Genomic DNA, 57,671 nt, shown 5'->3' on the forward strand with positions numbered 1-57,671 from the left:
GATGGCGTCCACCTTGTTGTCACACAATGCCTGGGACTGTTCCGCAGGCTTCAATTCTGATGCCAGGGAAAAGTCCTTCGCGGTCCAGCCCATGGCACCCATAACAACTTCCATGGTCGCCCGCTGGCCAGAACCGGGATTGCCGATATTCATACGCTTGCCTTTAAGGTCCCCCAACGTCTTGATGCCAGAATCGCGGCGCGCCACCAGGGTAAAGGCCTCAGGGTGGACGGAAAACACCGATCGCAATTCTTTGAAAGCGCCCGATTTTGCAAATTTCGAACTGCCCCGTGATGCGTGATATTGCCAATCTGACTGGGCGATGCCCATATCCAGGTCACCGGAACGAATGGCATTGATATTATAAACCGATCCCCCGGTGCTTTCGACCGTGCACCGCACACCGTGTTCCTTGCGCCCCTTGTTGACCAACCGACAGATTGCACCGCCTGTGGGATAATAAACACCAGTCACACCACCGGTGCCAATGGTCACAAATTTCTGGCCGCCCTGATTGGACCCGCCGTTCATATTCAGCCCGCCGCCAAACAGAGCCCAAGCCCCAACAGCAACGATTGCGACAATAATGATGACAACAACATTCTTATTCATAACAAATATCTCCCATTGGCCTTTATGCCGGGTTGCGGGTAACTTGGGAACAGTCTAACAGAAAATGAGGCCATGCAAACCCGGCCAAACACAATGCCCTTCAGCGGCCTTCAGGGGGCCCTCAAACTAAGGATTTTTGGTTTTATGGACTTAAAGCAACACATCCGTTCAATCCCGGACTTTCCCAAACCCGGAATACTTTTCTACGATATTGCCACCTTGCTTGCCCATAGCGAAGCCTGGAAAAGCACGATTGATCAATTGGCAGAGATCATACGCCCCATGAAACCCACAGCCCTTGCAGGCATTGAATCTCGGGGCTTTCTAGTGGCAGCCCCCCTTGCCCTGCATTTGGGACTGGGATTCTTCATGATCCGCAAAAGCGGCAAACTACCCGGCCCCACCATTGCCCATGAATATGCGCTTGAATACGGGACCGACACCATCGAAATTCAGGAAGATGCCGTCAAGGCAGATGATCGCATTGTGGTCCTTGATGACCTTCTTGCTACCGGCGGGACGCTTGCGGCTTCCATCGACCTGATCCACCAACAAGGTGCTGATAACGGGGCAAAGGTTGTCGGGGCTGCGTGTGTTGTCGAGTTAACGTTTCTCGATGGCCGTCAACGTCTCGACGTGCCGTTTGAATCTCTGGTGACTTACGATTCCTGAAATATTTAAGACTTTTCCGGGCCTAAGGCTTCGGTGACAAACCGTGCAAGGGCTTTCAGGGGAACCGGCTTTTCGATCACGGCAAAGATGCTGGCGTCTTCCTGATGCGCCTTATAGATATATTCGGGATACCCAGACATCAAGATCACCTTGGGCTGGTAATCCAGCTTGCTGACCAGCCGAGAAACGTGAATACCGTCAAGCCCGGGCATTTTCATATCCATCACAACCACTGCAGGACGGGTATTCTTGATTTCATGGAAAGCCGCAAAGCCATTATCAGCAACAATCACATCAATACCGCGCCGGGTAAGAAACTCCGTGATCTCACCTTGCTGTAAGGGATCATCATCAACCACCAAAACCTTGGTGCTGACGGCTCTGCTTTCCCCGCTGGTTTCCATATTTATCATTTTTCTTGCCGCCTAAAGTTTAAATTGGGGTATCAAACACAGCTTTCGCTTAAATCCCCGGATCATGGTTTACATCATGATCTGCTTCCACTTTTGGAAGGACTAGCGTGAAGATGGCACCCCCACCAAAATTTTCAACCTTAATCTGCCCCCCCATTGCATTAATGATGCCAAAGCTGATGGACAAACCAAGCCCGGTTCCTTTGGTCACTTCCTTGGTCGTGAAAAAAGGATCAAAAATACGCTCTATCACATCGTCGGGAATTCCCCCGCCATTATCCTTAACCTGAATGACCACGCCATCACGGCGGCTATCCAAAATGACATCAATCCGCCCAGAAGTTCCCGGGTTTCTATCCATATTTTCAGGCTGATTCTCGACAATGGCATCCCGGGCATTGGTCATAAAGTTGATAAGCACCTGGGCCAGTTCATTGCGACTTCCAAGAATCCGAAGGGGGGTATCATCCAAATCTAGGGTCACAATAATGCCGTCATCGACAAACTGAAGCGCCAAAAGGGAACAGGCATCCCTGATCGATTCCCGGGGGTCAATAATGTCCAAAGGCCCTTCGCTACGGCCAACCACACACATGCGCTGAATCATTTCGCCCATTTTGGCCGACTGTTCAGAGATCATTCGTAATTTAGAGAGTTCAAATTCTTGATTAGAAAAGCCATCTTCGATGGCATGTTGTGCATTTTCTGATGCCAGACGAATGGTATTAAGGGGCTGGTTCAATTCATGGGCCATGCCCACGGCCATTTCACCAAGGGTGGCAAGCCTGGATACTTCGGAAACCTGTTTCAAGTTCACCGACACTTCCTCCAATGTCTTGGCAAGCTCTCCTAATTCACCGGCCCCGTTTGGCGGCGGCGTTTCATCATATCGACCAACCCCGATGCGCCGGGCATACCGTGCTAGTTTGTGAATAAATCCTGATAGGTTGCGAACCATCATCAGACTGATGCCAAGACCAAGGAGCCCAATCACGGCAGCAATCACGGCAGCAATCACACTATAAATTGTCAGAAATTTCTGGCCGCTTTCTTTTGTGATATCCCCGATATGGCCCGTGACGGTCTTGATGCTGCCCTTGATGCGTTCAAGGGAAAGCCCTAATTTCACGCACCCGATCAGCTTTGTTCCCAGTTGCACCGGGGCCACCAAATGCAACACTGAACCATCATTGCCCGAAACCACATGTCCCGCAGCCAACCCCCGGGCCACAGCCTGTTTTCCCATTGGGGCATTTTTATATGCAATGCTGGATGAGCCACGTTCGGCAAGAACCCTGTTCTGGGGATCCAGCACCGCCACATAAAGAACACCGGGTTGGCCAGACAGAGCCTTGACATGCTCTTCTATGATGCTGATCTCTAGTCGGTAAACATGCTCAATCAGAGACGTCGCAAGCAAGCGAGAAAGGCTCTCACCCTTGATTTTCGTTTGACGATAGAGCGAGGAGGATACTGCCTCTGTGGTCGCCTGCGAAACGCTGGAAACCATGGTGCGGAATTCAAACAGATGCGCCACAGACATCAGCCCGACGATTGTCACCACCAAGGCAATGACAAAAATGGAATAACGGGCCTGAAGACCAAGTTTCATAAAACTACTTTAAAAGGTCTTTGATTGATCGGTAAAGCTTCCTTGCATCCATAAGCGCCATGGCTGATTTTCCTGTTAATTTGGAATAACGGCTGACTCTATAATGTTTTTCTCGCAATTCTTCCGCTTTCGGGTCCGTCGCAAATTGCAAATGGGCTTTTTCGATCGCCCGGACCATATCAGGGGCCATATCACCCCGGACAAGAACCAGAGACCGAATGACCGGTTGCGACGTGAATAAAATCCGCAAATCCTTCTTAAAGCGAAGCGGCGTTTGATTTTGCCGATCCCAATCCAGATTTGACACAGCCCCCCCATCAACACGGCCACGGGCAACCCAGGCTGAAACATTTTTTTCATCCCCAGCAAACACATATCCAATCCGCCCTGCGGGCACCGGATCTCTGGCGTTGGCAAGAGCAACCATTTGCAATCCTTGTTCGCGCAATTTGGCCATGGGGAGTAAAAAGCTGGTTGTCGAGCCAGGGTCCTCAAACACAAGCCGCTTACCTTTCAAATCGGCAAGCGTTCCTATGGTGCTCATACGGGAAACAACGAATATGGAATTATAACTGGCCTTTCCCCCACGCCATTCGTGCAAAAGAATTTTGGCACCCGTTTGGGCCTCTAACGAAAGCGCCAAAAAAACGCTCTCGGTGATGAGGTCAACACGCCCGGTGCGCAATAGATTTTTCATTTCCGCACCATTGCGCGTCACAATAACCCTGCTCGCCCGAATGCCCTGATGCTTTAACAATGGCACAATCCACCTGGCCGCTGCCTCAAGACGAGGGATAACCCGTCGTGCCCGACCAGAAACCCGGCCAATAATAAATGTCTGGCTTCGGGGAATGGCTTCGACACCCTGTTCAGGATGATCCAGAATTTGTTGTGCCAAAATTTGCTGTGTAGGGAATTGGGAAACAGAGAATGGAGCTTCTTTCTGCTGGCCTAGCTGCTGGCCTAGCTGCTGGCCTAGCTGCTGGCCTAGCTGCTGGCCTGGCGCGGCAAACGCCTCATGGACGAGCACGCCGCCCAACAGAGGGAAAAACAGAACAATAATGCCAAGCAACCTGCCGAACATATCTGCCGCATCCTTTCTGGCCTTGTGGTCAACAAATCCCACGACAATTCTGACCCCGGTTTTGCCTGTCTTTTCAACACTACGGCCGAGACCAAACCTCCAGACAACCATGTCCCTTGGAACTATGGCCACCCTAGGTTACAGTAACAACCTAAAAAATGTTTGAATCCTTCTGCCCAAACAAGGGCAACACCCAACTGCCACAGAGGCAACCATGAGAGGCCCAACATGAAAAAAAACACTTTCCATCGTCGCTCTTGCCGTCCTTACCATCAGTGTTGGGGCAGCCATTTATCTCTATCTGTCTTTTGGCACTCTGGTAAAATCGGGTGTTGAAAGCTATGGGCCTAAATTCACCCAGACCAAAGTCACCCTTGGTGGGGTTCAAGCATCCCTGTTCGGCGGAAAAGTCGGAATATCAGATTTGTTTATTGGCAACCCCAAGGGGTTCAAAACCAACCACGCCTTCAAGGTGGGGACAGTCCGGGTTGTTGTCGATCGCGGCACACTGGCCAGCGATGTGATTCACATCAAGGAAATTACCATCGATGCCCCAGACATCATCTATGAAAAGGGCAAGGGTGGATCCAATTTTGATGTCATTCAGAAAAATGTTGCCGAGGCTGCCAATGACAAAGGCAAGACCGAAAAAAGCGAAACAGACGCAGACAAGGGCGAGGGGCCAAAGCTGGTTATCGATAATCTATACATTCGCAATGCCAAAGTAGCCTTCAGTGCAAGTTTCCTTGGCGGCAAGGTCATTCCCATTCCCATGCCTGACATTCACCTGAAAGATATCGGCAAGGAAAAAAAGGGCGCAAGCCCTGCAGACGTTGCGAAGAAAGTCATCGACAAGCTTACGGGTTCCATTACCGGAGCGGTGGCTGGCATTAATATGGATGCAATCAAAAAACAAACCGAGGCCATTACCGAAGGCGCAAAAGGTGCGCTGGAAGACGTAACCAAAGGCATCAAGGGCCTGTTTGGGAAATAGACCAGCTGTAAAAGTCAGGGTTTCAGTCGAACAATTCGTCCACGGCCGACTGGTCAAGGGTGGATGCTGCGGCTTTGTCTTTCGTCTCAGTGGCATCTAATTGATCGAATGTCACGATGGCACCGTTTATGATTGATCCTGCAGATTCCTGTAATGCCCTGAGGGCTGGCAGGGTTGATGCAACAACTTCGCGCAGAATATCGTCATTGCCACCTGACAGCGCTTTTTCGGCTGCCTCAATCCCTTCGAACAATGCAACATCAAGCCGGGCCGTCACCGTATCAAACGGCACGCGGTAACAATCAGGGGCATGTTCATAGGCCTTTATTGCCAAATCACGGTCGGAAAAACCGGAATAACGAAAATGATTCACATATGATTTTGGACGCCATGCCTTCACATCTTCCAGGCAATCAGGCATGTCAGGCAGCATCTCATACATCATCATCACTTCGTTATAATGATTGAGATAGTCCGTCGCGAGCATGCTTTGCTCGTTGATATTCGTGCCCGCAAGCGCCGCCTGAACAGCTTTGCTTTCAACAATATGGGAACGTTTTGTATTCATTTCTTCCTTCCAGATTCTTCTAAAGAAGAAAATCTCACCACACAAACAACCATACCATCTTAACCGCCCCCGGTTTCTGGCAGGTTAACGATTGCCCGTTTAAAAGCATCTTATAAAAATTATTAAAAATCAGGGTGTTAGCAGCTATCACACCGCTTGCGCGCCGCAACAACCAATTGTCGGAGGGTCGCTAAATCTACAAATCCGGGCATCATCACGTCGCCAATAATGAATGCGGGCGTGCCCGTTATGCCCAACCGTTCAGCCAGCATTTTGCTCTCACCAATCACGTGATCAATACGCGGGTCTATCATATCTGCACGCAACCGGGGAACATCCATCCCAAGTGAACGCGCCATTCCCATGACAGTGGCATCACTAAATTCGCCCCGGTGCCCCATGAGTTTTTCATGCATTTTCTGATATTTTCCCTGAGCAACCGATGCGATCGCAGCACGCGCAGCGAAAACCGAAGGCGGTCCCAAAATGGGAAATTCCTTGAACACCACCCGAATATTGGGATCAGATTTCAACAAGGCAAGAACCGGTGCCAACGACCGTTTGCAATAGGGACAGCGGTAATCAAAAAATTCGACGATTGTAACATCGCCCTTTGGGTTGCCTAGAACGGGCAAGCCGCGGCCTTCACGGATCAATTTCTTGTGGGCCGTCATGATTTGCACACGCTGTGCATTCATCGCCGCATCACGGTGCTGTTCCAGTGCCTGGATGGCATCTGTAATCATGGTCGGGTTCGCCAAAATGGCACCGCGCACCCGTTGCCCAAAATGATTGTCCGGAATATTTCCAGAATTTGGCGCATTTGAGGGCAGCGTTAAGGGCACCATTACCAAAGCCCCAACGACCACAACCACCAAAACAGCGACCAGCGCCACAAACCGTGCCTTCATAAACAACCCCTAACCCAATAAACAAAGAATTTTTAAGCACTCAGAAAACGCAGTATAACATGGTGATACTTTTATTGATCAGCTATTCAGTGCCAGAGAGGGAGCCTCATGAAAATTGCCGAAATGCACATTGATCCGTGCAGCCTGTCCAAGGAAGACCCGACATGGCGGTTTGCTCTTGCCGCCAATCCCATGACGGAAGGCTGGGCCGTTTCTATCACGGCCGAAGACGGCACCACAGGCTATGGCTACGCATCATCCATGCCCCATTACGGCGCACCCCTGGCTTCGGTAAAAGGCAATCTTGAGGGGTTTTCCGAAATTTTGATCGGCCATGATTCCAGGCGGATTGCAGAGATTATGACCGCCTTGGACCACAAGGTGGTCGGCAACAATCAGGCCAAGGCGGCCATTGATTGTGCCCTTCACGATCTTTTGGCGCGCCGCCTTGGGGTGCCGCTTTGTGACTTGTTCGGCGGTGCATGCCGCGAAGATTTTCCATCCCTTCGTATTCTTGCCATCAAAAGCCCAAAAGATATGGCCGCAAGTGCCAGAACCCTGATGGACAAGGGCGTGCGCCACTTCAAAATCAAGGTCCATGGCGATGTCGAAGAAGATGTTGCAAGGGTTGGGGCCATTCGCGAAGAAGTGGGCAAAGATGCCTTTCTCACCATTGATGCCAATCAGTCCTACACCCCGAAAAATGCCATCCGGGCCATCAACCGCATGGCCGATTTCGGAATTGATCTGGCCGAACAGCCCGTCCCGGCCCGGGATCTGGAAGGCCTGAAAATGGTAACCCAATCGGTTTCGGTTCCAATCGAGGCGGATGAAGCAGCCGATTCTCTCGACCAAGTCATGGCTCTGGTGCGCATGCGCGCCGTTGATGCCATCAGCCTTAAAATCACCAAATTGGGTGGCTTGCGCAACACCATCGCTGCGGCGCGCATCTGTGAAGCGGGCAACGTGCGTTACCGCATCGGCGCCCATGTCGGATCACGGCTGATTGCCGCCCATGCCATGCACATGGCGGCCACCTTGCCCGGCATCTGGTATGCCTGTGAATTAACGGAATTTGATCGCCTGCTTGATGATCCATTTGAAGGCATCGAAGTCGATAACGGCACCCTGCACCTAACCGATGCACCGGGTTGTGGCGTCAGCCCACGCAGTGACAGCGCCATTGCCCTCGCCCATCAGGCGGGCTGATAAAAATGTCTAGGGGTAACAAGCGCCCCCGTGCCATGGATGCCCTGATGGCGCCCCGTTCGGTTGCCGTGGTCGGCGCATCAGACAAAGCCAATGTCGGCGGGCGCATTTATCGCAACATGTTGGGTCGGGGGTTTTCTGGCCCCCTTTATCCGGTGAACCCAAATTACAAACGCGTGGGCGGGCAGCCCTGCTGGGCCGATATTGATAGCTTGCCCGAAATCCCAGATTGCGTGGCCATCGCCGTGCCGGTTCATGGGGTGTTTGAGCCTTTGGAGGCTGCCGCCCGCAAAGGCGTGCGCGCCGCCGTGGTCATGGCAGAAGGGTTTAATGATGCAGGCACCCCTGAGGGGCGCGCCCGAACCGCGCGCCTGAAAAAGCTCGCCGTCAAATATGACATGGCCATATCGGGTCCTAATTCCATGGGCATCGTCAGCCTTAATCGAAACTTTGCCACGGCCTTTACCAATCTGCCCGATGGCTTGATCCCGGGGGCTGTTTCGGTGGTATCCCAATCGGGCGGATTGCTCAATGCCACAATCGAACTTGGCCATAACCGATCCATCGGGTTCAACCACCTGATATCGGCAGGCAATGAAGCCATCGTCAACAGTGCCGATTACATCACCTGGCTGGCCGATGATTCCAAAACCAAAGTCATCATCAACATCGTTGAAGGCGTGGTTGATGGCAGGCGTTACGCCGCCGCCCTTCGCTATGCCAACACCAAAAAACCGGTGGTGGTTTTAAAACTGGGGCGCACCGATGCGGGCCGCCGGGCCGCCATTGCTCATACCGGCAGCCTGTCTGGAGATCAGGCCGCCTGGGACGCGATGATGGAAACCACTGGGGCCATATCGGTGGAAAGCGTTGACCAGTTGATTGAAACGGCAAACCTGTTTTCAAAACTTAAGCCCCCCAAAGGGGACCGGGTATTTATCTTTTCAGTCTCGGGCGGGGCCACGGTATTGGCCGGTGATCTGGCCAGAAAAGCGGGGCTCCGATTGCCGCCGCTTTCGGAAAAAACCAGCCGGGCATTGGGCAAAATTCTTGGCGTTGACCGTAAATTTCAAAATCCCATGGATGTGGTTGGTGCGCCCCGGCTGGTGCGCGACGACAACCTCACGCGCTGTCTTGATGTTTTGGCAAAAGACACCGCTTTTGATGCCATCGCCCTGGTTATGGTGGTGCAACGCGACACCTCTGCCAGCCACAAGATTTTGCACGAACAATTTCACACCAAAACACCAACGATAAAAAAACCGGTGATTATGGTTTCCGAAATGGCATGGACCCCGGCATTAAGGCCCGCCCCCGGGGGGCCAGCAGTCGCCGCCACCCTGGATGACGGTTTGCTGGCCATTCGCCATTTGGTGGATTATGGCGCACACAAAAAGCCTAAAGCGCCCGCGCGCGCGCGCCGGACGATTGACCTGAATTTGGTACAATCTGGCCCCCTCACAGAACCCGAAAGCGCCGGGCTTTTGGCGGAAAAAGCGAACCTGCCCTTCGCCCGTTGGGAATATGTCAAAACACCCGCTGACGCCATCAAAGCAGCAAAAAAGATGGGCTTTCCGGTTGCCCTGAAAGGGGTTGCACGCGGATTGGTCCACAAAACTGAAGCCCATGGGGTTCATCTTGACCTTCAAACCGGGGCTGGCGTTAAACAAGCCGCCATTAATATCGCCCGCGCCGTCAAACGCCACGCACCCAAAGCCCAGTGGGAAGGCTTCATGGTCCAAAAAATGATTGAAGCCCCCGCTGGCAGTGTCGAGATGATTTTAGGCGCGCGATTTGATCCACAATTTGGCCCCCTGTTGGTGATCGGTGCGGGTGGAAAATTCGCAGAATTATTCGACGATAGCCAAACCATGCTGGCCCCTATCACGGCGTCTCAGGCACGCGCAGCACTTAGCCGCCTTAAAGTCGACCGGCTGCTGCGGGGGTTCCGGGGAAGCCCCGCACTGGATCGGGCGGCATTGATCAAAACAATGGTGAATTTTTCACGGTTTATTGCTGCCACCGAAGGCCAAATTCTCGAAATCGACCTCAACCCCGTGATCGTTTTGCCGAAAATGGGCAAAAAAAGCGGCGTGGTCATTGTCGATGCACTCGTCGTCCCCAAAAGTCGCTAGAATGACACCAAATCTGGGAGGAAAAAACCATGACGGATTTGCCAAAAGCACCTAAAAAATCAGACCCTATCCCTTGGGACGGGGATCACGATGCAAAACCCAGCTTTTTTAAAATGAAGGCGCAATTGCTTGATGGGGGCAACACGGAAACGCCGCTCGCCATCGGTGATCATCTTTGGCTCAAGATCAAGGTCTATGCCAAAGGCGGCGAAAACCAGCTTCATGCCCACCCCCACCAAGACCATTCATTTATCGTTCTTGATGGGCGCGCCTGTTTCCACGGGCCTCGGGATGAACAAAAGGAACTGGGGAAGGGTGAGGGGATTTTCCTGCCCAAGGGCAGTTTTTACTGGTTTGAAACCATCAGTGAAGAACCATTGGTTTTGCTTCGCGTCGGTGCTACCGAAGCCGATGTCGCGAGCCAAGACACCAAACACCCAGACACACGCATCATGCCCGATGGCAGCTGGCAGGTCCGTCGCGGACGGAGCGACACCTTTGTGTCAAAAGACATCGATTATCGTGATGGGGAATTTTACGAATAAAGAAAAAAATTGCGTGCGCGAAAGCGATTAATCGCCTGCGCGCACGCAAAATACTCAGTGTTCGGTGATGTCGAGCCAGGTGCCGTCGGGATCGCACATCTGGTATTCACCGGTTGCCCATTGGCGGAAAAAACCGGCGCGAACGTCGGCTTCTTTTGCACCGCCCAGGTTCACAGGGGCCAAATATTGGTTGGCACCGGTTGCGTCTTTCACGTCTTGTTTGAGCTGTTCAATGCTTTCAACCTTCAGGCCAATGTGATCGGGGCCGGGCCGTTTGATGACCATGCCTTCGAGCACGCCAATGGACCACGGCATCAAGGCCAAGGTCACACGACCATCGGTCAATTCGACCGAGCCGTTATCGGGTTGTTTGTTGGAAAGCTTCAATTCAAACACGTCTTGATAAAAATCAGCGACCCTTTGAACATTCGGAGTGCGGATCGCAAATTTGTTAAGATAGCGATCCTGATTCCAGCTTTCCTTTGCCGATTCGGCATACATGTTGGAACGCTTGTCGTCCTTTTTCTGGGCAAGATCGAAGATATTACAATCAGGATCATTACCGCTATAGGCCGCAAAAGGCCGGGTCGAAGGCCGCTTGACCAGATCGGAATCTGGCCATTTTTTCTGGATGCGCGCCAAAACTTCTTCGACATCATCGACGACAAACCCAAAATGATCGAGCCCGCCTGAACAGCCATCGCGTTTTGGGTTGATGTTGATGCCGGCATAACCGTCACTACAAACGACCCCGTGAAATGGACGGTGTGTCCCGGTTTTAAGGCCGAATACGGCTTCATAGAACCGGCCAACCATGGGGTAATTACTGCTGGCCATGGCCATATGATTGATAGATGCAAACATATTTTTATCTCCCTAAAATAAGGTCTCCGCCTCTTTGAAAAAAACTAGATGCCGTAGAGCGCTTTGGCATTGGCGTTGAGAATTTTCTCTGCCACCTCTGCCGACACTTTGCCGTCATCTTTCAATTTGCGCAGAGCTTCGATCTCAGCCGAGGTATCGGCATGGCCGTAATCCGTGCCGACCACCAATTGGCCATCGCCTGCGTATTTCAGCACATATTCCAGATCATCTGTCACCTGACAGGCGACAAACATGTTGTTATCGGCCATGGCGGTATCAGACAGTCTTTTGCCTTTGCGCTTGAACCGGATCGCAAGATCATTCAGCGCATAGGGAATCCACTGTGAACTAACCTCAACAAAGCCCCAGCGCAATTTCGGGAACATCCCAGGCACACCCTTCATCAACAAGGAATGGAAGGCGCTGACCACGGGCAATTTTGAACGTCCAAAGCCTGCTTCGGATGCGTAGATATCGCGCACACCGAATGAATTGTTTCCGGAATGGAAACAAATCGGCATATCCAGTTCTTGGGCCTTTTCGTACATCGGATAAAAATAAGGATCATCCAGACGGCGTTCGCATTCAAGACCACGGATAAAGATTCCGACGGCGCCATTTTCCTTGCCAAATTCCAGTTCTTCCATGGTTTTATCCATGGACATAAGCGGTGGCATCACGACCCATTTAAGGCGGTCCGGTGCCTTGCTCCAGATATCTGCCAACCACCGATTATATGATTTGCAAATGGCCGCCTCGGCCAACGCGTTCTGGGTCCAGGCCCGCAAAAAAACCGTGGGATAAAGAACCTGAACATCAATGTTGAGCTCGTCCATGTGATCGAGGCGAATTTTAACATCAACCATCTCGCGGGAATCTTTGGTCGTGTTATGGCCGACATTGCCTTCTTTTGGCTGGATGCGGCCATCAATGGCCCAAAATTCCTTTTGAATGTGTTTGCCTTCGTTATCCAGTTGGCCCGCATCTTCATTCTTGTGAAGGATCACCTGTGGCTTCAGGTGTTCATATTCTGGGTCCATATAATCAAAGGTTCTTTCACACTCGACAACATGAGCATCGGAATCGATCGCTCCCATAGGGTTCTCCTTGTACGCTTTGTTTGTACTTGATCAGATGGGGCCATTTTACTTCGCTTTCTAATGGATTGGAAGGGGTCTTGCGCACAAGACCCAAAAAATGAGCATTTTAGCCAGTATTGCCTGCCCGGTCTTTGGGCGATACATTGGAAACAATCCGCAACAATGCGGGGAATACATCACAAGAACGATTTTCACAGGAACCACCCCCCATGACTGCTGCCCTTGATGACATCACCATTTTAGAATTCGCCTCATACGTATCGGGGCCATATGCCGGTATGTTGCTGGGGGATCTTGGCGCAGAAATCATCAAGATCGAAGACAACAAATCCGGCGATTCCTTCCGCGGTTGGGGTGCCGCTGATTATTCCGCCACCTTTGGGTCCGTTAATCGCAACAAGAAAAGCATCATTTTAGACCTTAAATCCGAAGAAGGCCGGGCCGCCGCACTGGCTTTGGCCGAAACCGCCGATGTGGTGATTGAAAATTTCCGCCCCGGCGCCATGGATCGTTTGGGGCTTGGCTATGATGCCTTGGCTGCCATTAATCCACGGCTGATTTATTGTTCCATCACCGGCTTTGGCCGCACCGGGCCGTATGCTGATCGCCCGGGATACGACACCGTGGGTCAAGCCATGGGTGGGTTGCTGTCCGTGCTGACCGATCTTGAAAAACCTCAGCCCATGGGCATTTCCCTATCCGATCACCTGACCGGCATCATGGCCACCTATGGCATTTTGGGCGCGTTAATGGCGCGCACGAAAACCGGCAAGGGCCAGCGCGTTGAAACATCGCTTTTGTCTTCGACCCTTGCCTTTTTGGGTGAAAATGCCGCACGGTATTTCGAAGAAGGGAATGTTCCGGCCCGCAAGACCCGCACCGAAACAGCCCAAGTGTATGCCTTTGTCGACAGCGAGGAAAAACCCTTCGTCGTGCATCTATCATCGCCCCCTAAATTCTGGAAGGGCCTGTGCGATGTTGCCGGTCACCCGGAATGGGTTGAGGATGAACGGTTCAAGGACAAGGCTGCACGGCGTAAATCATACGATATCCTCCATGCCGGGTTTCAAGACATCTTCAAGGCCAAACCCCGCGACCATTGGCTGGATGCCTTGCGCAAAGCCGATGTGCCATCGGCCCCCATTTACACCCTGGACGAAGCCCTGGCGGATCCACAAGTGCAACACCTTGATATGGTGACCGAGCTGGATCATCCCAAAGTGGGGAAGGTCAAATTGCTGACGGGGGCTGTAAAGTTTTCGGACACACCGGTGGAAATCAAAACCCCGGCACCGATGCATGGCCAACACACTGCTGAAATTCTTGCCCGCCTGAAAAACAGGGAGACAAAATGAACACCCCCATCGCCAATCCTGCCTTGCGGGATAAATATGCCGTCGTCGGCACCGGGGTATCACAGCTCGGCAAGGTGCCAGAGCAAAGCGCCCTTGGCCTGACCGAAGACGCCTGTGCCAATGCCCTTATTGATGCCGGGCTGAGCGCCAAAGACATCGATGGTCTGTTGATCCGGGGACCCGATGACATTTACACCTTTCATCAAGTGGTCGGCGAACGGCTTGGCATTAATGCCAGCTTTTCCACCACCACGGCCAATGGCGGTGCCAGCCAGATCCTGTCCGTCATCATGGCGGTCATGGCCATTGATGCAGGCCTGGCCACCACGGTCTTGTGCGGGTATGGCCGCAATGCCTGGTCACGGTCGCATGCCAATGAAACCACCAAACTGCGGTCATCAACCCGGTCTGAAGAAATGGATTCGTCCGAATTTGGCCCCGAATACGGGCTTTACGGTGCCCCCGCCATGCATGCCTTCGGGGCCCAGCGCCACATGCATGAATTTGGCACCACCCGCGAACAGTTTGGCGCCATATCATTGGCCTTTCGCGAACACGCCATGCGCAACCCGGTGGCCCAGATGCGCGACAAACCGTTATCCATGGAAGATTATCTGGCCGCCCGCATGATCGTCGATCCGTTCTGTCTGCTTGATTGCAGCCTGCGATCCGATGCGGCAGGCGCAGTCATTGTCACGTCAGCTGAGCGGGCCAAAGATATGAAACAAACCCCTGTGTTGATCAAGGGCTTTGGCACCCACAATAATTTGCAAGGCTGGTTTGCGGGCGACAACATGATCCGCACCGCCGCCGGGCCATCGGGCAAAACGGCCTATGCCATGGCCGGCCTTTCCCCCAGCGATATATCCTGTGCCCAGATTTATGACTGCTTCACCTACATGGTTTTGGCCCAGCTAGAAGATTATGGCTTCTGTGAAAAGGGTGCCGGCGGGGCATTTGTTGAATCGGGCGCATTGGCCCTGAACGGTGCCTTGCCCACCAACACCTCTGGTGGCCAATTGTCCGAAGCCCATGCCGAAGGCATGTTGCAAATCGTTGAAGGCGTGCGCCAATTACAAGGTATTTATGGCCCCGATCGACAGGTCAAAAATGCCGAAACCTGCCTTGTATCGGGCCATGGTGGCAACACTGTGTGCCATTCAACCCTGATTTTGGGGGTCGCATCATGACCGAATACACCAAACCCCTGCCCCGCCCATCGACAGAAACGAAGCCGTTTTGGGATGGCGCAAAAGCGCATCAGTTTTTGATCCAGAAATGCAATGATTGTGGGAAATTCTGGTTCCCCCCCTCTACCCGCTGCATCCATTGCTTGTCGGAAAACCATGGCTGGGTCGAAGTATCGGGAAAGGGCCGCGTGTTTTCCTTCGTCACCTATCACCGCATGTATCACAAGGGCTGGAAAGATGACCTGCCCTACGTTGTTGCTGTGATTGAACTGGAAGAAGGGCCAAGGCTGTTGTCCAACATCACCAACTGCGCCCCCGAAGACGTCAAATGCGATATGGCCGTGAAGGTCGTGTTTGACGATGTCACCGAAGACACCACCTTGCCAAAATTCAGCCCGGTATAACGCGCCGTTTATTTGCCGTTGGAATCGGCGTTCATCTCGGCCAGATCGTCGCGATGGGACACCCAGCTTTGGGCTTCGATAAAGACCCGGGTCACCTGAGGATAGGTGGTTTTGATTTCCTTTTCCATGACACTGATGGCGCTTTCAACCCCATCGGATGTAATGCCGCCCAGAAAATCGAGGCTGATGTTCACCAAAACATCCTTGGGCCCCATATGCATGGTCAGGACTTCGTTGATGGAAAGGATGCCTTTTTGTTGGACCAGAATGGATCGAATGCCATTGACGACTTCCACGCTGGCCGCTTCGCCCACCAACAATCCCTTGCTTTCATAGGCGAGTAAAATTGCCGTCCCGGCCAAAATCACACCAATGACCACCGATGCCACCCCATCAAGGATCGGCAGATCAAAATATTGTGCCGCGCCAATCCCGACAAAGGCCGCAAACAGGCCCAACATGGCTGCGGAATCTTCGAATAAAACGGTAAAGATTGTTGGGTCTTTGGAATGGCGCACTTCTTCGAACCAACCACGCCTACCTTTGACCCGGCCAAATTCACGGACCGCGATCAACCAGGCTGCACCTTCAAACACCATGGCAAACCCAAGGACGATGTAGTTCACTTGTGCATTCACGATCGGTTGAGGATGCAAAATTTTGCCGACCCCTTCATAAATGGAAACCCCGGCGCCCAAGGCAAAGACCAGGATTGCCACCACGAAGGTCCAGAAATAAAGTTCCATGCCATAGCCAAAGGGGTGGCCTTCATCGGCCGGGCGGGCGGCGGCACGGATGCCATAGAGCAGCAGCACCTGATTGCCCGTATCCACAACAGAGTGAACTGCTTCGGACAGCATGGCCGAAGAGCCTGTATAAAAAGCGGCCACAAATTTGGTGACGGCAATGACCGAATTACCAAAAAGGGCCGCATAGATTACTTTTTTAGATGCTGGTGATGCCATAATTCGCTCAAAGCCTAGCAGGGCAGTCATTGGACATAAAGAAAATTTAAAATCTGTGAAAATTAAACCGGGTCAGGAATGCTCCGCTTCTAGGGCGGCCGTCATGGTGGATCGGCGTGAAAGGGTGCTGAACCACATAACAAGGCAGATGCCCCCCGCCACCGCAAAAGTGAGCCGAAGCCCAAGACATTCAGCAAGAAGCCCGGTGCCAAGGGCACCAAGGGCCGGGGTGCCGCGATAGATCAGGGTATAGAGCCCCATCACCCGCCCCCGTTTTGAATCGTCCACCGCATATTGCACCAATGCCTGGGTGCCCGTAGACATGGCATTGAGGGAAAACCCTGAAAATACGGCAAAAATAATGGCCACCCATAAGTAATTGGTGGCAACAAGGCCCAAGGTTGAAAGGCTGAGTCCTAAGAATCCAAAAAGCACCATTGATGTCAAACCACTGACGCGCCCGCGCAGGGCAATCCAGGTGGCGCTCATGGTAGCACCTACCCCCATGCCTGATGTCAACCATGCCAAGCCCACGGCACCACTATCAAACACGGCACCAGCGAAGCCCGGCAGCATGTCCTGAACCGGGCGGATAAAAACCGAAATCAATGTCATAAAAAACAAAATGGGGCCGATGCCTGCATGGTTTCGCACATAAGAAAAGCTTTCGCCGACATCGCGCAAAATATTGCGACCGGCCTTCTTTTCTCGCACCGGCGGCTCAAGATCCATAAAAAACATGGACCCCAGAAAAATCAAATTACCAACCACATTTGCAGCAAAGGTGCCGCCAACCCCCACCTGCAAGATAACGATCCCGGCGATTGCCGGCCCAATGAAACGCGATGCATTGAACAGGGCCGAATCTACGGCAACGGCGGTGGCAAATTCCGCTCTTGGCACGGTTGCAGGCACAATGGCATGACGCGCCGTGGATGCCAGGGTATGGGTCAACCCCAGAAACAGGGTCAGGCCAAACAGGATTCCAATGTTCATCCAGCCAGCAAACAGAAATACCGCCAGCGCCAAGGCGTGAAGGACGGATAAAACCTGGGTAATTTTTTGCAAGGTCAGCGGGATATAGCGATCTGTCATGGCACCGGCAATGGGTGCCAATAGCAGCATGGGCATCAGGTCAGCCGCCGCAATGACGCCAAGCCATGTTGGCGATTTGGTCATTTCCCATGCCAACCAGCCAACCCCCACCCGCTGCATCCAGATGGTGATCAGGTTCGGGGTCATGCCCCCCATATAGAGCGCATAATTTCGGTGGGCAAAAACCCGGGTGATCGGCGTGAACCAACTGGAAGCGGCCATACAGTCTTATGAAACCTGATTTTTAAATTGAGAGCCCTCTATTAGCACGGTTTGGGGCCTTTACAAGAATCACTCTCAATTCAAAGCTGTCCTCATGGGTGACACAGGGTCCCTGGTCGCGATAGAATGGCCGGAAAGCACCAAGTAACCGGGAGAACGCTATGGGCTGCGTAGATGCAGACGCACACGTTATTGAATCGCCATTGACCTGGGATTTCATAGCCGAAGAAGACAAAGCACACACCCCCTTGATGGTCGTCCAGACAGAAGGGCGTGAGGTCAAGAGCAACGAAGGCGGGACGTCCAAGGAATACTGGCTGATGGACAACCGTTTCCACGCCAAAGACAAGAACGTTGGCTCTGATACATCAATCGAATCCCGCGAACTCAGCGATATCGGCGCACGCATTGCGCATATGGATGAATTGGGCATTGATATTCAGGTCTTATATCCCACGCTATTTCTGCGTCCCGCTGTTCGCACGGCCGCCGCTGAATTGGCCGTGACCAAAGGCTATAACCGCTGGCTTGCCAGCATTTGGAAACATGCCCCAAAGCGTCTACCCTGGGTCGCCATGCCACCCTTGATGTCACCCGATAAAATTCGCGACGAATTGACGTGGGCCAAAGACAATGGGGCCTGCGGCGTTTTCATGCGCGGCCTTGAATGCGACCGCACCGTGGCGGATCCCTTTTTCTTTCCGCTGTATGAAGCGGCCAGTGAACTGGATTTAGCCATCTGTTTTCATTCGGGAAACAATTCCATTATCCACCATGATTTTTTCCTGGAAGACACCACCTTCACCAAATTCAAACTGGCCGTGGTGGGGGCATTTCATTCCCTTTTGGAAAAAGACATCCCCGGAAAATTCCCCGACCTGCGTTGGGGCTTTGTTGAAATCAGCGCCCAGTGGGTGCCCTATGTCTGTCATGATCTGCGCTATCGTTTCATGCGCCTTGGCCGTCGTATGCCCGAAAATCTTTTGGAAGCAAACAAAATTTTTGTCGCCTGCGAAGTGACCGATGACATTCCCTATATCCTGAAATATGCAGGCGATGATCAATTGATGGTCGGCACCGATTATGGACATCACGACCCATCGGCAGAAATCAACGCCTTCACCATTATGCGCAACCGCGAAGATGTGGCGCCCGATGTAATGACCAAAATTCTGGAAACCAATGCACGGACGCTTTACGGGCTTGACGGATAAAAACACAAATCAAAAATGAAACACCGGGGAGAAAACCATGACCGATATCAATTCGGGAAATCTTGACGCTGCCATCGAAGAAGGTGGCCAGACCATCAAACGGGATTTTCTAAAACCAAAAGACACCATGGTTGTCACCGGCTGTGCCCGTGGCTTTGGCCGCGCCATTGCGCTGCGGCTGGCGCGCGAAGGGGCCAATTTGGCGGTTTGGGATGTGATCGATGATGAAGGCGAAGAAATCGCCACGTTATGCCGGGATTTAGGCGTGGAAGCAGAATTCTTCCACTGCGATATGGGCGATATTGACGACATCCAAAAGGCCGCTGCCCAAACCCTTAAACGGTTTGGAACGGTTTATGGGGTGGTCAACAATGCCGGGATCAACCCCCGCGAATCGGTCATGGACCTGAAGCCTGAAACCTGGGACCGCACCCTGAATATCAATCTGCGCGGCACTGTTTTTTGTTCCCAAGCCTTTGCCCCCCAAATGATGACAGAAAACCGGGGTGCCATCATCAATCTGGCATCAGGGCGCGCCATCGAAGCAACGCCCAATGGCATCCATTATGCCGCATCCAAGGCAGGCATCGTTTCCGCCACCAAAACCATGGCCGCTGAATGGGGCCCGGTTATTCGCGTCAATGCCATCATCCCCGCTGCTTCAGAAACCCGCCAGCCGCTGGAGGCCGCAGGGGTTACCCTTGAAGCCCTGCGCGAACGGGGCCGATCCACGCCCATGGGCAGGGTTGGCCATCCCGATGATATCGCTGGCATGGTGGTGCTTTTGCTTTCCAAAGACGCGGGCTTTATCACCGGACAGGCCATCGCCTGCAACGGCGGAAGGATTATGTTGCCCTAAGGCCCTGACAGGGCACGGACAAACAAATCCTAACAGGAGACAGGAGACAGAAACATGCAATATCGTGACATTGGGGGCGCGGATAAACTGACGGTTTCCGCCATTGGCATGGGTGGACGACGGTTGTCAGATGCCTACACCGAAACCAAGGATGATGAAACCAAGGCCCAAGCCGTTGTCGATCGGGCCATTGATATGGGCCTGACCTTGATCGATACCGCCGATGTGTATGGGGCAACCGCCAACGAAACCCTTTTTGGCAAATTGTTAAAAGGCAAACGCGACAAGGTGGTTCTGTCATCCAAGTTTGGCTTCATCACCAAACCCGATGGCAATCGTGGCGTTTCTGGGCATCCCGATTATGCCATAGAGGCGTGCGAAAAAAGTCTGCAGCGTCTTCAGACCGATTGTCTGGATCTTTATTACCTCCATCGGGTTGATCCCGATGTCCCGATCGAAGACACCGTCGGGGCCATGACCAGATTAAAAGAACAGGGGAAAATTCTCCATATCGGCCTGTCCGAAGCGGGGCCTGAAACGCTCAAACGTGCATCCAAAATTCACCCCATCACGGCCCTGCAAAGTGAATATTCCTTGTGGGTTCGCGATTATGAAGCCGACACCCTTCCCGCCTGTCATGATTTGGGAATTGGGTTTGTTGCCTATTATCCATTGGGCATGGGCTTTTTCGCAGGGGCCATTCGCGAACTGGATTCTCTTGGCCCCAAAGATGGACGGCGCAGAAACCCCCGGTTTCAGGATGAAAACATCACCCAGAACCACACGTTATTGCTGCAGCTAAAGGACATTGCCGATGAATTGGGCTGCAAATTAGGCCAATTGGCGCTGGCATGGATTTTGGCACGCGGGGGTGATTACATCGCCATTCCCGGCACATCACAGATCGCCCATTTAGAAGATAACATCCGGGCTGCCGATATTTCTCTGAATGATGAAACCATGAACCGGATCGATGCAATCTTCCCCTGTGATGGTGTCGTATCTGGCGACCGAATTGCGGGCGACCGGCTGGCAGAATTAAACCGCTAAAAAAAAGAGGTCATGGTTAAGTTTCCTTAACCCTGCAAAGGGGCTGAATGCACCATTGTTTAACTGTTGTTTTGAACTGCATAAAATTTGAAATAAATTAGATTTGATACGTTTTGACTTAAATCCAATATTTCCAAATGATGCTTTCAGACAGTTCGAACAGGGCGGTCATCAACAAGGGTTGAGATTATAAAAACAACTGGGGCTAGCATAGATACGTTGGCACACCAGTGATTGAAAAACGGTCGTTTTGGGACATTCCCAGGTTTTGTACAGAAACCTGGCCCCGAAACGGCCGATTTTTTATATGTTTTTTTTATATTTTTTTCTTTTGCCTTTCTCTAATCGCTTGTGCAATTTAAAATAAATCTGAAATAAATAAAAATAATCCACCTAGGGGGAACAATGGCTGCACCAACATCCGAACAACGGATCGCCATTTTTGAGCGTATGATTCGTATGCGTCGATTTGAAGAAGAAGTCTTGCGCATTGCTCAAGATCACCCCTACGCCGGACGACAGCATCTTTATATTGGCCACGAAGCCACCGGGGCCGCCGTTGCACAAGTGCTCGCACCTGAAGATTTGCTCCATTCCACCCATCGCAACCACGGCTATCTGATTGCCCGGGGCGCCAACCTTGGTAAGGCCATGGCTGAAATCATGGGACGCAAAGACGGGCTTAATGGTGGCCGGGGCGGACCATGGCATTTGGTTGACCGCAAGGCCGGTTTTCAATCCACCTCTGCCATGGTTGGTGGCAGTGTCGGCCTTGCCATTGGGGCCGGGTTTGGGCTTAAGGGCCAAGGGTCCAAAGGCATCGGCGTTGCCCATTTTGGCGATGGCACCCTGGATGAAGGCATTTGTTACGAATCCTTCAACCTTGCATCTTTGTTGGAATTACCGGTTTTATTCATGTGCGAAAACAACGCCAAAGAAGGCCAGCGTCCTTCATCTATGCTGGCGGCCAAAATCCTTCGCGATGTTCCCGATGCGCTTCAAATTCGCTGCATCACAGTTGATGGCCGCGATGCCGATGCTGTGCTTGAGGCGACCACCGATGCGCTCGCCTTTATCCGTTCTGGCAAAGGCCCTGTGTTCCTTCAGGCCAACCTTGAACGTTGGCCCGGATCCCATCAGATCAAACCCGAATTTCCAACCGGTGTGACAGACCTATCCCTTGCATGGGAAGAAGATCGCATTGAAGGCAAACATGCCGACTGGACCCGGGACCATGATGGGATTCGGTTATATACAAAAAAACTTCTGGCCGATGGCGTTTTGAGCCGCGAAGAAATTCTAGCCATTGATGAAAAAGTGTTGGCCGCCATGAAAGAAGCAAGGGCATTCGCCGAAAATAGTCCATTCCCTGACGCGTCAAGCGCCACTGAATGCGTATTCGTATAAAGGGAATGATCAATGAGCGTTAAAACATATGCACAAGCCCTCGGTGAAGCTCTGATTGAGATCATGGAGGAAGACCCAAAGTTTGCCATTATCGGGCGCAACATTCTTGGCCATGGCGCCCATGCCGATGGCGAAAAGCCATTGATGGAACGTTTCGGAGACCGGGTCACCGACCCGCCAACGTCTGAAGGAGCGGCTGCATCCATGGGGATTGGTGCTGCCATGTCGGGATTGCGGATGTTTGTCCATTTTGGGACGGCGAGTTTTGCTCTGGAAGCCTGGAACCAATTGATCCATGAAGCCGGCACAGCCCATTCCATGTCGGGTGGCCAGATCCGCGTTCCCATCGTCTTTCACATGTATCACGGGCTCAGGGGTGGTGGTGGCGCACAGCATTCCATCAGTCCCCAATCCATGCTGGCCAATAATCCGGGCTTGCAGTTGATGATGCCAACGTGTCCGGGCGATGTAAAAGGCATGCTTCGGGCCGCCATCAAAAGTGACAACCCTGTCATGTTTATCGATCAGGCCGGGCTTCTTGGCACCGAAGGTGAGGCCGACGATGCCCGGTATGAAATCCCGTTGGGGAAGGCTTCTGTCCGCCGCGAAGGCAAAGACGTGACCATCGTTGCCACGTCCCGTGCCGTCTTGTGGGCGCTTGAAGCTGCAGAAATGCTGGCCAAAGATGGCATTGATGCAGAAGTGGTTGACCCCCGGTCCATCATTCCGCTGGATGAGGATACCATTGTTGCATCGATCGAAAAAACCGGACGTCTGGTCACGGTCGAAGAAAGCATCCAGATGTGTTCCATCGGTTCGGAAATTGCGGCCCTTGCTGCTGAGCGTGCTTTTTCTTCGCTCAAAGCACCGGTCCAGCGCGTTGCCCGGGCATCGGCCCCGGTATCGTTTGCCCCGCCATTGGAAGAAGCCGTATCCCCCAGTCCTGCCAAAATTGTGGAAGCCGTCAAGCGCATTACAGGGTGAGCCTCAAACACCACGGAGAACCTCATGAGCGAGCCGTTAGATAGTAAAGTCTGTATTCCCTGTCAGGGCGGCATGCCATCGCTGAGTGCCGATGAAGCCCAAGCCCTGCAAGCCCAGACGCCAAAATGGGATCTGACCGATAACGCCACCTGGATACGGCGTAGCTTTTCATTCGGGAACTTTGTAGACGCCCTTGCGTTCGTGAATGCTGTTGGCACATTGGCTGAAAAGGAAGGCCACCACCCCGACATCACCTTTGGCTGGGGGTATGCGGATATCGCATTACAAACCCACAAGATCAAAGGGCTTCATGAAAACGACTTCATCATGGCCGCTAAAATAGATCATCTGGCCTGATCAGTTTCCAAACGTCACATAAAAAAACGCCCCCCGTTTCCGGGGGGCGTTTTTATTTCGGGCCGGGATTACCCTAGCCTTCAATCAGTCTTTTTAATTTATTTGCAATCGATGCGCTTTGCCCGCTGGCCGGTGCCCGGGTAGTTGAAGGTGCACGTCATGCCCATCTTGATCTTTTTACGCTTGGTCTTCTTGCCACCAATAAACACCTTGGTCCGTCTACCAGAAACGCTGGTCTTCACGGTCTTGCCGTTTGCAAGCTTCATATGCAGCTTGCGCCCGCCTTTAATGATCTTGGAGATCGTGCCCGTGTCCTTGACCATCTTGATCTTCGCTTTGATCCGCTTGCCCTTGTAGGACATGGATTCACGAGCGCGATCAACAATTGATTTTGGTGTCTTATAGGCCTTGGCAACAATCGTCTGGATTTCACCACCCGTAACTGGCGACACATCCATAGACTGCTTGTTCAGCTCCTTGATCAGCCGGGGGTCTTTGGCCACCGCCACAAAGGCTGTGCGGATCGTTTTCAGACGATCGGCAGGAACGCCCGGGCCCATCAGGAATGGACGACCCATAACCTGGGGTGCAAAGACCAATTCAAAGATTTGACGGTCTTCGGCATTTTTAGCAAGCTCGGTCACCAATGGCACATTGCCAATTTCAGGCAATTTCTTCAAAGACAGCTGGATCAGGATATTGACCTTCTTACCCTTGATCCATTCGCTCTTTTGATTTTTGAACGATGTCCACGACCAACCACAACGCCCGTAAACTTCCTTGCGTTCCATGGCGAGGTTAATACCAACCCCGGTATAGCCGGTGATGATCTTGAATTTGGTCCCAAGGATGTTGTTAAGTGCTGAGGGAAAATTTTCCGTGTCGTTGGCACCGGCACCGCCGATGATCAATTCCTTTTTCATCACGTCCTGGATGGTCTTGATGCCGGTGGTATGCCAGGCAACACAGACGGAAACTTCATTGTTGATCGAGCCAACATAATTAAATTTCTGGGGATCGTATTTCGGGCCACGCTTGCCATAGAGCGGCAAGAATGGAATGGCGCGCTGCACCGCACCAATAACGGTGCCATCCTGTGGTGCCACATTATAGACGAAATTGGCAGCGCGAATGCTGGCAGCACCCTGCATGAATTGCGTAATGATGCGGGGTTTGCCGGGGATATATTCACTGATATAGCGACCAACTGTCCGGGCATAGGTACCATACCCACCGCCGGAACTGGCCCCGACGATGATCTTGACGGTTTTACCCTTGTAGAAAGATTTCCCCGAAGCAGCCGAAGCAGGCGACGACAGTGCAAAAGCCGCTGCAATCGCCATAGATGTATAAGCAATCTGTTTAAACATTCTCTTCTCCCTGTTTTTTTATTTATATTTTTTATTTGCAAAATTCTTCACCGCATTGGGCACCACGCTAGCAGACCAATCCCGGCCCTGTCCACGACATCTCCATTCGCGAGAGATTGCACAAAAAGGCCAAAATCAGCTGTAAAGGCCATCTTTGCGTTGATTCAGCTCGATTTCAAACCCATCAGGATCATAGATATTAGCGATATACGTGTTGGACCCCCCGACAGCTTCGATCAAGGGTTTGGCAAACCGTACCCCTTCTTTCTCCAGGGTTGCGCAGAGCATCCTCAGGTCTGATACGGCAATGGCAATATGTCCGGCCCAAGGCTTTTCCGCATTGCCAGTCCCGGCAATCAGTTCCAACACCGGGTTGGTGCCCTCATCGCCATACCCAACATAGGAAATGGTGCGCCCATCAGATCCTTTGTCGCGCGTACGGACCACCTGCATGCCCAGAATTCGGGTGTAAAAATCAACCGCCCGGGCCATATCCGACACCGGCAGCATGGTGTGGCGAAAACGAAATTCCAATTCCCCGACACTTTTGCTTTCATCAACCATCATTTCCCCCTCCGTTTCATGATTTTAGCCTTTCAAATCACGCACCATTTACACCCACTTAAGACTCTCCGGACGCCATTCCTGATGACCCGGGTTGGCCGTACTTGCCGTCTCGAGACGTTTTTCGAACATCCCCCGCCATGTGGCAGACAGCGCGCTAACCGACAAGGCACGTTCAAGGGCCTCAGCACTGGCCCCCTTGTCTGACCACAGCGCCAGCGTTTCTAAAATGCTCAGCTTTGCCGGATCGCGCGCTTCGCACCCAATGCCATCACCCGCACCAACATCGCCTATTTGCAAAACCCTGAAATAGAACCCGACCCGGCCACTTTTCATAAACCGTTTAGGCAAAAGGGGATCATCAAATTTCATGGCCAGCTTGTGACACGGGGTGCGCGGCTCGCTCACCTGCAAGCGCACCGAACCGATGGTGAAGATATCGCCAATATGCACGGTGTCTTCACGCATGCCGGTCACTGTTAAATTTTCGCCGAATGAACCAAATGGTAGCCGCGCGCCGTTTAAATTTTCGCGCATGTCTTTTTCCCAAAAGATGTAATGATCCCTGGAGTAAACATAGACCGCCATGTCTGGGCCGCCATGGTTGATCGGACTGCCCTGTCCATCGCCATCAAGATTCAGGGCTGAAAGGGCAACCCTGCCCGGTTGCGGATTTTTGTATATCCCTGTCTGATAGGTGCGATCCTGATAAGTCACCTCATGGGGCATGGCCACATTGACCGACAGCAAAACGCCGGTGCCATCTGTGGGCACCACAGGGTCTTTGCCTTTTTCGCCTATCATCCCAACAAACGGAAACATGCCCTTTGGTCTCCTGCTGTACTGTCGATTGTTTGATCACTCGGGATCAACAAAAAGTTGTTGATATACCGTCCCGAAGGCCCTGCCTGTTGACCCGATTCTCCGGTCCCAAGAACCTCAAGATCATACCAAAGCCCATGATCCAAGAATCCAACACGATAATCAATGGCTTTGAACCTTGATGCAACCCGGGCGACACACCCCGGACGGTGACGTTCTTCCAACTCAATCAAAATTCTTGGGCGACTGGCAACAATCGTTTCCCAACCCCCATCGAGCACCTTTTCCTCATGCCCTTCCACATCAATTTTGATAAAATCAACATCGGCAAAAGAAAAGGAATCCAGCCGGGATGCAGGCGTTTCAAAACGAATGCCCTGTTCTGTCTTTAAATCAGACGGCGGTTCGCAAATGCGCCCTGCCGGATCATCAAACTTGATATTTTTTGAAGCGCCGCCTTGCGCCGGTAGCGCTGAGCGGGAATGAAAGGGCACAAACAACGATGCCGTCTCAATGCTGTTCCCAAGCGCCACCCGATGGACCGTGACATTGGCAAGCCCGGCAGCAATCAAATTGTCGGCAAGACCCGGGTTTGGCTCGAATGCTTCCACGCATCCCCCCGCCTTAGCCAACCAATAGGTAAAAACCCCAGGGTTTGCACCGATATCGATGCAACGCCGTCCGCGCCCCACCAATTGAGGCAGCCAGCGAAGTTCCGGATCACCCTTTCGACGGATGCGCCATGCACGAAGCGCTAATCTGATCCAGTCCCTGACGGCCATTTTTGGCGCGCGGCCCTTAAAGCCTGACGTCCCAATCTTGGGGCAATGCGCCCCCTTTGCGGCCTTCATTGACGTAATAGTTCCACATTTTTTCGATGTGGTGATCCCGGTCTTCGTATTCGCCGACCCTTGCCAGTTCTTCTTCTGTCAACGGCACGATTTCGTCACCGAATGAACGGGCTTCTTTCTGGGCCTTCAGGTTGTCTTCGAAATGGATGGTATCCACCAAAATTGCCGGTGCACTTTCCGATGCCAAAACCACCCCATGGGCGCGCAACAGCATGCCATTGGCATCGCCCAGGCAATTGGCCAGCGCCACCCCGTCTTCTGTGGATTTGATATGGCCGACGTCCGTCATGACGGGCACGCCTGAAAACCACCGTGACGCATGAAAGTCCATAATATGAACCTTTGCATCCTTGGCCATGGTGATGGCGGCGGCCAGTTCCATATGATTGTGAATGACAGAACCAACATCGGGGCGGGACCGATAGACTTCGGTATGGATGACCAATTCCGATGGGGGTTTGCCAACGCCCTCCAAAACATTGCCATCAAAATCCACCAAAACGATGCTGTCTGGCGATACTTCGGCCCGGCTTTCGTTGCGGGTTTGGATGTACAGCTGATCTTTGCCCGGCACCCGGGCAGAAACGTGGCCGGAATAATGCAATATTCCCAGCATGTTAAGAAGCCGCGTACAGGACGCCACCTGAGCGCGCAGCAATTCCCCGGAATTTATGCCTGAATTTGTTGATGTTTCAGCAGTCGCCATAATCTGTCTTTCCCTGTGCGGTTTTATAATTTGCCCTAGTGTTTAGCACGGGCTTCGGCCCGGGTCATGAAATAGGTGGCACCGAAAATAATAGATGCCCCGATCCAGGTCCATATTTCTGTCGGTTCTGAGAAGAAAACCATTGCCCACCCCGCAGTAAAGGGTAGCCGCAGAAAGCTGAATGGGGCGACGACCGTCGCCTCGGCGTGGCGAATGGCACGGATCAGGCAATACGGTGCCACGGTGCCCACCACCCCAACCAAAAGCAATCCCGGCACGTCTTCCCATGTGGGGTTCACCCAAACCCAAATCGCTGGACCGATGGAAAACACCGTCAACATGGCCTGGTAATAAAACGTCGTGGTTGATGCACGCTCTGTCCGCCCCAGAACCCTCGAAATAATGCTGACAGAGGCATATAAAAGCGCAGACCCCAGCACCATCAGGGTCGGCAAATTAACATCAACAACGCCTGGGCGCAGCACAACCAAAATCCCCACAAAGCCAAAGACAATGCCAATGATGCGGTTCGGGGTTGGGCGTTCGCGTAAAAAAATCACGGCCAAAATCGCTGCCATCAGGGGTTCGGTGAAATGCAGCGCAATGGCCTTGGTGATGGGCATCATGGTCAGGGCCGCAAACCAGAACCACATCCCGACAAAATTCAAAAAGTTCCGTTGCAGATGCAACCCAAACCGTTCGGTTTTAAGACTGCCCCAACCCTGCCAGCTAAAAATGATCAAAAATGCCACCAACCCGATGGCATTTCGGAAAAAGACGATCTCGATGGCGGGCATCCGATCCCCCAGCATCCGAATGCCCACCGGCACCAGCGAATAGAACAAATACGCAGCCAAAGCCCACGACATGCCAATGATGGCGTCCTGGCGCGTCATGACGTGGGGTGTTTCGGGTTTATCAGAAGAGGATGGGGCTTTCACGCGGTTCCCAAGCATGGAAATACAAAACAAAGTTTCAAATAAGAATGACGTATCACGGCCTTACCATAACACAGATCAGCCCTATCCCTGGAGGCATAAACGCAAAAATCGGGGGTTTTAGGGGGCATCCCCCGCCTTTGGGGGGCAAAACCGAACCCAGCACCGATTATTCCGCCCTTTGGTATATTTTTTTCCCTAAACCGTAACTTTTCAGGTAAAAAACGGGGAAATATTCAACACAGCGAATGCAATAACGGGGCTTGAAGCCTGAAATCATCAATAAAGGACCGCAAGAATGAGTGACACGACCAGCGAATGGAAAAAAGGCGTACAAAAGGCACTGGATGATGCCGGTCTTTCCGAAGACAACAACGTCGCCCACGGCATGGCCACCGCCATGCGTGCAGGCAAGCCCGAAGCCGACTTGAGCTATGACAAGGGCTATGAAACCGGCAAGGAAGTTGCCCGGCGCTGCAAATACCATCAGCGGTAAAAAATTTCTGGTCTGAACGGGACCTTAAATGACAAAGGCCGGACACACGTGTCCGGCCTTTTGTCGTTTTAAGATTGGTTTGAACCATTCGCCCGTTGGGGTATAGGCTGAACGTTTCAGGCATTCACAAAGGTGCTATCCATGGTGTCAAACACCCCCTCTTTCTATGAGATGGAAAAATCTGGCTGGGCCGACAGGGCCGATGCCTATGATGATTATCTTGGCCGCCTGACAAAAGATGCCCTTGGCCCCATGCTGGATGCGGTTGGAACCCATCCCGGAACAAAGCTGTTGGAAATTGCCTGCGGGCCAGGATACGGCGCCGGCGGGGCCGTGGCCCGGGGGGCGGCGGCCACGGGCATTGATTTTGCACCGGCCATGGTGAAGGCCGCCAAAAACAAATTCCCCGGGGCCCATTTTTCTGAAGGCAACGCCGAAGCACTTGAATTCAGCGACGGCCTGTTTGATGGGGTGATTTGTTCACTGGGGGTTTTGCATTTTCCCAACCCAGAGCTTGCCATCAGGGAAGCGTATCGGGTTTTAAAACCCCATGGGCGTTATGCCTTTACGGTGTGGTGCCAACCAGAAAAAGCAAAACTGTTCGACATTATCCTCGGGGCCATCAATGCCCATGGCAACACCGATGTGCCACTACCCGAAGCACCCCCATTTTTCCGTTTTTCCGATCCCGACATCTGCCAAAATGCCCTGGAGGATGCAGGGTTCACAAATATCCAAATCTCTGAATTGCCGCTGGTGCTGCATGTGGATGCCCCCAAAGGGGTGCTCGATATTGTCTACAAAAGCACCGTGCGCACGGCGGCCCTTTTGGAATTACAAACCGAAAGCGCGCGTGCCAAAATTCACGAAGCCATCGATGCGGCTGTGCGCCAATATGCAACCGACACCGATTTCGCCATCCCCGCCCCTGTGGTCATGGCGATAGGGGTAAAGCCGTAAGGGCGATTATTTAAAGCGCAGTTTGGCAACCAAGATTGCGCTGGCAAGAACAAGGGTTATGGCATTGGCAACGATCAGGACAATGTCTTTGATCAAGAAACCATAAACCAGCCACATACAAATGCCCGCCACCAGAACCAGAAACATGGTCAAAGACACATCTGATGTGGATCGCGTCCGCCACGCACGAAAGACCTGGGGCAGAAATGCAATGGTTGTCAGCACGCCGGCAATGATGCCGACCCATGCATAAGGGTTTGTAATCGTATCCATAATAGCTGCGCAAATTAGCCCATAGCGCGGTTTTGCAACAGCTGTTTTCAACCAGCCTTTTAAATTGTTCTATTTGGGTGTCTAATTAAGCCTTGAATGCCCTCAAAAGAAGCGGCGCGAACGTATTAGGAGGAAGCAGCAATGGCCAAGCTCAAACACATCGTTTTCAACACCACCGATCCCGAACGATTGGCGCGATATTACGCCGATGTTTTTGGTATGGAAATTGTCTACAAATCCAGCAAGGGCGGCTTTTCGCTCAGTGATGGCTATATGAATTTATCCATTCACAATAACAAGATGGATGGCAAGCCCAGCGGGTTCAGCCACATTGGCTTTGAAGTGGATGACAATGATCCCTACATCCAGCGCTGCGAAGAACTGGAATATCCGGTGCCTGAAAAGCGCCCCGCCGATCGCCATTACACCGAATACCGGGGCATGGATCCCGATGGCAATAACATCGACCTTTCCACCAATGGCTATAATGAAATTCGCCCTGACCGCGAAGCGCCAGTTGGCGAAGTGATCCCGCCACTGGAAAAAGAAAAAGTTTAAAAACAAAACGGCTCTGAAAGAGCACGATTAATAAGACAACAGGGAGACCAACCATGAAATCAGCAACCACATTAGCCTTAATGTGCGGCGTTGCCTTAACCCTTGGGGCGGGCGCAAATGCCAATGCCGCCGATGATGCCCGGGCCTATTACAAGGGCAAGACGATTACCTATATCGTTTCCACCGGAACCGGTGGCGGTGCTGATTTCTATGGCCGGTTGGCAACCCGGCATATGAAACGCTATCTGCCCGGAACCAAGTTCGTCGTCCGCAATGTTCCCGGTGCCGGGCACATTATCGGTGCCAACAAAATCTATGCGTCAAAGCCCAATGGGCTGACCGTTGGGTCCTTTACCACAGGGCTGGTCTATACCCAGTTGGTCGGGCGCAAAACGGCAAGATTTGACCTCACCAAAATGACATGGATCGGCAAGGGTGCAACCGACATCCGCGTGCTCTATATGAGCGGCGCATCGGGCATCAAGACCTTTGATCAATTGTTAAAGGTTGGCCGCACCATCAAGTTTGGCGCTTCAGGCCTTGGCGCCTCCAGCTACAACGAGGGCTACATGATTTCCCACGCCTGGAACATCCCCATCCGGATGATTCTTGGCTATTCCGGTGCGGAACGGGTCATGGGCATGTTGCGCGGTGAAATCGAAGGCCAGCCCGGGGGATTGAGTTCCATGACGGAACTGACCAGCGCCGATCCCGGTGTGATTGTCCTGCAATTTGGCAAGGTTGTACCGGGGGTTCCCGATGCCAACGATATTGCCAAAACCCCCATCGCCAAAGCGGTGGCACGTTTTATGTCGGCCCAATCAAAGCTTTCGCGTTTTCTTGCCGGACCACCAAATATGCATTCAGGCCGCACTGCCGTATTACGGGCGACCTATAAACAGGCTTTTGAAAGCAAGCAATTGCGGGCCGAAGCCAAAAAGGCGCACCGGCCCATCTTTCCGCTTTATGGCGATGATGTGACCAAATTGGTGCAGGTGACCATGGACCAGCCCCCGGAATTGATCGCTCTTTTGAAAAAGATCACCAACATCAAGGTGGCCATGCTCAAAAGCACGACCAAAATAAAGGCGGTAAAACGCAAAGGTCGGCGTTTGGTGGTGACCGAAAAGGGCAAGGATTATAAGGTCAAAATCTCACGCTCACGCACCACTGTGATCATCAATGGCAAGACAACAAAGCGCAAAAACCTGAAGGCTGGCATGAAGTGCACCATCACCTGGCCCAAGGTGAATGGTGAGGCCAAAGAGGTGAACTGCCGCTAGTTACTGGCGTCAGGATTTGGCGAGATGGGCCAGTGCCGCTGCAACGCCACCTGATTGATGGGGAATGTCAGATAGACTCAACCCCATCTCCACCCCAGACAAGGTGCCCGCAAGGGTGAGATCATTCAGATCGCCTAAGTGGCCGATGCGAAATACCTTGTTTGCCAGTTTACCAAGACCCGCACCCAGAGACAGATCAAATCGATCCAGAATAATGCCTCGAAGTGCATCGGCACTGGCGCCCTCTGGCACCATCACTGCCGTGAGCGCACTGGAATAAAGGGCTTCATCCAGACAGGCGTTTTCCAGCCCCCAGGCGGCAACCGCTTTCCGCGTCGCTTCGCCAAAACGGGTATGGCGGGCAAACACATTGTCCAGCCCTTCTTCTTCGAACATCACAAGGGATTCTTCCAACCCGAAAAACAAGTTGGTGGCTGGCGTATAGGGGAAAAATCCCGTTTCATTCAGTTTCAACATTGGGGCCCAATCCCAATAGGCCCGGGGCAAGGATGCCGATTTGGATGCCTCCAATGCCTTGTCACTGATGGCGACAAACCCAAGACCAGCCGGCAACATCAGGCCTTTTTGAGAGGATGCCACGGTGACATCAACCCCCCAATCATCGTGGCAGTATTCCATGGAGCCAAGCGATGACACCGCATCAACCATCAAAAGGGCGGGATGATCCGCACTATCCATGGCTTTGCGAATATCGGAAATCGACGAAGTAATGCCATTGGAGGTTTCGTTATGGACAGCGCAGACCGCCTTGATGGCATGATCGGTATCGGCGGAAAGCTTTTCTGCCACCACTGCCGGATCAACCCCATGGCGCCAATCGCCCGGAACAAAATCCACATCAAGGCCAAAATTACGCGCAACCTCGCACCACAATACCGCGAACTGACCGGATTCAAACATCAATACCTTGTCGCCCGGCGACAAGGTATTAACCAGCGCCGCTTCCCAGCACCCGGTACCGGAAGACGGAAAAATCATCACAGGGCTGGAGGTTTTAAAAACCGGCTTCAAACCAGACAACACCCGAAGACCCAGTTCTGCAAATTCTGGTCCACGATGATCAATGTTGGCGCGATCCATGGCCCGTAACACACGTTCCGGAATATTGGTGGGTCCTGGGATTTGCAGAAAATGTCGGCCTCTATTTACGCTCATGATATGTCCCTGTTTCTTAAATTGCTCAATTATGGGCGAGATTATGATGCCCCGCTTGCCTGCCTGCAACCCTATTACAATTTTGTGTTACCCTAGGCAAATCAGAGGCTTGGGTTAGGGGAACAAATATATGGTTATTCGCACGACACCGGATGGAACCGTTTTGCAAGATGGGGGTGCGGACGATTGCGCCATTCAGCTCTATTACGAATGGCGATCCACTTCTACGCGGCGCGTTCGCATGGTGCTGCATGAAAAGGGCCTCGATTGGATCGGGCTGCACCTTCAAAAGGGGGTCGATGCAGAAGGCTATGCCCCCTGGTACACAGCGCTTAACCCACTGGGGGTCGTGCCCACATTGATCCACAATGGAAAAGCCGTCATCGAATCCAATGTCATCAATGAATATCTGGAAGATACCTTTCCTCAAGTGCCACTTCGCCCCGATGATCCGTTTGAAAAGGCCCGCATGCGGGTGTGGCTAATCCGGTCCGAAAACGAAGCCCATGATGCCATCAACCCCATTTCCGAAAAGGTTCGCGCGGTCCGAAAAAAGCAATTCACCAAAGAACAATTGCTGAAACAACTGCGCGCCTGCCCCCATCCGGGACGCCGCGCCTTAAAGATTGGCCGGCTGCTAGATGGCATTCCTGATTCTATCATCGAAACATCCCACCAACGCATTGCCTGGCTGTTGGCAGAAATGGAAAAATCCCTGAGCGATGGCCCATGGCTGGCCGGGTCCAGCTATTCGCTGGCCGACATTGCCATGGCCCCGTTCATGGAACGCTTCGTTGCCAATGACATTGCCGAAGTGGCAGAACTGGATACCCGATTGCCCCTCAGCGCCAATTGGTGGGAAAGGATTCAAGCAAAGCCATCCTATCAATATGTCATGGCCATGAAGAGCCCGGAAGAATCTGACCCGTTCAAGGATATGGCGATTTAGCGGGCGTTCTGGCGAACTGCTGGGCCAGTGCTTATCCCCCCGGCTCAAACCAAAATAACATGACAATCCAGCCATAATAGACGCGGCTGATTTTTCAACCACGCCCCTCCTCAAACGCCCCTGATTTCAACGTTTTTAACGCCTTCTGCCGGATATCTGAACTGGAAAACGGGCGCTAACGATTATGAAACGTTTTATGGTTAATACAGGGCCTGTGATTCCTTTAAAACCAGGGAATTAGGAGCATTTAATGGGTGGAGACCAAAACGATGCAGAAAAGGCCTTAAAGAAGGCCGAGGAGAAGGCTGCCCTTCTTGAAACCACCCTTGGCACCATGGCCCAGGGCGTGGCGGTCTACGATTCCGATTTCCGGATTATCAGTTTCAACGATCAAATTCAGAAAATACTAGATCTTCCGCCGGGTTTTTTGCGCGTAGGGCTCTCTTTAGAAGACATCATACGATACCGCACTGAACGGGGCGAATATGGTGCGCCCACAAGCGAAAAACCCATCGAAGAAATTGTTCAGGAACGATTTTCCCGTGGCAAATCCATGGATGAATTTATTGCAGAACGCACCCTTCCCAACGGCACTACCTGTGTCCACCACCGTCGCCCCATGCCAGGTGGTGGGTGTGTGGTCACCTACACCGACATCACAGACCGCAAAGCCGCCGAGCACCAGGTGGCCGAAAAATCGCACGTTCTTGAAGCCACCTTTGACAACATGGTTCAAGGCATTGCTGTATACGATAAAAATCACGTTTTGGGCGCAACCAACCCCCAATATTCCGACATTTTGGGACTACCATCAAACTTCGTCTTCGTTGGCATGGACCGCTCCGATATTCTGCGCTATCGGGCTGAATTTGGACATTATGGTGATGGTGACATTGATGCTCTGATCAATGAACAGCTGGCGACTACTGGGGAACAGGAAAGTAGTGAACGCACCCTCCCCGACGGTCGGTCCTATTTATACGAACGTGTGCCAACGCCCGATGGTGGCTATATATCAACGGTAACGGACATCACCGAGCGCAAAGCTACCGAGCATCAGGTGGCCGAAAAATCGCGCATCCTTGAAGCCACCTTTGACAATATGGCTCAGGGTATTGCCGTCTTTGATAGCGCCCATACCCTAGTGGCATTCAATGCGCAGTATGGTGAAATTCTGGGATTGCCATCAGATTATTTGCAGGTTGGCTTCAGCCGCAGGGAAATTTTGCAGTTTAGAGCGCAACAATTTCATCACGACGGACTTGATGGGGATACATTAATCGAAAAAAAGATCGCCGGTGCCATGGAACCGGAAAGCAGCGATCGTGTTCTGCCCAATGGCAATACTTATTCGTATCACCGCATCCCCACCCCCGATGGTGGCTACATCGCAACCGTGACCGATACCACGGAGCGCACAAACATGGAGCGTGAACAGCAAGAAAGTGATCGAAAATTTAGGGCCGCCTTTAACAATGCTGGCGTTGGCATCTCCATCAGAAGCAACAATGGAAAAACCCGGGAACACAACGATACCTTAAGCAAAATGCTGGGCTATACCGAAGAAGAGCTTCAATCCATTCGTCTGACAGAACTTGCCCACCCCGATGATGATCCGAATATAACGTCGCTCCGGATGCGCACACCCCAAGAAACCAATGACGGTGTCATTGAGCGCCGCTTCATCCGTAAAGATGGCCATATCATTTGGTGCATCATCACCTACAAGGTCGTATTTGATGAACAGGGCGTGCCCCTTTACACCATCGCCATGTACCAAGACATCACAGAGCGCAAGATAAACGAGGAAGGCATTCAGGCAGCAAAGGAAGAAGCCGAATTTGCAAACCGTTCCAAATCAGAATTTCTGGCCAATATGAGCCATGAACTGCGTACTCCCCTGAACGCGGTTATCGGTTTTTCCGAAGTGATCATCAAAGAAAGTTTCGGACCTATTGGTAACCAAAAATATAAGGGATATATCGAAGATATTCATTCATCGGGCCAGCATCTACTGGGTCTGATCACAGACATCCTTGACCTGTCAAAGGTCGAGGCCGGAAAAACCAAACTTCATGAAGAAGATATTGATCCGGTAGACATTGCCCGTGCATGCCTCAGCATGGTCAGAAGTCAGGCCCGAAATAATGCAATAGATTTGGTGCTGGACATTCCCGACCAGTTGCCCTGGCTGTTTGGGGACCAATTGGTGCTCAAACAAATTGTGCTGAACCTGTTAACCAACGCGATTAAATTCAGCAACGAAGGGGGCACCGTCACCCTTAAGGGGTGGAGCCAGACCAAAAGCGGCTTTGTCTTTCAGGTCATTGACACCGGCATCGGAGTCGCTTTGGAAGACATTCCGAAAATCATGCAGCCCTTTATCCAGATTGAAAGTGCCATGAGCCGAAAACATCAGGGAACCGGGCTTGGGCTTCCGCTGGTCAAACGGATGGTCGAACTTCATGGCGGCTCCATTGATATCCAAAGTGAACTGAACATCGGCACCACGGTAACGGTCCGACTTCCAGCAGAACGAATCAGGCAAAACCCAACACAATCATCCTCCAAAAAGGCACTGACGCAGTAGCGGACACTTACAAAATATTAACTATATATAAATATGCAAATAGTAATGATTCTTAACCTTTGTTACAGTGCCTGAGAAACCGTTGTTAACGGTATAAATTTAAAATTAGGTCTGGGATACCCATCCGTTGGGCGAAAAAGAACAAGGCAACAGTTTCACCTTATTCTGGCGTTATGTCGCCGGGGTCGTCATCGTGTGGTCGATCATCATTGGCGGTTCACTGGTCAGCAATATCCAGTTGCTGGACGAGCAAACCATGGCCTTGGCACGCAAAGAGGCGATTGCCAATTTCAACAAGGATCAGGGATTTCGGTTATGGGGCACAAAGCACGGGGGCGTCTATGTCCCTGTCACCGAAGAAACGCCCCCCAGCCCGTATCTAAGCCACATTCCAGAACGTGATATCGAAACACCGTTGGGTCGAAAACTGACATTGATGAACCCTGCTTATATGGTTCGCCAATTGATGGATGATCACGCCAATCTTTATGGCGTGCGGGGAAAAATAACCGGCCTGACCGTGCTGCGCCCGGGCAATGCCCCTGATGCCTGGGAAAGGATAGCCTTGGTAAAGCTGAAATCGGGCGTCAAGGAAGTCAGCGCCATATCCAAAATTGATGGGGAGACCTATTACCGATTAATGCGCCCCATGTATATGAAGCCTGGATGTGAAAAATGTCATGGCCATTTGGGATTCAAGCTTGGTGATTTTCGAGGTGGCGTCGGCGTTTCTGTCCGTCTTACACCGTATCTTGCCGCGCATGCCCAGACGATGGATGCCTTTACCACGACCCATGGTGCAATATGGATTCTGGGCTTGGCCGGAATTGGTTTTGGTGCCCGACAAATCCGGGGGCGAGTTACTGAACGCGACAGGGCCACAGCCGAGGCCCAAGCATCACAGGATCGAATGGCGAGGATGCTCGACATCGCAACCCAGGCGGTAATTTCAATCGACAAACAGCAAAATATTCACCTGTTTAACAAAGGCGCTGAACGCATCTTTGGATACACCGCTGGCGAGATCATAGGCCAATCGATCGATGTGCTTTTGCCGGAACGATTCCGCAAAGATCATTTTTCCCAAATTAAAAGGTTTTCGGAATCTGGCGAAAGCAGCCGACTGATGAATGAACGCCGCGAGGTTTATGGGCGCAAAAAGGATGGCACAGAATTCCCTGCCGAAGCATCCATCTCTGCACTGAGTGACCGTGGTGAGAACATCTTGACTGTTATCTTGAATGACATCACCGCACGTAAAAAAACGGAACAGGAAATCGCCGAAAAATCATACCAACTGGAAGCCACCTTTGAAAACATGTCTCAAGGCATTGCCGTTTATGATGCCAACAACATATTGGTCGCGTTCAATCCTCAATACGGAGAAATTGTTGGCATGCCTGAGGGATTTTTGCGCCCCGGGTTAGCCCGCGCAGATGTTATTCGTTTGAGGGCAAAACAGCGCAATTATTCAAAAGATGAAACCGAAGCTGTGGTAGAGAAAAAGATTTCCTCGTCTAAAACCATAGAAAGCAGCGAACGGACAAGCCCATTTGGCAGAGAGTATTTATACGAACGCACCCCAACACCCGATGGCGGCTATATCACCACGGTGACGGATATTGCTGAGCGACGCGAAGCGGAAAAACAGTTGCAACAATCACAGAAGATGGAAGCGGTCGGGCAATTGACCGGCGGGGTGGCCCATGATTTCAACAATCTTTTGGCCATCTGCATTGGCAACGTTGAACTGGCTTCAGAAACAGCCAAAAATGGCGGTGATGTCCAGCCCTACCTTGATACCGTTTTACGAGCCAGCGAACGAGGGGCAGCACTGACCAATCAACTGCTGGCATTTTCCCGCAAGCAAACATTGATGCCAAAGGTGATCAATGTCAGGGAACTGTTGGCCCACATGTCAGGACTGTTGCGCAGTGCCATTGGAGAGACCATTGAAATCACGATGTCCGGCGATGATGACCTCTGGTCCTGCAAAGTAGATCCGGCCCTTTTGGAAAATGCTATTCTGAACCTTGCCATCAATGCCCGCGATGCCATGAATGATGGCGGCGCGCTGACCATACAAACCACCAACACCGACCTTAAAGAGTCTGCTGTTGCCGCTGATGCCATGGTGTCACCTGGCGAATATGTGATGATCGCCATAAGCGACACCGGAACCGGCATACCGGAAGATGTGATCAACCATGTGTTTGATCCATTTTTCACCACCAAAGAGATCGGCCAGGGCAGCGGTCTCGGCCTATCCATGGTCTATGGCTTCGTCAAACAATCGGGTGGTCAGGTAACCGCCTTTAGTGAAGAAGGGTCAATTGGAACCACCATCACGCTGTATCTACCCCGCTCAGATCAGATGGAACAAACCCCGGGCCCATCAAACCAAGAGACTTCACCAAAGGCTTGTGGCGAGACTATTTTAGTGGTCGAAGATGATGCAGATGTCCGTGCGTTGTCCGTGTCACTGTTACGCAGTTATGGCTACACCGTTCTGGAGGCAGCAGATGGCAAAGCCGCCATCGGGGCGTTGGAAGCAGCCACCAATATCGACCTGTTGTTTACCGATGTTGTCTTACCCGGTGGGATGAGCGGGCCGGAAATTGCAGCAGCGGCGCGCAAACACACCCCTGAAATTGCGGTGCTCTATACATCCGGATATACCAACCTTGCCAATGTCGACCAAAGCGTCTTTGGGGAAGACATCGAGCTGCTTCAAAAACCATACCGCAAAGCAGAACTTGCACAAAAAGTGCGCCTCGTTCTTGACCAAAGGAAAGCATAAATGAATGCCAATCAATATGGAATATCGGGGCATTTCACCAAATGGGCAGTCTTGGCTTTTATATTTTTTGTTGGCACAACTTTTTACGGACACCCTGCCAGGGCAGCGGGAAAGCCTGAAAAAGTGACTGTTGCCATGTCTCTGACCCCCCTTTCGGCCCCGGTGATCATTGCAAAAAATCGGGGGTATTTTAAAAAGAATGGCCTTGATGTCACCATCAAGGATTTTGTCGGTGGGCACCGCACGATCAAGGCCATATTTCAGGGCAAGGCTGATATTGCCACATCGTCTGAGGCTGTGGTCATGTTTAACAGCTTCAAGCGCACCGATTTTGCAATCCTTTGCACCTTTGTCACCTCTGACAATGATGTGAAAATTATCGCGCGAAAAAATTCAGGCATTCGGACGGTGCAAGATTTAGTCGGCCACCGGGTCGGCACCATCACCGGGGCATCCGCCCAGTTCTTTCTTGATGAAACCCTTTTACTGGCAGGCATCGACAACGCCAAAGTCACTGTGGTCCACGTTAGTCCGGAAAAAATGGCGTCAGCACTGGCCAAAGGCGACATTGATGCCAGCGTTGTGTGGGAACCCCTGGCGTATCGGGCAAAACAAAAACTGGGAACCGCGGCCATAGAAGTGCCCCATAACAAAATATATACAGAAACGTTTAACGCGGTAATCCTGAGGGACTATGCAAAAAAGAACCCGGGGCTTTTAATAAAGTTTACCCGCGCCATGGTCCAGGCAACCCGGTTTATCCGGGACCAGCCCGAACAATCTCAACGCATTGTTGCTACACGAATCAAAAAGGATTTACCATTCATCAATGCTGTATGGCAGGATTTTAAATTCGGCATCGGCCTTCATCAATGGCTTCTGACAACATTGGAAAAAGAAGCAAGGTGGGCCATGGGACGCCAACTGATTTTAGCGAAAAAAGCCCCAAACTACCTTAATTTTTTATACCTTGATGCCCTTAAACAGGTAAGCCCAAAGACGGTAACCGTTTTTTATTAAACGGCTGATGGCACGGCTGAAACAAACAGGAAAAACTTTGTGGCCAATATCCGGATAAAGAACCTGACCCTTGCCATGATCATGGCCTTAACGCTGATCACAGGCTGGATGATCATGGGTTTGTGGTCTGCCTATCATGACCATCGTCATGCAATGGGCCATGAACGTTTCGCCTCCGCCATCGTAACCGCGGCGTTTCGACTGACCTCTTTAACCGGGGATTACATGATCTACCATCAACCTCGGGCACGGGACCAATGGCGTTCGACCCACCGATCTTTAGGGGAATTGCTACAAAATAAGGATTTTGGTCATATCGACATAAATCCAGAAATAATTCAAATTCATCACAGCCATGAAACGGCTGGGCGCCTGTTTGCGCGTCTGTCCAGGGATTCAGCTCAAAATCAGAATGGTGTTTTTTCCACGGTTCTTGAAAAAAGATTATTCGACACCCTGCTGACCGTGAATCAGGAAATGGTTTCCAACGCATCCCTTGTTGAAACCCGAAACCGACAAACCATCGAGGGTGCAAACGACCGAATAAAAAAACTGGTCATGGGCATCCTTTTGGTTTTTGGGGCCATCATTGCTGTCATCTCACTCATCTTGATGCGACGCGTTGTCTCGCCGCTTCGAACCCTTGTCAATGGCATTGAATATTTTGGGGGGGGTGAATTAGACCATCGCCTGAAAATCCTGCGCCACGATGAAATTGGAGACGTGGCTACCGCCTTCAATTCAATGGCAGACCGTCTTCAGGAAAGTCTGGTTTCCCGGGATGAAATGGCCAAAGAAGTGATCGAGCGCAAACGCGCCCAACAGCAAATGGCAGAAAAATCAACCCTGCTTGAATCCACAATTAATTCAATGGCCCAAGGCTGCATCGTTTACGATTCAAGTTTGAGGGTGGCTGCCTTCAATGCCCAATATGAAGAGATGTTTGATTTCCCCCCGGGTTTTCTACACCCGGGCTTGCATTTGGAAGATATCATCCGGCACCGTCGTTCACGCCCTGTTGAAAGATCTGGAAACATTGAAATTGAAATAAAACAACGCCTGGAACGGGTCACCAAAAGAGGTGAACGCAACGAAGAGCGCAATCTTCCCAATGGGACAACCTATATTTATCACCGCATGCCCATGGCAGACGGTGGCTTTATCACAACCTACACCGATATCACCGAGCGCAAAAAGGCGGCCCGACACGCGCTTGAGCAATCCCTTATCCTCCGGACAACCTTTGAAAATATGGATCAAGGCATTTCGGTTTATGATGCCCAACACACGTTATTGGCAGCCAATGCCCTGCATGGTGAAATTTTAGGTCTGCCTCCAGGCTTCGTTAAAATCGGGATGAACCGTTCAGATATCATTCGCCACCGGGCAGAACAGGGCCATTACGGTGAATGCGATATCGAAGCTGTGATTGCCGAAAAAATGGCTATGGCCAACAAAGGTGCCTCCGGCGAACACATGTCTCCCAATGGTCGGTTCTATGCCCATGAACATATTCCCACCCCCGATGGCGGCTATATATCAACGGCACGCGACATTACCGACCGACGTCTGGCAGAAAAGAAATTACAACAGGCCCAGAAAATGGAAGCTGTTGGACAGTTGACCGGAGGGATTGCCCATGACTTTAACAATCTCTTGGCCATCAGCATGGGAAACCTTGAACTGGCCAAGGCAGACGCCCAACACAGTGGCCACATAGAACCATTTCTTGGAACTGCCATCCATGCCAATGAACGCGGGGCCGAACTTACCAATCAATTGCTCGCGTTTTCACGTCAACAGACGCTGATGCCAAAGATCATTAATGCTGGCACCCTGCTGAATGACATGACCAGTCTGTTGCGCAGTTCATTGGGAGAAACCATCAAGATAGAATTCACCCAAGAGGAAAGCCTCTGGCTCTGCAAAGTTGACCCCCATCAGTTGGAAAGTGCCATTCTAAACCTTGCCATCAATGCCCGCGATGCCATGCCCGATGGTGGCGTGCTCACCATACAAACCACCAACTGCCAAGACATCAGAGACGATGAGGCAACCGGAGCAGTATCCGGTGATTATGTCATGGTCAGCGTCACCGATACCGGGTGCGGCATGTCACAACATTCGATCGACCATGCTTTCGATCCATTTTTCACCACCAAAAAGGTGGGTGAAGGTAGCGGTCTTGGCCTTTCTATGGTCTATGGCTTCGTCACACAATCAGGGGGCCATGTCACCGTTGACAGCGCCGCCGGGAAAGGAACAACCGTCAAGCTCTTCCTACCCCGTTCCACATCAGCAGAATATAAAACCAGCAAAGGGCATGATGAAGAAATTCCACGGGCCTTGGGCGAGACCATTTTGGTGGTCGAGGATGACCCTGACCTCCGCACCCTGTCAGAGACGTTGCTAACCGGCCTTGGCTACACTGTATTCGGAGCCGAGGACGGAAAAAGCGCCATTGAGCTGTTTGAGAAAATGTCCAAGATTGATCTTTTGTTTACGGATGTGGTCTTGCCCGGTGGAACCAACGGGCCGGAAATAGCCGCCGAAATCAAGAAGCGCAAACCCACGATCAAGGTGCTCTACACTTCGGGATACACCGATTTAGCAAATATCGATCAAAGCACATTCAAGGAAGGGGTTGATCTGTTGCAAAAACCCTACCGCAAGGCAGCACTTGCCAAAATGGTGCGCCAAGTCCTGGAACAGGCATAATCATAGGTTTTGGCGTGATCGGGTGAACGTGTTATATCTGTCCACTATACTTGCTAACCCATCTCCACACACCACCCGGGGAACCATCCGATGACCTTCAAGCCCAGCCCACGCAATCGTCAAGCCGCCAAGGCCATGGAACCGGCGATTGATCCCGCTGGCTGGACCGCAGAAGACCTTGGGGCCAATGATGACTGGGTTTATGAACTCTCTGATGTAGAAATCAATGAGGTGCGCGAAGCGGTCTCGGCCGTGGAACGCCGGGGCATGGATATTCTTGACATCAGGGCCGAAGATTTCCCCCTTCCCCATTTTGACAAGGGATTGGCTGAACTGCGCGATGAACTGCATGAGGGCCGGGGGTTTAACCTGATCCGTGGCATTCCCATTGCCGACTTCACCAAAGCCCAGGCCGGGATCGCATTTTGGGGTATTGGCACCCGGTTCGGCCGCATGCTGTCGCAAAATGCAAAGGGGCATATGCTGGGACATGTAAAAGATTTTGGGGCCGATTATGAAAAAATCAACATCCGGGGCTATCAAACCAGCGCTGAAATGAATTTCCACAGTGACCAATGTGATTATGTCGCCCTGATGTGCATTCACCCGGCGAAACAAGGCGGTGCAAGCCGCATCGCAAGCTCGGTGACGCTTTATAATGAAATGCTAAAAACCCACCCCGAACTGGTGAAGGAACTGGTCGAGGAATTTTATCTTACCAAACATGGTGAAACCCGGCCCGGCGAAGCGCCTTGGTACAAGACACCGGTATTCTCTTTTCAGGACGGGTATCTTACGGTTCGCGGGATCGGAATACGCATCACAAAGGCTCAAGGCTTGCCCGGTGTGCCGCCTTTCACAGAAGCACAAAAAGCCGCCATCAAGCTATTCCGCGAAACGGCAAGAAAAATTTATTTCGATATGGATTTCCGCCCCGGCGACATCCAGATTGTGCACAACCATGTGATGTTGCACACCCGGACAGCCTTTGAAGACTGGCCGGAACCGGAACGCAAACGCCACCTGATGCGTTTGTGGATCACGCCCGAAGAAGGCGATGGCCGCCCGGTGATCCCCGGGTATCGCGAAAACTTTCAAGACATCGGGGTTGAGGGGACAGTGCAGTCCGCCCCGGTGGACGATCTGGAACCTGTCTAGCGCGCAGCCGTAACCATGATCTCAACCAACGTGCCAGGCGTCAGGGTAACCCCAACGGCGACACGGGTTGGCAAATGATCCCGGTCAACCCACGCCATCCAGGCATCATTCATTTCTGCTTTGCGGCTGATATCTGCCAGATAGACGGTCGCACTTAATATCCGTGATTTATCACTGCCCGCATCAGCGAGCACCCCGTCAATTCGGGCCAGAACCTGTTCGGTTTGTTCCTTCATGGGTAAGGTTTTATCATTGGCAACCATGCCAGAGAGAAAAATCAAATCGCCATGAATTGTGGCGCGGCAATTCCATTCACCCGGTTGAATTCTTTCAATATCCATAAGCCAGCTTCTCCCTGAATTTAAAGCTTGAACGATGGGTCAAGCCGTTCGGCAAGACGCAGATACGCCAACCAATCGGCTTGTCCCAAAGGCCTTTTGGCGGCACGTTTTTGGAACTGTGCATAGGTATGTTCGCAAACTTCTTTGGAAATATGGCGAATTTCTGCCCCCGTGGACATCAACTTGACCTGAACTTGGCAGGCTTCCACCAGACGCTGCATGTAGTAAAACCCTTCATAAATGCTGGTCCCAACGCTCAACAGTCCGTGGTTCCACATGATCATGCAGGTTTTTTCGCCCAATTCGTTGGCAATGCGCGGGCCTTCCAGCGCCTCCTCTGCCAATCCTTCGAATTCGTGATAGCCGACCTTGCCGTACAGCGCCACAGATTCCTGATTGGTATAAATCAACCCGTTTTGCATGGCAGACACCACCACCCCATCGGCTTCGTGCAGATGGAAGGAACAGTGAAGATGCGGGTTTGCTTTTAAAATGGCGCCATGAAAGCTCAACCCTGCAGGGCCCGGTGGCATTTCAGATTCTGTGTAAACATTGCCTTCAAAATCAACTTTGAGAAAATCCGATGCCGTAATTTCGCTCCACATCAACCCAACAGGGTTCATCAGAAACTTTTCAGGCTCGTCTGGCACCCGGGCCGTCAGGTGGTTGCGAATTGAATTGTTCCAGCCAAAATTCTGGGCGACCCGGCACCCGGCAGCCAATGCAACGCGGGTTTCCCACTCTGCTTCACTGACTTGGCCGCGCAAAGAATTGCGTGGGCGGTCTTCGTTTTGTATTTCTGCCATCGTGTTCCCCTCCATGAAAAAATTTTGCTTTAAAGCTTTCTACGTTCCGGTAGCCGTTCCACAAAATGGTTCCAGGCTTTGTCTTGAGATCGCTGTTTCAAAATTTGCGGTGTAATTTTTTCTGATTCTTCCAGGCTCAAATAATTGACCTGCCCCATCTGTCTGGCCACCAGATTGGTCCAGCATGCCTCTTCCAGAAAAATGGTCAGGATCAATGCTTCGTGGAGATCCTTGCCGACAACAATCACCCCATGGCCCTGTTGAAGAATGGCCCTGTTGCCCTTCAGCTGCGCAGCCATATCCCGGGCACGGCTTTCTGATTTGGTCTGTCCGGGAACCGTATAGCGGGCAATTTTTCCATGAAACGGGGCACCATAATGATGGGCCGGCACAAATTCCTCTGAAGTGGCGCTAAAGGCGGTGACATGGGGTGGATGGCAATGGATGATGGCGCCCACGTCCGGGCAAACCTCATAAATCGCCGGATGGGCTTTCCAATTGGGGGAACCCTCCTTGATCACACTGGTCACCAGATTGTCCGTGGTCACCAGATTTGGGCTGGTGACGGGAATTGCCATCATTTTTTCATCATCCAACCGGACACTGACATTAAATGCCTGCTGCGCGACCCCAACATGTTCCAAAATGCGGCACGCATGGACGAAATCACGTTTCAAATCATCAAAATCGATTTCCAACGGCGGCGAAATAAATTCAATAGTATCAGACATATCAGCTGCCCTTTTGTTGTTAAATGCACCCCACTAAACGGGCAAGCATGTGCTGTATTTTATACCAAACTTATTCTGCCGCCGTTTGTTCGCCTAGAACCCGCTTGCAGAAACTGGGACCATCTTCATGCTCTTCGATGTGGATTGATGTGCAAATGAAATCAGAAAAATTTGTGTTTTTCGGATCGCGTATCTGGCCCGGGGCGGCGTCCCCTGCCTCCATCGCTTCGATTGCACTTAACAGCCGTCTGGTAACAGCCGCAATCACGATGTCGGTCGACCCAAGATGCTCTGTTGTGCGATCCCTGGTCTCACCCTGGGTCTCAATGGCAAAGGCATCTTGTGCCGGGAAATAATCCCCCATCCCCGTAAAACTCTCATCGCGTTTCTGCACATCTCTGTCTTGGAGATAGCGATTTTCTGGCCGTCGCACATGTCGGTTGTCCTGGGCGACGTTGTCTGCGCGAAAATCCCCCAAGACCTTCTTGTCCAATGGTTCTGAGCGCCGATAGAAAAATTCAAAGCCGGTATGGCTGTAATCATCTATGGGCACATACCAGCGTCCCTGATACCCGGCCTCACCCGTAGACGTGGACGGGGTGGCCCCACAGGGATAAACGTAATTGTTAACACGCAAATATCTGCGGCCATCATCAGACCTGTGTAGCGCATAAATGCGCGTGCCATAACTGGCATCTTCGGTGCTGATATCCGGTGGTGCAGTCCCCCTGAGGGCGCGGATATCATTGCCAGACCGAATGCTGCGCGACCCAGGGGGTTTGCGGTGCAAATACGTTGTGTGCACCGGGTCAAGGACACTTTCCAGACCCTGCAGCCAGTTGCAATTCTGGATCACACGATACGCAAGACGGTTTGGCTCTGGCGCCATCAGGAATTCGAAATCGGGAATCAACGGCGGCTCACCTTCGCCCATATAGGTCCAGATGGCCCCGCCTTTTTCCTGCACCGGATACGCCGGGTGCTTGATTTTATCGCAGAATTTTCGGCCCGGGGGCTCCGCCGGTTGATCAATGCAATTGCCGTTTTTATCAAACAACCAACCATGGTAGAGGCAACGAATGCCGCCGTCTTCGACCCGGCCATAGGAAAGGTCTGTGCCCCGGTGCGGGCAATGTTTGCCGATCAGGCCCAGTTCATCGTTGGGATCACGGAATAACACCAGATCTTCACTCATGATGCGGATGGGAATTGGATCGCCCCCGATGGGCATTTCTTCCGATGCCGCAATGGGCTGCCAATAAGACCGCAGAAACCGGCCACCCGGGGTTCCGGGGCCAGTTTGGGTGAGTAAATCGCTTTTTTCTTTCGACAACATAGTGACACTCCCCTGATTTTTATTTCAGCTATTGGCTCCGCCGAATTATCATTAGAGGACATAGTAATCGGTTGGGCCAAAGAGTCCAAGCATCCATGGCGAGGCCTTTAAACCTGCGGCTCACTGTTTAAGAGGCTCATGAGGTGCGAGGGATCAGGGACTTGGGTGGAAACTTTAGGGCAAACTATGGAAAAACCTGTTGGAAAATCCAGAGGTTATGTCTCAGTGGGGCTGGGGAGTTGTGCGAAAGAACTCCGCATGGGCACCTGTTTCGTCGATCGAATAGAGGGGTTGAAAACCACGCTCAAAGTCATTCAAAGACAATACCCACTTCGACCGGTTATCCAGCACATATTCACGATTTGATTTTGTGGTGGCCAGAAGCACGGCATGGGCGACTTTTTGGCCCCTCACGGTGACATAGCCAATCAGAATGCGCAGCTTACTTGCCGGCCAACCATCAATGTGGAGCGCCGCCGCCTTTGCCAATGCAAAATCTTCGCAATCGCCCCCTTCCTTGATCGTCGTTGCCAGCGGCTCCCAGTAATCCCTACGGTGCCAATGATCCCAATCGCTGCGATAGACAACTGTGCGGTTAACGGTCCAGTTTATCAATTCAAGGAGATCGACCTCGGACTTCGCATCCTTTTTTTCCTGCAAAACTTCCCTATACCAGTTAACGACGACGCTGTCCTTTGCATCGAGTGCTTTTTGAAGCTGTCCGCTCGACACACGCGCCCAATTCTGCATCCGCTTTGTAATCTGGGGCATTGAGACATGAATCGTAGAATAATGGGGCTGCTCTGCTGCAAAAACAGAAGACGGCGCATGAAATGCGAAAATGCAAAATACCGGTATCAGAAAATTTCGCCTGATCGCATGCCACAACTTTATCGAAATCATTTCACGCCCCCCAAAAAAACCTGTCAGGCACCCTCATCCTACTGCTGTGGTGCAGCCTTCGTCATAGCGGGTGCGCTGCCATCGGTGGCAATCGTTTCGGTTATGGCCGTCTTGTTATCAGTTTTCAGCTCATCACCGACGGTGACTTTGGTGTTGCCGGCTTCCACGGCCCATACCTTGGTTACAGAATCCAGGGTTTTCATATAGAGCGTCGTCGCCTCACCCTTGTTGAGCTTGAAATTCATGGAGAATTCACACGCCCGGTAAAACAGTTCGCGCGACATCAGAACGGCCGGGGTACGGCCCGACATTTCCAGCTCGCTGCTGCTTTCTTCTTCGCCCGCCTTTTCATTACCACCAAATGAAATTGAAAGCCCAACCGAGCCCGATTCGGCTTGGTCAAATGCGGCGTCGGGCGGCGGTTGAGAACAGGTGATCGATCGGGTGCCATCATTACGGACGAAAACATGGGACAGGCCCGCCGTAGATGAAATAGCGGTATTCTCCTTCACATCCGTAACGATGGGTGTCGGCGAATACAATTTCGCACAGGATGCAAGCAACAGTGCCGCTACCATCACGCCTGCGCTGGCCCCAAGCTTTCTAATACAATTCATTCGCCCCTCCCCCTTAATCTTTTACAACGCTCTACCACAACACCTTCACCGGAAGCTGGCGAATTTGCAGCATTCACGCTTATTGTCATTAGAGAAAGATTACTAGAGAGTGATCGCAATAACAACGTCTCATAAAATCAGGGAACAGGGGTGCAACCATGCCAAACCGATCGCTCACGCGCATTGCAGTTTTATTTTGTGGGTTTGTATTTTTTTCGACTGCCCCCTTCCCGTCCTGCGCGGCTTCCAAAGGGGTTAGCTTTGATGAATACAAGGGGACGAACCTTAGATACTGCAAGAAGCTGGGCATCAAGCACATAAAAAGGGTCAAGAAATGTATCGGGCCTGGCAAGATCGGTGCCGGTGTAAAAGGCAAGGCAAGCATCATCACGTATCTCCATGGAAAGACGGGAGAGGTGGGGGCCACGCTTGAAGCCAAGCAAGTCATAAAAATAAATTTCTTCGGCAAAAAAGTTAAATTTGGCCTTTCCTGTCAATTAAGCAAAGGCGGCAAGTCGGAGTGGAAAAAGCTTTTCGGATACAGTTTTTCGACGCCATCGGTTCCCGCCATCAGTTCCAACACTATCTTGGCGGCGATCGTGTCCCGGGGTGCGGCCGCTGCGGCGGGCAAGGGGGCAGCAGCAAACGTTTCCAAATCTGGCGATATGCAGTCCACGGCAAGCGGCTTTGCGGGAACCGCAACGGGCAAGGAAATCAAGGGCCTGATGAAGGCATCGGGATGTTCACTGGTTCCCAACGTCAACATATTCAAGGGAATCAAAAGCATCTCTCTGTTAAAGGCAGGCGTTGAGTTTTCGGTTAAAGTCTACGACTGGAAAGTGAACCCAAAAAAGAAAACCGCCTCCGCCCGGCTGAAAATCTCTGCCCGGGCCATTGCCAAGGTCGGCGGCGCAAAATTCAAGATCGCCAAAAAGAAATTCCATCTTCCCGGAAAAAAATTCAAACAAAAAATCGGCGATATCGTCAAATTGAAAATATCAAACTAACCGATAACGCCGGCAACATTCATCAGTGGAAATGGCCGGGATATCAGCCAAAGCCCAATCCAGCGCGCTTAGCCCTTTTTAGGCGGTTGCGGCCGGGAAAAGACGAGCGCATTGTCTGTTGAAGCGCTCGCATCAAAGGTATAGCCATCGGCATTAAAATCTTTCAAGCCATCCGCCCGATCCACACGGTTTTCCATGATCCAGCGTGCCATGGCACCGCGGGCACGTTTGACGTAATGCATGAGGGCGCGAGCCTTACCATCCTTCACGTTCAGGAACTTTGCAACAATCACCCTCTGTCCAAGCACTTTTGCATCCACGGCCTTGAAATATTCGTTTGAAGCAAGATTAACCACGCTTGTATCGCCATGATCGGCAAGATCCTCATTCAATTGATCGGCAATACGTGTGCCCCAGAAATCATAGAGGGATTTTCCGCGACCATTGGTCAATTTGCTCCCCATCTCAAGGCGATACGGCTGGATCGCATCCATGGGGCGCAAAACACCATAAAGGCCTGAGAGGATGCGCAAATGATCCTGCGCATAAGAGAGCGTGTCCTCAGAAAGGCTATCAGCCTCCAGCCCCCAATAGACATCGCCATCAAAGGCAAGCCCGGCAGGCTTGGCGGTATTGCTCCTGTTATCGAGATTGAAGGCCTGAAACCGTTCGAAATTCATGGCCGCAAGATTATCGCTAATATGCATCAGACGTTTCAGGTCATCCGCTGTCTGGGTTTTAGCGACGGCCGCAAGCGCCTTCGTATCGTCGCGAAGGCGCGGCTGTGTGACAGGAGCGCCCAAATCGGCAGGCGCCATGTTCAATTTTTTTGCAGGGGAGAGTAGCGTCAGCATAATCAATCCTTTCCTCCTAACATCAACCCGGACAATCCAGATTCGTATGCGTGGGACGGTGACCACAAGAACCTAAGCCCTTGCGTCAATAATTCAAGTCGCTTGATCCTGAATTAGAAAATATACAGACGCGATGCCGTCAAGGTGTGGGCACATCCCCCCCGTGAAATGAACAATGGCCCAGAGGATAAACCCCTAAGTCATTGAAAAATATGGTGGGCGATGACGGGTTTGAACCTGCGACCCGCTGATTGGGTGGCTGGGGTTTCGGGCGGCGCTTTGCTCAGCACCCTTTGAATTTCTTGAGGGAACATTGAAGGGCCATGACTTCTGCTTTAGAGATATCGGCACGGGGCATCCGCGTGGCGACGGTCCTGTTATCCCCACTCTACCCACTGCATCCATTCTTTGCCGCCGTACTGGTGCCTTTTATCATGGGATTTGTCGCCGATGCCGTGGGCATCAAAAACAGCTTCTACGTCTGTGGGGGCTTCTTGATCTTATGTTGCATCATCGTCGCCCTATTCATCCGCCGCATCCCCGGTTTTAAAACCTGCTCGCCCTTATTTCTGGAGATACCGCGATACGGCCAGATAATGATAAATCAGCCGTTTGTCCGTCACATTATGAGCGCACATTTGATAGTTCATGGAACCATGGGCTCTGTATTTTGTGGCCTCACACCCATTCCGTTTAAAGCCTTTGGCCGCAGACCCCCCACCATATTCATCATCCAAGCCAAAGGCGTGGCCGACCTCGTGCCAATAGGTGTTATCGGTTGTCATGGTTGAGAAATTGTTGAACTGGACCGGGTTGGATTTATACATTTGATTAAATTTATATGGCAAAAACTTGGTGGCAAAGCGCACCGTTAGGTGATCGTTTTTCTTAAAAAGCTTTAGAGCGGGTGAGCCTTTAAACTCACCTTCATTGTGCCCCTTCATCAACAATTTTAGCCTGAAAATTTCGTTCCCCAAATCGTCAGAAATATTCCAATAAGCCTCTGCGGTTCGAACGAAATTATCAAGCACCCAAACCTTGGGCTTTACCTTCACAATCTGCTTCTTGATTGGATCCAACCAAAAAAGATCCATATCCGACGACACGCGGCAACCCGACTTTGGGTTTCCCTTTTTGGTGTATTGATATTCAATTTTCCCTGAACTGATAAATTTATTCTGCGGATCCCGGGTATATAGCCCCTTGCCTGCATATTTCCCTTCAAACCCCGGGAAATAGATTGATGTTTTACACACCTTCAACCAAAGCGGTGTTGCGGGGGAATTGAGCGTGTAAACACCCGCCCCCCCCGGAACCGGGGTGACTTCAGATCTGGTATAAAGTTTCCATGCATGGGCTGCGTTAAAATCCACCCGGTTTTTAACAAAATCATTGATAATTGGCCGATATGGAACCACCATTTCCCAAACACCATCTTTTTTGCTGATGACATAAATATATTTTTGCTGGGTGAATGCCGTTCCAAGAAAATTATATTTTCCACGGATGACCTTGGCCTTAAGCGTGCGCGATTTCAGAATAGACTTGCCCGAATTACCGCCCCGGGCAGCCGTAAATTTCGACACCTGCCCCCCCTTGCGATCCCGGAACCGATTGCACTGCACAATGACTTCGTTCCAGGTGCGATTGCCGTAAAAAAAGGGATGGGGAAATAATTTTTGAAAAAAATTCACATCATTTTTGGTCTTTGTGGTCGACTTTAAATCCCGCATGCTTTTGCAAAGACCTGCATTCGCATCGTGGGGAAATATGACGCCACACATCACAAAAAATAGAATGTAGTTTTTCATTTAACCGCTCCTTGCCTAGCTTAAAAGGGGATGGCATCGGCATACGAACCAAACATCCAATTTCAACAACTGATACAAGAGACAAGGACATGTTAGCCGATGTCTTGACCAAATGTCGCCAAAAAGGAAAAGGAATGAGTGCTGAAGTTGCCGCCTGCATCACTGCACGCGTGCAACTTCATCAAGAGAAGTAGGGAATCCCCAGCAGTTCGAACAGGGCGGGGGCTGACCAGAATATTTCCAACAAGAAATCAAAGATCACCACCACGAAGGCTTCTGCAATCACCGCCAACAACAGCGCGATGCGCCATGTGCCGCCATAGATGCGAATATAGAGCAGCGCAAATACGGCCATGGCAATATGAAATCCGATCAGAAACACGCTGGCGGCAAGACCGATAAGCCAAGCGAAATTCTCAAGGCTGCGGCGCATGGTTGTCGCCGCTTTCACACCATCAAAGGCAGGGATATCTGAGCTCGGCCCGCCGAGGACACGCAGATGAAAACTGATCTGAAGCGCGCCCAACAGAATACCAACCCCCGCAATACAATAGATTATGAGAGATGCGCGGGTTACCCATTCCGTGCTGATAGTGGCAGCGGCGGCCAACACCCCCATAACCACTAGCAAAAAGACGATATCGCCCCGTAGATGCCAACGGGTCAAATCGATCAATGGCTCGCCACCTGCGGGTTCGCCTTTGCGCATCCTCCGGATGATGGGCATCACCAAAGTCAAGACAACAAGGCAGAAGATGATCAAAACGCCCGGCTCAAGAATCCATTCCCAGCCATAGCGCGCATTAGAAAGCCACAAATAGCCTTCTAACTGTCCGCCCAAAACAACGGCCACCAGCAAGGGAGGACGCGGCCAATCAAATATCTTCATAAGATAGCCAAGGGCAGAGAATCCTAAAAAGGTAACAATATCCCACCACACAAAATGGGCAGCATAGGCCGCCGTCACACAAAGGACCAAGGTCATTGGCACAATAATGTAGAACGGCATCAAGCTCAGCTTGGCAAACTGGTTCGCAGCACCAAGGGCCAGCGCGGCCGCGATGATATTAGCAATCACCAAAACCCAGATCATGGCCATGGTGTACGGCAATTGATCTGTCAGCATGGCGGAACCCGGCGTGATACCGACCGAAATAAAGGCGACAAGCATCAACGCATAAGACGTTGAGCCCGGAATTCCGAAGGCAATGGTTGGGATTAATGCACCACCTTCTTTGGCATTATTAGAGCTTTCCGGCGCGATCACACCGCGCACGTCACCCTTGCCAAAATTTTCCGGGTTTTTCTCGGTCTGCACCGCATGGGCATAAGCAAACCAATCGGCGACAGATCCACCGAGGCCCGGCAACACACCAACCCAAACGCCAATTAGGGAACAACGGATCATCAGCCACCAATGGATAAACACATCCTTCATGCCTTGGACCAGACCAGACCCCAGCCCTTCGGTTTCGGCAATTGATGTGCGCCGCACCGCTAACGCGATCATTTCTGGCACGGCAAAAAGCCCAAGGCCCACGAGAATGAGGCTAATGCCATCAACGAGGTATTCACCTTCAAAGGCAAAGCGTTCAATGCCCGTTTTATTATCCATGCCAACGGTTGAGACCAGTACGCCAAGAATAGCCGCCATTAATCCCTTGATTGGCGCGCGGCCTGACAGCACACCGACGGCCGACAAGCCCCAAAGAACCAACATCAAAAATTCCGGCGAACGGAAGGCCAAAACCAATGGCCGCAGGATCGGCAGGCTGGCAAAAAGAACAATGGCGCCGAATATGCCACCCAAAGGTGACGCGATGAAGGCCGCCCCAAAGGCGCGTCTGGCTTCGCCCTTTTGCGCCATTGGGAAACCATCAACGATGGTCGCCTGAGAGCCCGCACTGCCCGGCACCGCGATCAACACAGACGGAAAAGTATTCGCCGTGTTCGAAACCGCCCCCATGCCCAGTAAAAGGGCGATGGCCGGATAAGGATCAAGGGTGATGGCATAGGGCAAAACAATAGTGATGAGGAGAAGCACCCCAATACCCGGAAGGGCCGCAAAGAACGAGCTGCCCAAAATGCCAATGAGCATGAGAAACATAGGCCAGGGACGTGAAATTTCACTAACGGCTATAAATAAAGCATCAAACATTTGGGCTCGCAGTTATGGCTGATGCGTCAATTGACGCATCAGCCATCATTAGAGTTCTAAAAATTTCATCTGATGTTGGCCCAATCTATCGGGCCGACATCAAAGTCTTATTTACAGTCAATCTTCATGGCCTTTTTCAAGCCTTTCGTTTTAAAGGTGCACTTCATGCCAACCTTTAAAGCCTTCCGTTTGGCTTTGCTTCCGCCAACAGAGATTTTGGTCTTTTTACCAACTTTAAGTTTTCCCTTGTTTCCAGAACCCTTCCAATAAACCTGCTTGCCACCTTTTTTGATCTTAGAAATTTTACCCTTGCGGAGATAAATTTTATTTCTAAAGGCAGCGAGGCCATATTTCACTTTAAGGGCATCGGCATAATCCAATGCCGATTCAGGTGCGCTGTGGATGACATTCACCATCGCCGCAACTTCTTCGCCCGGAATATAGAAAAGTTCCTTGCTGAACTGTTTGCGGGCAACTTTAAGGAATCCCGGATCGTTGACTGACGCTTTATAAGCCGCACGATAGAGTTTGACATATGCCTTAGGCGTGCTCGGTGCCATGGCCATCCATTTATCAACCCCTGATGAGCCCGTCATAGACTGATAACCCTGCCAGGCTTCTTTTGAAATGCCCTTTTTCTTCAGGTTTTCCGTCATTGTCGCGATATTCATATAGCTGGGGCGCCTGACAAGCTTGCCCCCCATCTGTTGCCCATCCTGTGTCAAAAGCTCCGTCACACCATCTTTTAAAAGGGTGTCGATCAGGTAGGCATTATTGGTAGCAAAGGCATCGATCTCGCCTTGGCGAATGGCTTTGTTCATTTGTCCTGAACCACGGTACCCAGGAATCCAGCGCAGGTTCCAGCCAAGGAATTCGGCGCCCCACATGGGCATCGCTTGCCAAGACCGCGTGCCACTGATGGCCGCCACAATGACCGGTTTAGCAGATTTATCCATCAACCGCTTTTTTGCATCTTTGCGGAGGAACAAGACGGAGCCCCCACGATTGACAGAGCCTAAGAAATTAAACTTCTGAGGATCATAACGGGCCGATTTACGCCGCAAGGTGCTGGGCTGAAGGACGGTGTTATCCGATTGCATAAAGGTCAACCCATCGCCCTTGACCTTGTTCATCAAGTAATTGGCAGCACGGATTTTACCGCCGCCGGTGCCCATATTCTTGACGACAATGGTGGGATTGCCGGGCAGATACTTTTTCATATACTGAGATATCAGCCGGCCAATGCGGTCTGTGCCGCCGCCGGCACCAGAAGCAACAATCAATTGAACGCGTTTGCCCTTTAAAGATATATCTGCCGAAGCAGGGGATGCAGCCAATGCCACGGCAACCGTTGCCGTTGCAAATAGTGTACGCAATGAAGTTGAATTTACCATTGTAGGCCTCCCTATTGTCCCTGAATTAATTTGGTGCTCATTAAACTCTGAACTTATCTTTCAAAAACAGTATATGCCCTGATCTCTCATAGCAAGAAATCACCGTAACCCTTTTTTCCAAACCTGCTGCAAAAAATTATTTTTGCTATAAGCTTGGACCAACCAGAATGGTCCGCCCAAGGACCCGGGCACTAATGGGGGAACAAATGAAGCATATTATCCAACGGGTTACAGCGACACCGCTGAAGGTTCAAAGCTCCATGTCATGGCTTGGCGTGGACCGCAGCCGGGTTTCAGCCATGTGTATTGTCGAGGTCGAAACTGATACTGGGTTCATCGGTCATGGTTTCACCAATCTGGCTGATGGTTCTGTGGTCGCCCAAGCGATCAAGAGCGTGGCCGCCCCTGCCATCATCGGCATGCCTGCATTGGCCACAGAACGCACGTGGCGTGCCATGTGGTGGGCGATGACTGCCGCAGCCCAAACCGGCTTTGGCGCCAACGCCACCAGTGCTGTCGATCTGGCCTTGTGGGATATCAAGGGCCAAGTGTTAGAACGCCCCGTTTGGCAATTGCTGGGCGCGTCTTATGACCGCCTCCAAGTCTATGCCACCTTGGGCATGCCCGGGTTAGAGCCTGAGCAACTGGTCGAAATGGCCA

General features: G+C 51.7%; 54 protein-coding genes (2 of these 54 cut by a window edge). 26 read left to right on the forward strand and 28 right to left on the reverse strand.

What is annotated here, in order from left to right; translation table 11 throughout:
* Window positions 1–612: the 5' portion of a TAXI family TRAP transporter solute-binding subunit gene (locus HOJ08_06705; GenBank protein MBT5673120.1), read on the reverse strand. It extends 390 nt beyond the left edge of the window; the window shows 612 of its 1,002 coding nt (coding positions 1–612); its start codon is at window positions 610–612; the stop codon falls past the left edge of the window.
* A gap of 144 nt (window positions 613–756) precedes the next feature.
* On the opposite strand from HOJ08_06705, the gene HOJ08_06710 reads away from it, so the two are divergent.
* Window positions 757–1,284: an adenine phosphoribosyltransferase gene (locus HOJ08_06710; protein MBT5673121.1), complete on the forward strand. Its 528-nt coding sequence runs from the start codon at window positions 757–759 to the stop codon at window positions 1,282–1,284.
* A gap of 5 nt (window positions 1,285–1,289) precedes the next feature.
* Here the strand turns inward: HOJ08_06710 and HOJ08_06715 are convergent, their stop codons facing one another.
* The 3 genes from HOJ08_06715 to HOJ08_06725 are packed head-to-tail and all read right to left on the reverse strand — an operon-like array spanning window position 1,290 to window position 4,393.
* Window positions 1,290–1,697, reverse strand: coding sequence for a response regulator (locus tag HOJ08_06715; protein ID MBT5673122.1), 408 nt, complete (start codon window positions 1,695–1,697; stop codon window positions 1,290–1,292).
* Window positions 1,698–1,746: 49 nt separating this feature from the next.
* A complete protein-coding gene (locus HOJ08_06720) occupies window positions 1,747–3,309 on the reverse strand; it encodes a HAMP domain-containing protein (protein MBT5673123.1) in 1,563 nt (520 codons plus the stop codon).
* Between the two features lie 4 nt (window positions 3,310–3,313).
* Window positions 3,314–4,393 (reverse strand): phosphate/phosphite/phosphonate ABC transporter substrate-binding protein, encoded by a 1,080-nt coding sequence (locus HOJ08_06725; GenBank protein MBT5673124.1) that lies wholly within the window; start codon window positions 4,391–4,393, stop codon window positions 3,314–3,316.
* 424 nt (window positions 4,394–4,817) lie between these two features.
* On the opposite strand from HOJ08_06725, the gene HOJ08_06730 reads away from it, so the two are divergent.
* Window positions 4,818–5,387 carry a hypothetical protein gene (locus tag HOJ08_06730; protein ID MBT5673125.1) on the forward strand — a complete coding sequence of 190 codons (570 nt, stop codon included), beginning with the start codon at window positions 4,818–4,820 and terminating at the stop codon, window positions 5,385–5,387.
* Between the two features lie 22 nt (window positions 5,388–5,409).
* On the opposite strand, the gene HOJ08_06735 is transcribed toward HOJ08_06730, so the two are convergent.
* Window positions 5,410–5,955, reverse strand: a complete 546-nt coding sequence (locus HOJ08_06735) for a hypothetical protein (protein MBT5673126.1) — start codon at window positions 5,953–5,955, stop codon at window positions 5,410–5,412.
* Window positions 5,956–6,092: 137 nt separating this feature from the next.
* The gene (locus tag HOJ08_06740; protein ID MBT5673127.1) at window positions 6,093–6,866 is read right to left on the reverse strand and encodes a DsbA family protein; all 774 of its coding nucleotides are present in this window, start codon (window positions 6,864–6,866) and stop codon (window positions 6,093–6,095) included.
* Window positions 6,867–6,974: 108 nt separating this feature from the next.
* On the opposite strand from HOJ08_06740, the gene HOJ08_06745 reads away from it, so the two are divergent.
* From HOJ08_06745 to HOJ08_06755, 3 genes are read left to right on the forward strand one after another with little or no spacing between them, the layout of a single operon-like run.
* Window positions 6,975–8,075: a hypothetical protein gene (locus HOJ08_06745; protein MBT5673128.1), complete on the forward strand. Its 1,101-nt coding sequence runs from the start codon at window positions 6,975–6,977 to the stop codon at window positions 8,073–8,075.
* A 5-nt stretch (window positions 8,076–8,080) separates the two neighbouring features.
* Entirely contained in the window at window positions 8,081–10,210 is a 2,130-nt protein-coding gene (locus HOJ08_06750) for an acetate--CoA ligase family protein (GenBank protein MBT5673129.1), read from the forward strand.
* A gap of 29 nt (window positions 10,211–10,239) precedes the next feature.
* Complete coding sequence (locus HOJ08_06755; GenBank protein MBT5673130.1) at window positions 10,240–10,755, forward strand: cupin domain-containing protein; 516 nt, start codon at window positions 10,240–10,242, stop codon at window positions 10,753–10,755.
* 54 nt (window positions 10,756–10,809) lie between these two features.
* On the opposite strand, the gene HOJ08_06760 is transcribed toward HOJ08_06755, so the two are convergent.
* Both HOJ08_06760 and HOJ08_06765 read right to left on the reverse strand, forming a co-directional pair.
* Window positions 10,810–11,619: a VOC family protein gene (locus tag HOJ08_06760; GenBank protein ID MBT5673131.1), complete on the reverse strand. Its 810-nt coding sequence runs from the start codon at window positions 11,617–11,619 to the stop codon at window positions 10,810–10,812.
* Between the two features lie 44 nt (window positions 11,620–11,663).
* On the reverse strand, window positions 11,664–12,716 hold the full coding sequence (locus HOJ08_06765) for an amidohydrolase family protein (protein MBT5673132.1): 1,053 nt from the start codon (window positions 12,714–12,716) through the stop codon (window positions 11,664–11,666).
* A 212-nt stretch (window positions 12,717–12,928) separates the two neighbouring features.
* On the opposite strand from HOJ08_06765, the gene HOJ08_06770 reads away from it, so the two are divergent.
* From HOJ08_06770 to HOJ08_06780, 3 genes are read left to right on the forward strand one after another with little or no spacing between them, the layout of a single operon-like run.
* Window positions 12,929–14,074, forward strand: a complete 1,146-nt coding sequence (locus HOJ08_06770) for a CoA transferase (protein ID MBT5673133.1) — start codon at window positions 12,929–12,931, stop codon at window positions 14,072–14,074.
* Entirely contained in the window at window positions 14,071–15,264 is a 1,194-nt protein-coding gene (locus HOJ08_06775) for a thiolase family protein (protein ID MBT5673134.1), read from the forward strand. Before HOJ08_06770 ends, HOJ08_06775 begins: the two co-directional genes overlap by 4 nt.
* Complete coding sequence (locus HOJ08_06780; GenBank protein ID MBT5673135.1) at window positions 15,261–15,668, forward strand: Zn-ribbon domain-containing OB-fold protein; 408 nt, start codon at window positions 15,261–15,263, stop codon at window positions 15,666–15,668. Before HOJ08_06775 ends, HOJ08_06780 begins: the two co-directional genes overlap by 4 nt.
* An 8-nt stretch (window positions 15,669–15,676) precedes the next feature.
* Here HOJ08_06780 and HOJ08_06785 read toward each other — a convergent pair whose 3' ends face one another.
* Together HOJ08_06785 and HOJ08_06790 are read right to left on the reverse strand one after the other, a co-directional pair.
* Window positions 15,677–16,633, reverse strand: a complete 957-nt coding sequence (locus HOJ08_06785; protein ID MBT5673136.1) for a cation transporter — start codon at window positions 16,631–16,633, stop codon at window positions 15,677–15,679.
* 72 nt (window positions 16,634–16,705) lie between these two features.
* On the reverse strand, window positions 16,706–17,950 hold the full coding sequence (locus HOJ08_06790) for an MFS transporter (GenBank protein ID MBT5673137.1): 1,245 nt from the start codon (window positions 17,948–17,950) through the stop codon (window positions 16,706–16,708).
* Window positions 17,951–18,111: 161 nt separating this feature from the next.
* On the opposite strand from HOJ08_06790, the gene HOJ08_06795 reads away from it, so the two are divergent.
* From HOJ08_06795 to HOJ08_06820, 6 genes are all read left to right on the forward strand, one after another.
* The gene (locus HOJ08_06795; GenBank protein MBT5673138.1) at window positions 18,112–19,164 is read left to right on the forward strand and encodes an amidohydrolase family protein; all 1,053 of its coding nucleotides are present in this window, start codon (window positions 18,112–18,114) and stop codon (window positions 19,162–19,164) included.
* A 37-nt stretch (window positions 19,165–19,201) separates the two neighbouring features.
* Window positions 19,202–20,023, forward strand: coding sequence for an SDR family oxidoreductase (locus HOJ08_06800; GenBank protein MBT5673139.1), 822 nt, complete (start codon window positions 19,202–19,204; stop codon window positions 20,021–20,023).
* A 54-nt stretch (window positions 20,024–20,077) separates the two neighbouring features.
* Window positions 20,078–21,073 (forward strand): aldo/keto reductase, encoded by a 996-nt coding sequence (locus HOJ08_06805; GenBank protein ID MBT5673140.1) that lies wholly within the window; start codon window positions 20,078–20,080, stop codon window positions 21,071–21,073.
* Window positions 21,074–21,478: 405 nt separating this feature from the next.
* On the forward strand, window positions 21,479–22,480 hold the full coding sequence (locus HOJ08_06810) for a thiamine pyrophosphate-dependent dehydrogenase E1 component subunit alpha (GenBank protein MBT5673141.1): 1,002 nt from the start codon (window positions 21,479–21,481) through the stop codon (window positions 22,478–22,480).
* A 12-nt stretch (window positions 22,481–22,492) separates the two neighbouring features.
* Entirely contained in the window at window positions 22,493–23,464 is a 972-nt protein-coding gene (locus tag HOJ08_06815) for an alpha-ketoacid dehydrogenase subunit beta (GenBank protein ID MBT5673142.1), read from the forward strand.
* A gap of 24 nt (window positions 23,465–23,488) precedes the next feature.
* The gene (locus HOJ08_06820; GenBank protein MBT5673143.1) at window positions 23,489–23,821 is read left to right on the forward strand and encodes a 4a-hydroxytetrahydrobiopterin dehydratase; all 333 of its coding nucleotides are present in this window, start codon (window positions 23,489–23,491) and stop codon (window positions 23,819–23,821) included.
* Window positions 23,822–23,919: 98 nt separating this feature from the next.
* Here the strand turns inward: HOJ08_06820 and HOJ08_06825 are convergent, their stop codons facing one another.
* The 6 genes from HOJ08_06825 to HOJ08_06850 form a co-directional block, all read right to left on the reverse strand.
* Window positions 23,920–25,191, reverse strand: coding sequence for a hypothetical protein (locus tag HOJ08_06825; protein MBT5673144.1), 1,272 nt, complete (start codon window positions 25,189–25,191; stop codon window positions 23,920–23,922).
* 135 nt (window positions 25,192–25,326) lie between these two features.
* Complete coding sequence (locus tag HOJ08_06830; GenBank protein ID MBT5673145.1) at window positions 25,327–25,758, reverse strand: lactoylglutathione lyase; 432 nt, start codon at window positions 25,756–25,758, stop codon at window positions 25,327–25,329.
* A 45-nt stretch (window positions 25,759–25,803) separates the two neighbouring features.
* Window positions 25,804–26,577, reverse strand: coding sequence for an MOSC domain-containing protein (locus HOJ08_06835; GenBank protein ID MBT5673146.1), 774 nt, complete (start codon window positions 26,575–26,577; stop codon window positions 25,804–25,806).
* Window positions 26,556–27,428 (reverse strand): FkbM family methyltransferase, encoded by an 873-nt coding sequence (locus HOJ08_06840; protein MBT5673147.1) that lies wholly within the window; start codon window positions 27,426–27,428, stop codon window positions 26,556–26,558. Before HOJ08_06840 ends, HOJ08_06835 begins: the two co-directional genes overlap by 22 nt.
* Window positions 27,376–28,134, reverse strand: coding sequence for a class II aldolase/adducin family protein (locus tag HOJ08_06845; GenBank protein ID MBT5673148.1), 759 nt, complete (start codon window positions 28,132–28,134; stop codon window positions 27,376–27,378). The genes HOJ08_06840 and HOJ08_06845 overlap by 53 nt, the downstream gene beginning before the upstream one ends.
* Window positions 28,135–28,169: 35 nt before the next feature.
* Entirely contained in the window at window positions 28,170–29,075 is a 906-nt protein-coding gene (locus HOJ08_06850; protein ID MBT5673149.1) for a DMT family transporter, read from the reverse strand.
* A gap of 295 nt (window positions 29,076–29,370) precedes the next feature.
* Here HOJ08_06850 and HOJ08_06855 point away from each other — a divergent pair, with 295 nt between their 5' ends.
* Both HOJ08_06855 and HOJ08_06860 read left to right on the forward strand, forming a co-directional pair.
* Window positions 29,371–29,568: a hypothetical protein gene (locus tag HOJ08_06855; GenBank protein ID MBT5673150.1), complete on the forward strand. Its 198-nt coding sequence runs from the start codon at window positions 29,371–29,373 to the stop codon at window positions 29,566–29,568.
* Window positions 29,569–29,709: 141 nt separating this feature from the next.
* On the forward strand, window positions 29,710–30,528 hold the full coding sequence (locus tag HOJ08_06860; GenBank protein ID MBT5673151.1) for a methyltransferase domain-containing protein: 819 nt from the start codon (window positions 29,710–29,712) through the stop codon (window positions 30,526–30,528).
* 6 nt (window positions 30,529–30,534) lie between these two features.
* Here the strand turns inward: HOJ08_06860 and HOJ08_06865 are convergent, their stop codons facing one another.
* On the reverse strand, window positions 30,535–30,801 hold the full coding sequence (locus tag HOJ08_06865; protein ID MBT5673152.1) for a SemiSWEET transporter: 267 nt from the start codon (window positions 30,799–30,801) through the stop codon (window positions 30,535–30,537).
* A 141-nt stretch (window positions 30,802–30,942) separates the two neighbouring features.
* Between HOJ08_06865 and HOJ08_06870 the strand changes: the two genes are divergently transcribed.
* Window positions 30,943–31,359 (forward strand): VOC family protein, encoded by a 417-nt coding sequence (locus HOJ08_06870; protein MBT5673153.1) that lies wholly within the window; start codon window positions 30,943–30,945, stop codon window positions 31,357–31,359.
* Between the two features lie 53 nt (window positions 31,360–31,412).
* Window positions 31,413–32,642, forward strand: a complete 1,230-nt coding sequence (locus HOJ08_06875; protein MBT5673154.1) for a hypothetical protein — start codon at window positions 31,413–31,415, stop codon at window positions 32,640–32,642.
* A gap of 9 nt (window positions 32,643–32,651) precedes the next feature.
* Here the strand turns inward: HOJ08_06875 and HOJ08_06880 are convergent, their stop codons facing one another.
* A complete protein-coding gene (locus HOJ08_06880) occupies window positions 32,652–33,818 on the reverse strand; it encodes an aminotransferase class V-fold PLP-dependent enzyme (GenBank protein ID MBT5673155.1) in 1,167 nt (388 codons plus the stop codon).
* A gap of 130 nt (window positions 33,819–33,948) precedes the next feature.
* Between HOJ08_06880 and HOJ08_06885 the strand changes: the two genes are divergently transcribed.
* The 6 genes from HOJ08_06885 (at window position 33,949) to HOJ08_06910 (ending at window position 45,053) form a co-directional block, all read left to right on the forward strand.
* The gene (locus tag HOJ08_06885; GenBank protein MBT5673156.1) at window positions 33,949–34,767 is read left to right on the forward strand and encodes a glutathione S-transferase family protein; all 819 of its coding nucleotides are present in this window, start codon (window positions 33,949–33,951) and stop codon (window positions 34,765–34,767) included.
* A 250-nt stretch (window positions 34,768–35,017) separates the two neighbouring features.
* On the forward strand, window positions 35,018–37,357 hold the full coding sequence (locus tag HOJ08_06890) for a PAS domain S-box protein (protein ID MBT5673157.1): 2,340 nt from the start codon (window positions 35,018–35,020) through the stop codon (window positions 37,355–37,357).
* A 127-nt stretch (window positions 37,358–37,484) separates the two neighbouring features.
* Window positions 37,485–40,157, forward strand: coding sequence for a PAS domain S-box protein (locus HOJ08_06895; GenBank protein MBT5673158.1), 2,673 nt, complete (start codon window positions 37,485–37,487; stop codon window positions 40,155–40,157).
* Window positions 40,158–41,177, forward strand: coding sequence for an ABC transporter substrate-binding protein (locus HOJ08_06900; protein ID MBT5673159.1), 1,020 nt, complete (start codon window positions 40,158–40,160; stop codon window positions 41,175–41,177).
* Between the two features lie 39 nt (window positions 41,178–41,216).
* The gene (locus HOJ08_06905; protein MBT5673160.1) at window positions 41,217–43,895 is read left to right on the forward strand and encodes a response regulator; all 2,679 of its coding nucleotides are present in this window, start codon (window positions 41,217–41,219) and stop codon (window positions 43,893–43,895) included.
* A 90-nt stretch (window positions 43,896–43,985) separates the two neighbouring features.
* Window positions 43,986–45,053, forward strand: coding sequence for a TauD/TfdA family dioxygenase (locus HOJ08_06910; GenBank protein ID MBT5673161.1), 1,068 nt, complete (start codon window positions 43,986–43,988; stop codon window positions 45,051–45,053).
* Here the strand turns inward: HOJ08_06910 and HOJ08_06915 are convergent.
* The 6 genes from HOJ08_06915 to HOJ08_06940 form a co-directional block, all read right to left on the reverse strand.
* Window positions 45,050–45,394: a RidA family protein gene (locus HOJ08_06915; protein MBT5673162.1), complete on the reverse strand. Its 345-nt coding sequence runs from the start codon at window positions 45,392–45,394 to the stop codon at window positions 45,050–45,052. The genes HOJ08_06910 and HOJ08_06915 overlap by 4 nt on opposite strands.
* A 20-nt stretch (window positions 45,395–45,414) precedes the next feature.
* Window positions 45,415–46,200 carry a class II aldolase/adducin family protein gene (locus HOJ08_06920; protein MBT5673163.1) on the reverse strand — a complete coding sequence of 262 codons (786 nt, stop codon included), beginning with the start codon at window positions 46,198–46,200 and terminating at the stop codon, window positions 45,415–45,417.
* Window positions 46,201–46,229: 29 nt separating this feature from the next.
* A complete protein-coding gene (locus HOJ08_06925) occupies window positions 46,230–46,931 on the reverse strand; it encodes a class II aldolase/adducin family protein (protein ID MBT5673164.1) in 702 nt (233 codons plus the stop codon).
* A 70-nt stretch (window positions 46,932–47,001) separates the two neighbouring features.
* A complete protein-coding gene (locus tag HOJ08_06930) occupies window positions 47,002–48,267 on the reverse strand; it encodes a Rieske 2Fe-2S domain-containing protein (GenBank protein ID MBT5673165.1) in 1,266 nt (421 codons plus the stop codon).
* Window positions 48,268–48,489: 222 nt separating this feature from the next.
* Complete coding sequence (locus HOJ08_06935; protein MBT5673166.1) at window positions 48,490–49,170, reverse strand: hypothetical protein; 681 nt, start codon at window positions 49,168–49,170, stop codon at window positions 48,490–48,492.
* A 38-nt stretch (window positions 49,171–49,208) separates the two neighbouring features.
* On the reverse strand, window positions 49,209–49,787 hold the full coding sequence (locus HOJ08_06940; GenBank protein ID MBT5673167.1) for a hypothetical protein: 579 nt from the start codon (window positions 49,785–49,787) through the stop codon (window positions 49,209–49,211).
* A 158-nt stretch (window positions 49,788–49,945) separates the two neighbouring features.
* Here HOJ08_06940 and HOJ08_06945 point away from each other — a divergent pair, with 158 nt between their 5' ends.
* A complete protein-coding gene (locus HOJ08_06945; GenBank protein MBT5673168.1) occupies window positions 49,946–50,794 on the forward strand; it encodes a hypothetical protein in 849 nt (282 codons plus the stop codon).
* 68 nt (window positions 50,795–50,862) lie between these two features.
* Here the strand turns inward: HOJ08_06945 and yaaA are convergent, their stop codons facing one another.
* The 4 genes from yaaA to HOJ08_06965 form a co-directional block, all read right to left on the reverse strand.
* Window positions 50,863–51,648 carry a peroxide stress protein YaaA gene (yaaA, locus tag HOJ08_06950; GenBank protein MBT5673169.1) on the reverse strand — a complete coding sequence of 262 codons (786 nt, stop codon included), beginning with the start codon at window positions 51,646–51,648 and terminating at the stop codon, window positions 50,863–50,865.
* A 563-nt stretch (window positions 51,649–52,211) separates the two neighbouring features.
* On the reverse strand, window positions 52,212–53,459 hold the full coding sequence (locus tag HOJ08_06955) for a hypothetical protein (protein MBT5673170.1): 1,248 nt from the start codon (window positions 53,457–53,459) through the stop codon (window positions 52,212–52,214).
* 181 nt (window positions 53,460–53,640) lie between these two features.
* The gene (locus tag HOJ08_06960) at window positions 53,641–55,557 is read right to left on the reverse strand and encodes a tripartite tricarboxylate transporter permease (protein ID MBT5673171.1); all 1,917 of its coding nucleotides are present in this window, start codon (window positions 55,555–55,557) and stop codon (window positions 53,641–53,643) included.
* A 167-nt stretch (window positions 55,558–55,724) separates the two neighbouring features.
* The gene (locus HOJ08_06965; protein ID MBT5673172.1) at window positions 55,725–57,011 is read right to left on the reverse strand and encodes a hypothetical protein; all 1,287 of its coding nucleotides are present in this window, start codon (window positions 57,009–57,011) and stop codon (window positions 55,725–55,727) included.
* Between the two features lie 206 nt (window positions 57,012–57,217).
* Between HOJ08_06965 and HOJ08_06970 the strand changes: the two genes are divergently transcribed.
* Window positions 57,218–57,671, forward strand: the start of a protein-coding gene (locus HOJ08_06970) for a mandelate racemase/muconate lactonizing enzyme family protein (protein MBT5673173.1). It continues 683 nt past the right edge of the window; 454 of the gene's 1,137 nt are visible here — the first part of the coding sequence; the start codon lies at window positions 57,218–57,220; the stop codon falls past the right edge of the window.

This window comes from Rhodospirillales bacterium (genome assembly GCA_018666775.1).
Lineage (GTDB): Bacteria > Pseudomonadota > Alphaproteobacteria > SMXQ01 > SMXQ01 > JABIXC01.

Bases quoted from the DNA above. Each gene is read 5' to 3' on its own strand.
- HOJ08_06820 (MBT5673143.1), top strand. From the start codon at position 23,489: ATGAGCGAGCCGTTAGATAGTAAAGTCTGTATTCCCTGTCAGGGCGGC.
- HOJ08_06795 (MBT5673138.1), top strand. From the start codon at position 18,112: ATGGGCTGCGTAGATGCAGACGCACACGTTATTGAATCGCCATTGACC.
- HOJ08_06845 (MBT5673148.1), bottom strand. From the start codon at position 28,134: ATGGCGACTGCTGAAACATCAACAAATTCAGGCATAAATTCCGGGGAA.
- HOJ08_06720 (MBT5673123.1), bottom strand. From the start codon at position 3,309: ATGAAACTTGGTCTTCAGGCCCGTTATTCCATTTTTGTCATTGCCTTG.
- HOJ08_06785 (MBT5673136.1), bottom strand. From the start codon at position 16,633: ATGGCATCACCAGCATCTAAAAAAGTAATCTATGCGGCCCTTTTTGGT.
- HOJ08_06815 (MBT5673142.1), top strand. From the start codon at position 22,493: ATGAGCGTTAAAACATATGCACAAGCCCTCGGTGAAGCTCTGATTGAG.
- HOJ08_06715 (MBT5673122.1), bottom strand. From the start codon at position 1,697: ATGATAAATATGGAAACCAGCGGGGAAAGCAGAGCCGTCAGCACCAAG.
- HOJ08_06880 (MBT5673155.1), bottom strand. From the start codon at position 33,818: ATGAGCGTAAATAGAGGCCGACATTTTCTGCAAATCCCAGGACCCACC.
- HOJ08_06945 (MBT5673168.1), top strand. From the start codon at position 49,946: ATGCCAAACCGATCGCTCACGCGCATTGCAGTTTTATTTTGTGGGTTT.
- HOJ08_06770 (MBT5673133.1), top strand. From the start codon at position 12,929: ATGACTGCTGCCCTTGATGACATCACCATTTTAGAATTCGCCTCATAC.
- HOJ08_06865 (MBT5673152.1), bottom strand. From the start codon at position 30,801: ATGGATACGATTACAAACCCTTATGCATGGGTCGGCATCATTGCCGGC.
- HOJ08_06875 (MBT5673154.1), top strand. From the start codon at position 31,413: ATGAAATCAGCAACCACATTAGCCTTAATGTGCGGCGTTGCCTTAACC.
- HOJ08_06750 (MBT5673129.1), top strand. From the start codon at position 8,081: ATGTCTAGGGGTAACAAGCGCCCCCGTGCCATGGATGCCCTGATGGCG.
- HOJ08_06920 (MBT5673163.1), bottom strand. From the start codon at position 46,200: ATGGCAGAAATACAAAACGAAGACCGCCCACGCAATTCTTTGCGCGGC.
- HOJ08_06810 (MBT5673141.1), top strand. From the start codon at position 21,479: ATGGCTGCACCAACATCCGAACAACGGATCGCCATTTTTGAGCGTATG.
- HOJ08_06745 (MBT5673128.1), top strand. From the start codon at position 6,975: ATGAAAATTGCCGAAATGCACATTGATCCGTGCAGCCTGTCCAAGGAA.
- HOJ08_06965 (MBT5673172.1), bottom strand. From the start codon at position 57,011: ATGGTAAATTCAACTTCATTGCGTACACTATTTGCAACGGCAACGGTT.
- HOJ08_06760 (MBT5673131.1), bottom strand. From the start codon at position 11,619: ATGTTTGCATCTATCAATCATATGGCCATGGCCAGCAGTAATTACCCC.
- HOJ08_06790 (MBT5673137.1), bottom strand. From the start codon at position 17,950: ATGGCCGCTTCCAGTTGGTTCACGCCGATCACCCGGGTTTTTGCCCAC.
- HOJ08_06915 (MBT5673162.1), bottom strand. From the start codon at position 45,394: ATGGATATTGAAAGAATTCAACCGGGTGAATGGAATTGCCGCGCCACA.
- HOJ08_06935 (MBT5673166.1), bottom strand. From the start codon at position 49,170: ATGATTTCGATAAAGTTGTGGCATGCGATCAGGCGAAATTTTCTGATA.
- HOJ08_06780 (MBT5673135.1), top strand. From the start codon at position 15,261: ATGACCGAATACACCAAACCCCTGCCCCGCCCATCGACAGAAACGAAG.
- HOJ08_06825 (MBT5673144.1), bottom strand. From the start codon at position 25,191: ATGTTTAAACAGATTGCTTATACATCTATGGCGATTGCAGCGGCTTTT.
- HOJ08_06755 (MBT5673130.1), top strand. From the start codon at position 10,240: ATGACGGATTTGCCAAAAGCACCTAAAAAATCAGACCCTATCCCTTGG.
- HOJ08_06860 (MBT5673151.1), top strand. From the start codon at position 29,710: ATGGTGTCAAACACCCCCTCTTTCTATGAGATGGAAAAATCTGGCTGG.
- HOJ08_06960 (MBT5673171.1), bottom strand. From the start codon at position 55,557: ATGCTCATTGGCATTTTGGGCAGCTCGTTCTTTGCGGCCCTTCCGGGT.
- HOJ08_06940 (MBT5673167.1), bottom strand. From the start codon at position 49,787: ATGAATTGTATTAGAAAGCTTGGGGCCAGCGCAGGCGTGATGGTAGCG.
- HOJ08_06870 (MBT5673153.1), top strand. From the start codon at position 30,943: ATGGCCAAGCTCAAACACATCGTTTTCAACACCACCGATCCCGAACGA.
- HOJ08_06835 (MBT5673146.1), bottom strand. From the start codon at position 26,577: ATGTTTCCGTTTGTTGGGATGATAGGCGAAAAAGGCAAAGACCCTGTG.
- HOJ08_06800 (MBT5673139.1), top strand. From the start codon at position 19,202: ATGACCGATATCAATTCGGGAAATCTTGACGCTGCCATCGAAGAAGGT.
- HOJ08_06805 (MBT5673140.1), top strand. From the start codon at position 20,078: ATGCAATATCGTGACATTGGGGGCGCGGATAAACTGACGGTTTCCGCC.
- HOJ08_06855 (MBT5673150.1), top strand. From the start codon at position 29,371: ATGAGTGACACGACCAGCGAATGGAAAAAAGGCGTACAAAAGGCACTG.
- HOJ08_06955 (MBT5673170.1), bottom strand. From the start codon at position 53,459: ATGAAAAACTACATTCTATTTTTTGTGATGTGTGGCGTCATATTTCCC.
- HOJ08_06925 (MBT5673164.1), bottom strand. From the start codon at position 46,931: ATGTCTGATACTATTGAATTTATTTCGCCGCCGTTGGAAATCGATTTT.
- HOJ08_06775 (MBT5673134.1), top strand. From the start codon at position 14,071: ATGAACACCCCCATCGCCAATCCTGCCTTGCGGGATAAATATGCCGTC.
- HOJ08_06900 (MBT5673159.1), top strand. From the start codon at position 40,158: ATGAATGCCAATCAATATGGAATATCGGGGCATTTCACCAAATGGGCA.
- HOJ08_06885 (MBT5673156.1), top strand. From the start codon at position 33,949: ATGGTTATTCGCACGACACCGGATGGAACCGTTTTGCAAGATGGGGGT.
- HOJ08_06830 (MBT5673145.1), bottom strand. From the start codon at position 25,758: ATGATGGTTGATGAAAGCAAAAGTGTCGGGGAATTGGAATTTCGTTTT.
- HOJ08_06765 (MBT5673132.1), bottom strand. From the start codon at position 12,716: ATGGGAGCGATCGATTCCGATGCTCATGTTGTCGAGTGTGAAAGAACC.
- HOJ08_06740 (MBT5673127.1), bottom strand. From the start codon at position 6,866: ATGAAGGCACGGTTTGTGGCGCTGGTCGCTGTTTTGGTGGTTGTGGTC.
- HOJ08_06840 (MBT5673147.1), bottom strand. From the start codon at position 27,428: ATGAAGGCCGCAAAGGGGGCGCATTGCCCCAAGATTGGGACGTCAGGC.
- HOJ08_06735 (MBT5673126.1), bottom strand. From the start codon at position 5,955: ATGAATACAAAACGTTCCCATATTGTTGAAAGCAAAGCTGTTCAGGCG.
- HOJ08_06725 (MBT5673124.1), bottom strand. From the start codon at position 4,393: ATGTTCGGCAGGTTGCTTGGCATTATTGTTCTGTTTTTCCCTCTGTTG.
- HOJ08_06930 (MBT5673165.1), bottom strand. From the start codon at position 48,267: ATGTTGTCGAAAGAAAAAAGCGATTTACTCACCCAAACTGGCCCCGGA.
- yaaA (MBT5673169.1), bottom strand. From the start codon at position 51,648: ATGCTGACGCTACTCTCCCCTGCAAAAAAATTGAACATGGCGCCTGCC.
- HOJ08_06710 (MBT5673121.1), top strand. From the start codon at position 757: ATGGACTTAAAGCAACACATCCGTTCAATCCCGGACTTTCCCAAACCC.
- HOJ08_06890 (MBT5673157.1), top strand. From the start codon at position 35,018: ATGGGTGGAGACCAAAACGATGCAGAAAAGGCCTTAAAGAAGGCCGAG.
- HOJ08_06910 (MBT5673161.1), top strand. From the start codon at position 43,986: ATGACCTTCAAGCCCAGCCCACGCAATCGTCAAGCCGCCAAGGCCATG.